Annotated in this window: 51 protein-coding genes; 20 read left to right on the forward strand and 31 right to left on the reverse strand. The window is 63.9% G+C overall.

Annotated features, from left to right (window positions below; all coding sequences use genetic code 11):
* Window positions 1–302: 302 nt before the first annotated feature.
* Together OUZ45_RS14360 and OUZ45_RS14365 are read left to right on the forward strand one after the other, a co-directional pair.
* Window positions 303–986 carry a rhomboid family intramembrane serine protease gene (locus OUZ45_RS14360; RefSeq protein WP_266170812.1) on the forward strand — a complete coding sequence of 228 codons (684 nt, stop codon included), beginning with the start codon at window positions 303–305 and terminating at the stop codon, window positions 984–986.
* Between the two features lie 9 nt (window positions 987–995).
* The gene (locus OUZ45_RS14365; protein ID WP_266170813.1) at window positions 996–1,319 is read left to right on the forward strand and encodes a DUF1820 family protein; all 324 of its coding nucleotides are present in this window, start codon (window positions 996–998) and stop codon (window positions 1,317–1,319) included.
* 1 nt (window position 1,320) lies between these two features.
* On the opposite strand, the gene OUZ45_RS14370 is transcribed toward OUZ45_RS14365, so the two are convergent.
* Both OUZ45_RS14370 and tfpB read right to left on the reverse strand, forming a co-directional pair.
* Window positions 1,321–2,046, reverse strand: coding sequence for a glutamine amidotransferase (locus OUZ45_RS14370; protein ID WP_266170814.1), 726 nt, complete (start codon window positions 2,044–2,046; stop codon window positions 1,321–1,323).
* 27 nt (window positions 2,047–2,073) lie between these two features.
* Window positions 2,074–3,894 carry a type IV pilus assembly ATPase TfpB gene (tfpB, locus tag OUZ45_RS14375; protein WP_266170815.1) on the reverse strand — a complete coding sequence of 607 codons (1,821 nt, stop codon included), beginning with the start codon at window positions 3,892–3,894 and terminating at the stop codon, window positions 2,074–2,076.
* A gap of 92 nt (window positions 3,895–3,986) precedes the next feature.
* Here tfpB and glyQ point away from each other — a divergent pair, with 92 nt between their 5' ends.
* Both glyQ and glyS read left to right on the forward strand, forming a co-directional pair.
* A complete protein-coding gene (gene glyQ / locus OUZ45_RS14380; protein ID WP_266170816.1) occupies window positions 3,987–4,898 on the forward strand; it encodes a glycine--tRNA ligase subunit alpha in 912 nt (303 codons plus the stop codon).
* Window positions 4,895–7,042, forward strand: coding sequence for a glycine--tRNA ligase subunit beta (gene glyS / locus OUZ45_RS14385; RefSeq protein ID WP_266170817.1), 2,148 nt, complete (start codon window positions 4,895–4,897; stop codon window positions 7,040–7,042). Before glyQ ends, glyS begins: the two co-directional genes overlap by 4 nt.
* 74 nt (window positions 7,043–7,116) lie before the next feature.
* Here glyS and OUZ45_RS14390 read toward each other — a convergent pair whose 3' ends face one another.
* Window positions 7,117–7,680: a helix-turn-helix domain-containing protein gene (locus OUZ45_RS14390; RefSeq protein ID WP_266170818.1), complete on the reverse strand. Its 564-nt coding sequence runs from the start codon at window positions 7,678–7,680 to the stop codon at window positions 7,117–7,119.
* A gap of 594 nt (window positions 7,681–8,274) precedes the next feature.
* Here OUZ45_RS14390 and OUZ45_RS14395 point away from each other — a divergent pair.
* A complete protein-coding gene (locus OUZ45_RS14395) occupies window positions 8,275–9,141 on the forward strand; it encodes a YbaY family lipoprotein (protein ID WP_266170819.1) in 867 nt (288 codons plus the stop codon).
* A gap of 103 nt (window positions 9,142–9,244) precedes the next feature.
* On the opposite strand, the gene OUZ45_RS14400 is transcribed toward OUZ45_RS14395, so the two are convergent.
* The 4 genes from OUZ45_RS14400 to mnmG form a co-directional block, all read right to left on the reverse strand.
* A complete protein-coding gene (locus OUZ45_RS14400; RefSeq protein ID WP_266170820.1) occupies window positions 9,245–11,095 on the reverse strand; it encodes an autotransporter outer membrane beta-barrel domain-containing protein in 1,851 nt (616 codons plus the stop codon).
* Window positions 11,096–11,214: 119 nt separating this feature from the next.
* Window positions 11,215–13,545 carry a Tex family protein gene (locus tag OUZ45_RS14405; protein WP_266170821.1) on the reverse strand — a complete coding sequence of 777 codons (2,331 nt, stop codon included), beginning with the start codon at window positions 13,543–13,545 and terminating at the stop codon, window positions 11,215–11,217.
* Window positions 13,546–13,753: 208 nt separating this feature from the next.
* Complete coding sequence (locus tag OUZ45_RS14410; RefSeq protein ID WP_266170822.1) at window positions 13,754–14,524, reverse strand: RDD family protein; 771 nt, start codon at window positions 14,522–14,524, stop codon at window positions 13,754–13,756.
* Between the two features lie 95 nt (window positions 14,525–14,619).
* Window positions 14,620–16,497, reverse strand: coding sequence for a tRNA uridine-5-carboxymethylaminomethyl(34) synthesis enzyme MnmG (gene mnmG, locus OUZ45_RS14415; RefSeq protein WP_266170823.1), 1,878 nt, complete (start codon window positions 16,495–16,497; stop codon window positions 14,620–14,622).
* A 561-nt stretch (window positions 16,498–17,058) separates the two neighbouring features.
* Here mnmG and OUZ45_RS14420 point away from each other — a divergent pair.
* Window positions 17,059–17,244, forward strand: coding sequence for a hypothetical protein (locus tag OUZ45_RS14420; protein WP_266170824.1), 186 nt, complete (start codon window positions 17,059–17,061; stop codon window positions 17,242–17,244).
* Window positions 17,245–17,381: 137 nt separating this feature from the next.
* Here the strand turns inward: OUZ45_RS14420 and pepN are convergent, their stop codons facing one another.
* Complete coding sequence (gene pepN / locus OUZ45_RS14425; RefSeq protein ID WP_266170825.1) at window positions 17,382–20,033, reverse strand: aminopeptidase N; 2,652 nt, start codon at window positions 20,031–20,033, stop codon at window positions 17,382–17,384.
* Between the two features lie 68 nt (window positions 20,034–20,101).
* Here pepN and OUZ45_RS14430 point away from each other — a divergent pair, with 68 nt between their 5' ends.
* Entirely contained in the window at window positions 20,102–21,103 is a 1,002-nt protein-coding gene (locus tag OUZ45_RS14430) for an aldose 1-epimerase (RefSeq protein WP_266170826.1), read from the forward strand.
* Window positions 21,104–21,129: 26 nt separating this feature from the next.
* Window positions 21,130–22,095, forward strand: a complete 966-nt coding sequence (locus OUZ45_RS14435; protein WP_266170827.1) for a pyridoxal-phosphate dependent enzyme — start codon at window positions 21,130–21,132, stop codon at window positions 22,093–22,095.
* A gap of 30 nt (window positions 22,096–22,125) precedes the next feature.
* Here the strand turns inward: OUZ45_RS14435 and OUZ45_RS14440 are convergent, their stop codons facing one another.
* Window positions 22,126–23,013, reverse strand: coding sequence for a DMT family transporter (locus tag OUZ45_RS14440; RefSeq protein WP_266170828.1), 888 nt, complete (start codon window positions 23,011–23,013; stop codon window positions 22,126–22,128).
* Between the two features lie 372 nt (window positions 23,014–23,385).
* Between OUZ45_RS14440 and OUZ45_RS14445 the strand changes: the two genes are divergently transcribed.
* The 4 genes from OUZ45_RS14445 (at window position 23,386) to OUZ45_RS14460 (ending at window position 26,036) form a co-directional block, all read left to right on the forward strand.
* Entirely contained in the window at window positions 23,386–24,120 is a 735-nt protein-coding gene (locus OUZ45_RS14445) for an ACT domain-containing protein (RefSeq protein WP_266170829.1), read from the forward strand.
* 158 nt (window positions 24,121–24,278) lie between these two features.
* On the forward strand, window positions 24,279–25,022 hold the full coding sequence (locus tag OUZ45_RS14450) for an MHYT domain-containing protein (protein ID WP_266170830.1): 744 nt from the start codon (window positions 24,279–24,281) through the stop codon (window positions 25,020–25,022).
* Between the two features lie 83 nt (window positions 25,023–25,105).
* Entirely contained in the window at window positions 25,106–25,681 is a 576-nt protein-coding gene (locus OUZ45_RS14455; protein ID WP_266170831.1) for a DNA-3-methyladenine glycosylase I, read from the forward strand.
* On the forward strand, window positions 25,632–26,036 hold the full coding sequence (locus OUZ45_RS14460; protein WP_425601696.1) for a DNA-3-methyladenine glycosylase I: 405 nt from the start codon (window positions 25,632–25,634) through the stop codon (window positions 26,034–26,036). The genes OUZ45_RS14455 and OUZ45_RS14460 overlap by 50 nt, the downstream gene beginning before the upstream one ends.
* A 71-nt stretch (window positions 26,037–26,107) precedes the next feature.
* Here OUZ45_RS14460 and OUZ45_RS14465 read toward each other — a convergent pair whose 3' ends face one another.
* On the reverse strand, window positions 26,108–26,263 hold the full coding sequence (locus OUZ45_RS14465; RefSeq protein WP_266170832.1) for a hypothetical protein: 156 nt from the start codon (window positions 26,261–26,263) through the stop codon (window positions 26,108–26,110).
* A 19-nt stretch (window positions 26,264–26,282) separates the two neighbouring features.
* Entirely contained in the window at window positions 26,283–26,609 is a 327-nt protein-coding gene (locus tag OUZ45_RS14470; protein ID WP_266170920.1) for an ArsR/SmtB family transcription factor, read from the reverse strand.
* A gap of 141 nt (window positions 26,610–26,750) precedes the next feature.
* Here OUZ45_RS14470 and OUZ45_RS14475 point away from each other — a divergent pair, with 141 nt between their 5' ends.
* The 3 genes from OUZ45_RS14475 to OUZ45_RS14485 are packed head-to-tail and all read left to right on the forward strand — an operon-like array spanning window position 26,751 to window position 28,446.
* Window positions 26,751–27,608 (forward strand): MBL fold metallo-hydrolase, encoded by an 858-nt coding sequence (locus OUZ45_RS14475; RefSeq protein WP_266170833.1) that lies wholly within the window; start codon window positions 26,751–26,753, stop codon window positions 27,606–27,608.
* On the forward strand, window positions 27,605–28,027 hold the full coding sequence (locus OUZ45_RS14480) for a YeeE/YedE family protein (RefSeq protein WP_266170834.1): 423 nt from the start codon (window positions 27,605–27,607) through the stop codon (window positions 28,025–28,027). Before OUZ45_RS14475 ends, OUZ45_RS14480 begins: the two co-directional genes overlap by 4 nt.
* On the forward strand, window positions 28,024–28,446 hold the full coding sequence (locus OUZ45_RS14485) for a DUF6691 family protein (protein ID WP_266170835.1): 423 nt from the start codon (window positions 28,024–28,026) through the stop codon (window positions 28,444–28,446). The genes OUZ45_RS14480 and OUZ45_RS14485 overlap by 4 nt, the downstream gene beginning before the upstream one ends.
* On the opposite strand, the gene OUZ45_RS14490 is transcribed toward OUZ45_RS14485, so the two are convergent.
* From OUZ45_RS14490 to bioB, 6 genes are all read right to left on the reverse strand, one after another.
* Window positions 28,447–29,148, reverse strand: a complete 702-nt coding sequence (locus tag OUZ45_RS14490; protein ID WP_266170836.1) for a DUF899 family protein — start codon at window positions 29,146–29,148, stop codon at window positions 28,447–28,449.
* 85 nt (window positions 29,149–29,233) lie between these two features.
* Window positions 29,234–30,115, reverse strand: a complete 882-nt coding sequence (gene bioC, locus OUZ45_RS14495) for a malonyl-ACP O-methyltransferase BioC (RefSeq protein WP_266170837.1) — start codon at window positions 30,113–30,115, stop codon at window positions 29,234–29,236.
* Window positions 30,112–30,882 carry a pimeloyl-ACP methyl ester esterase BioH gene (gene bioH / locus OUZ45_RS14500; RefSeq protein ID WP_266170838.1) on the reverse strand — a complete coding sequence of 257 codons (771 nt, stop codon included), beginning with the start codon at window positions 30,880–30,882 and terminating at the stop codon, window positions 30,112–30,114. The genes bioC and bioH overlap by 4 nt, the downstream gene beginning before the upstream one ends.
* Window positions 30,879–31,802, reverse strand: a complete 924-nt coding sequence (locus OUZ45_RS14505; protein WP_266170839.1) for a sulfurtransferase — start codon at window positions 31,800–31,802, stop codon at window positions 30,879–30,881. The genes bioH and OUZ45_RS14505 overlap by 4 nt, the downstream gene beginning before the upstream one ends.
* A gap of 26 nt (window positions 31,803–31,828) precedes the next feature.
* Window positions 31,829–33,022 carry an 8-amino-7-oxononanoate synthase gene (gene bioF / locus OUZ45_RS14510; RefSeq protein ID WP_266170840.1) on the reverse strand — a complete coding sequence of 398 codons (1,194 nt, stop codon included), beginning with the start codon at window positions 33,020–33,022 and terminating at the stop codon, window positions 31,829–31,831.
* A 35-nt stretch (window positions 33,023–33,057) separates the two neighbouring features.
* The gene (gene bioB / locus OUZ45_RS14515) at window positions 33,058–34,098 is read right to left on the reverse strand and encodes a biotin synthase BioB (RefSeq protein WP_266170841.1); all 1,041 of its coding nucleotides are present in this window, start codon (window positions 34,096–34,098) and stop codon (window positions 33,058–33,060) included.
* A 146-nt stretch (window positions 34,099–34,244) separates the two neighbouring features.
* Between bioB and OUZ45_RS14520 the strand changes: the two genes are divergently transcribed.
* The 4 genes from OUZ45_RS14520 (at window position 34,245) to OUZ45_RS14535 (ending at window position 37,772) form a co-directional block, all read left to right on the forward strand.
* Entirely contained in the window at window positions 34,245–34,451 is a 207-nt protein-coding gene (locus tag OUZ45_RS14520; protein ID WP_266170842.1) for a hypothetical protein, read from the forward strand.
* Window positions 34,452–34,461: 10 nt separating this feature from the next.
* Window positions 34,462–35,187, forward strand: a complete 726-nt coding sequence (locus tag OUZ45_RS14525; RefSeq protein WP_266170843.1) for a ComF family protein — start codon at window positions 34,462–34,464, stop codon at window positions 35,185–35,187.
* Between the two features lie 31 nt (window positions 35,188–35,218).
* Window positions 35,219–36,214, forward strand: coding sequence for a helix-turn-helix domain-containing protein (locus OUZ45_RS14530; RefSeq protein WP_266170844.1), 996 nt, complete (start codon window positions 35,219–35,221; stop codon window positions 36,212–36,214).
* Between the two features lie 82 nt (window positions 36,215–36,296).
* A complete protein-coding gene (locus OUZ45_RS14535) occupies window positions 36,297–37,772 on the forward strand; it encodes a S41 family peptidase (RefSeq protein WP_266170845.1) in 1,476 nt (491 codons plus the stop codon).
* A 286-nt stretch (window positions 37,773–38,058) separates the two neighbouring features.
* Here the strand turns inward: OUZ45_RS14535 and OUZ45_RS14540 are convergent, their stop codons facing one another.
* The 9 genes from OUZ45_RS14540 to OUZ45_RS14580 form a co-directional block, all read right to left on the reverse strand.
* Complete coding sequence (locus OUZ45_RS14540) at window positions 38,059–39,600, reverse strand: CehA/McbA family metallohydrolase (protein ID WP_266170846.1); 1,542 nt, start codon at window positions 39,598–39,600, stop codon at window positions 38,059–38,061.
* Window positions 39,597–40,763, reverse strand: a complete 1,167-nt coding sequence (locus OUZ45_RS14545) for a phosphatidylinositol-specific phospholipase C1-like protein (protein ID WP_266170847.1) — start codon at window positions 40,761–40,763, stop codon at window positions 39,597–39,599. The genes OUZ45_RS14540 and OUZ45_RS14545 overlap by 4 nt, the downstream gene beginning before the upstream one ends.
* 39 nt (window positions 40,764–40,802) lie before the next feature.
* On the reverse strand, window positions 40,803–43,319 hold the full coding sequence (locus OUZ45_RS14550) for a TonB-dependent receptor (protein ID WP_266170848.1): 2,517 nt from the start codon (window positions 43,317–43,319) through the stop codon (window positions 40,803–40,805).
* A 500-nt stretch (window positions 43,320–43,819) separates the two neighbouring features.
* Window positions 43,820–44,713: a 4-hydroxybenzoate octaprenyltransferase gene (gene ubiA / locus OUZ45_RS14555; RefSeq protein WP_266170921.1), complete on the reverse strand. Its 894-nt coding sequence runs from the start codon at window positions 44,711–44,713 to the stop codon at window positions 43,820–43,822.
* A 260-nt stretch (window positions 44,714–44,973) separates the two neighbouring features.
* Entirely contained in the window at window positions 44,974–47,421 is a 2,448-nt protein-coding gene (locus tag OUZ45_RS14560; protein ID WP_266170849.1) for a TonB-dependent receptor plug domain-containing protein, read from the reverse strand.
* A gap of 344 nt (window positions 47,422–47,765) precedes the next feature.
* The gene (locus OUZ45_RS14565; protein ID WP_266170850.1) at window positions 47,766–48,767 is read right to left on the reverse strand and encodes a hypothetical protein; all 1,002 of its coding nucleotides are present in this window, start codon (window positions 48,765–48,767) and stop codon (window positions 47,766–47,768) included.
* Window positions 48,768–48,877: 110 nt separating this feature from the next.
* Window positions 48,878–49,240 (reverse strand): DUF2946 domain-containing protein, encoded by a 363-nt coding sequence (locus tag OUZ45_RS14570; RefSeq protein ID WP_266170851.1) that lies wholly within the window; start codon window positions 49,238–49,240, stop codon window positions 48,878–48,880.
* A gap of 117 nt (window positions 49,241–49,357) precedes the next feature.
* On the reverse strand, window positions 49,358–50,134 hold the full coding sequence (locus tag OUZ45_RS14575; protein WP_266170852.1) for a helix-turn-helix domain-containing protein: 777 nt from the start codon (window positions 50,132–50,134) through the stop codon (window positions 49,358–49,360).
* Between the two features lie 143 nt (window positions 50,135–50,277).
* Complete coding sequence (locus OUZ45_RS14580; RefSeq protein WP_266170853.1) at window positions 50,278–50,646, reverse strand: nuclear transport factor 2 family protein; 369 nt, start codon at window positions 50,644–50,646, stop codon at window positions 50,278–50,280.
* 192 nt (window positions 50,647–50,838) lie between these two features.
* On the opposite strand from OUZ45_RS14580, the gene OUZ45_RS14585 reads away from it, so the two are divergent.
* Entirely contained in the window at window positions 50,839–52,227 is a 1,389-nt protein-coding gene (locus OUZ45_RS14585; protein ID WP_266170854.1) for a serine hydrolase domain-containing protein, read from the forward strand.
* Window positions 52,228–52,286: 59 nt separating this feature from the next.
* Here the strand turns inward: OUZ45_RS14585 and OUZ45_RS14590 are convergent, their stop codons facing one another.
* From OUZ45_RS14590 to OUZ45_RS14610, 5 genes are all read right to left on the reverse strand, one after another.
* On the reverse strand, window positions 52,287–52,730 hold the full coding sequence (locus OUZ45_RS14590) for a hypothetical protein (RefSeq protein ID WP_266170855.1): 444 nt from the start codon (window positions 52,728–52,730) through the stop codon (window positions 52,287–52,289).
* A gap of 287 nt (window positions 52,731–53,017) precedes the next feature.
* Entirely contained in the window at window positions 53,018–54,583 is a 1,566-nt protein-coding gene (gene ilvA, locus OUZ45_RS14595; RefSeq protein WP_323137564.1) for a threonine ammonia-lyase, biosynthetic, read from the reverse strand.
* Window positions 54,580–54,828 (reverse strand): acetolactate synthase small subunit, encoded by a 249-nt coding sequence (gene ilvN / locus OUZ45_RS14600; protein ID WP_266170856.1) that lies wholly within the window; start codon window positions 54,826–54,828, stop codon window positions 54,580–54,582. Before ilvN ends, ilvA begins: the two co-directional genes overlap by 4 nt.
* A 14-nt stretch (window positions 54,829–54,842) precedes the next feature.
* Window positions 54,843–56,723, reverse strand: coding sequence for a biosynthetic-type acetolactate synthase large subunit (gene ilvB / locus OUZ45_RS14605; RefSeq protein WP_266170857.1), 1,881 nt, complete (start codon window positions 56,721–56,723; stop codon window positions 54,843–54,845).
* A gap of 72 nt (window positions 56,724–56,795) precedes the next feature.
* Window positions 56,796–57,110, reverse strand: coding sequence for a VOC family protein (locus tag OUZ45_RS14610; protein ID WP_266170858.1), 315 nt, complete (start codon window positions 57,108–57,110; stop codon window positions 56,796–56,798).
* Window positions 57,111–57,132: the final 22 nt, after the last annotated feature.

Consider the following 57,132-nt stretch of genomic DNA (forward strand, 5'->3'; position numbering starts at 1 on the left):
CGAACTCGGAAGTGAAACGCAGCTGCGCCGATGGTAGTGTGGCATTGCCCATGCAAGAGTAGGTCACCGCCAGGGGCTTCATCCCAAACCCTCCGTAGCTCGCGCTACGGAGGGTTTTTCTTTGCGGGAATTGAGGGCCAACTCACAGCGTTCTGTGCTTTGGCAGGGACTTAACGAACGTCGCGCGTGCATGGTGCGGCCTCGACCGCAAAACTACGGCACGCCAAGCCTTGCCGAACCCTTGGCATCACCTATGATGCGGTAGCCAGCTGTATCAGACGCTGTGACCGAGGGAGTCCTGCGTGTTTGTCCATGTCGAAACCCGGCGTCGCCCGCGTCTGCAGTGGGCAACCATGTTGCTTGTCGTGCTCTGCGTACTCAGCTTTGTGGGGCTCGCACTGATGCCGGCGCGGCAGCGCCTGTCCATGCTTCTCGAATGGGGCACGGTGCCAGCGAACATCTTCGACGCGCGCGAACCGATTCTTGCGCAACTGCATGATCCGTCCTTGCTCCGGCTGGTCACCGCCTTGTTCATTCACGTCGCCTGGCTACACGTGCTGGGCAACATGCTGTTCCTAGTGATCTTCGGCCTGTCTTCCGAGCGTACGCTCGGCTCAACGCGGTTTCTGCTGCTATTTTTGCTGGGCGGGATTGTTGCCAATCTGGTCGGAGCGTTGTCGTTGGCCGGCGTACATTCGCCCATCATCGGATGTAGCGGCGCGGTCTCGGCTGTACTTGGCGCTTACATCGCGCTGTTCCCCCGCGAACGCTTGGGTCTGGTACTGCCGTTGGGCTTGTACCTCGAATTCGTCCGCGTGCCCGCCTTCCTGTTGATTGGCATCTGGGTGTTGCTGCAGCTGCTTTTCAGCTATGCCGGTCCTAGTTACGGCGCCGTCGTGTGGTGGACGCATATCGCCGGCTTCCTGTTTGGTGTGGTGTTTGCCTTGTTCTCACGCAAGGCGATCGCACGCCGCCTGCGCGGATAAAATACGGCTATGCGCACTAAGAAACTCTACAAAGTTACCTTCCTACATCTAGGCAAGAGCTACGAGCTGTATGCGCGGCATGTAGCCTCCAGTGGCTTATGGGGCTTTACCGAAGTGGGCGAGCTGGTATTCGAGCCGGTGGGCGAGGGCCTGCTGGTCGATCCCACCGAGGAAAAGCTGCGCGAGGAGTTCAAGGACACGCGCGTGCTGCACCTGCCGATGCAGTCGGTGGTTCGTATCGAGGAAGTCGAACGTAAGGGTGCTCTGGCCATTCGCGATGCGAACGATGGCCAGAAAGTGACACCGTTTCCGATGCCGCCGCGCAGCCGCTGACTCAGCGAGCCGCCGCCAGCCCGTGATGCCTCGCGAAATGGCGCAGTAGGCGCCGTGCGATCGGTGTTGGCGCTACCTGACGGAAGGTGCCGTGCGGATCGAAGCCTTCCCTGTGCATGTCCTCGCGCTTGCGATGGATATAAGCGCGCATCACGTCCGCATTGAATTCCGGATGGAACTGCACGCTGACGGCCCGCTTGCCGTACCGCAGCAAGTGGTGCGGGTCGCGCGCGGAGCTGGCCAGCACCGTGGCACCCTTGGGCACTTCCATTACGCTCTGCTCGTGCGTGGTGTGTGCGCGAAAACTGGAAGGAAGGGCTGCGGCAAGAAGGTCCTGTTGCGCATGGGCCAGCACCTCGATCGGCAGCGTGCCGATCTCACGCCCGCCCGGGAGGTAATCAACGCGTCCACCCAAGGCATGGGCCATCAGCTGATGGCCATAGCAAACCCCGAATATGGGCAACTCCGCGTCCATCGCATCGCGAATCCAGCCGGCCGTGCGTTCGCTCCAATCAGCACGTTCGGTGACCATGGCGGCGGATCCGGTGATCAAGGCACCGGCGACTTCGCGCGGCGGCGGCAAGGCTTCACCGGCGGCTACATCGATGATCCGGATCTCCTCCGGTGCCAGCTGAGCACTCAAGCGAAACCAGTGAGGAAAGTCGCCGTGGCGCGCGCGGATAGAGTCGGGCGCGCGACCGGTGCGGATAATCAAGACGGGCTTCATGCGTGGCTTGCCGTTACGTAATGCGCTTCAGGGTTGGTGATTGTCAGGTGCTTCAATCGGTGGCAATACAGTGAGCACTTCCTGCACCGTGGTCAATCCACGCGCCACTTGTGTCGCCGCCGAGATGCGCAAGGGGCGCATGCCTTCCGCCAGCGCAGCAGCACCGAAGCCACCAAGGTCGAGCTGGGCCGAAATGAGACCGCGCAATCGCGGCGACAGTTGCATCATTTCATAAACGCCGGTGCGACCCATGAAGCCTGTATTCCGGCACTCTAGGCAACCCATCGGTTTGAACACGGTTTCTGGAATCGGTAGCGCCCAACCGTGAGTGAGGGCCATCCATTCGTGTGGCTCCTGCGCGGTCGCCTGCTTGCAATGTGGGCATAGCGTTCTCACCAGTCGCTGCGCTACCACGCCGGTCAGCGTGGACTGGATCAAGTAATGCGGGACGCCGAGGTCGAGCAAACGTGTAACCGCGCTCGGCGCATCGTTGGTGTGCAAGGTGGACAACACCAGATGGCCGGTCAGTGAAGCCTGCACCGCCATCTGCGCCGTTTCCAAATCGCGGATCTCGCCGACCATGATGATGTCGGGGTCCTGACGCAGCAGGGTACGCACACCAGTGGCAAAATCGAGGTCGATCGACTGCTGCACCTGCATCTGATTGAACTCGGGCGAGACCATTTCGATCGGGTCTTCCACCGTGCACACATTGAGTTCAGGCGTAGCCAGATGCTTCAACGTGGAGTACAGCGTGGTGGTTTTGCCCGAGCCGGTAGGGCCGGTGACCAACACGATGCCATGCGGGCGCTCCACCATGCCACGCCAGAGGGCACCCTCGTCGGGAGAAAACCCGAGCTGCGAGAAATCCTTGGCGACGATGTCCGGATCAAAAATACGCATCACCACCTTCTCGCCGAATGCGGTCGGCATGGTGGAAATGCGCAGCTCTACTTCGCGACCGGAGGATGAGCGGGTCTTGATGCGGCCATCCTGCGGGCGGCGCTTCTCGGCCACATCCATGCGCGAAAGGATCTTGATGCGCGCCGTCACTGCCGTCATCACCGGTGGCGGCAGCTCGAACACCTTGTGCATCACGCCATCGATGCGGAAACGCATTTGACCGGCTTCGCGGCGTGGCTCCAGGTGAATATCCGACGCGCGCTGCTCGAAGGCGTACTGCAGCAACCAGTCGACGATGTGCACGACATGGCGGTCGTCCGCACCCACCTCGCCACTCTTGCCCAACTCCACAAGTTGCTCGAAGTTGAGAATGGAGGATGAGTCGTAGCCCGTGGTCTTGGCATCCTGTGCCAGCTGGATCGAGCGTTGGACGCCGTAGAACTCCAGGAGGTAGCGATTGATGTCCAGCGGGTTGGCTACCACCCGGCGCACATCCCGGCGCAACATATGGGCAAGATCGGTCGCCCAGCCCGCATCGAACGGCTCACAGGTAGCAAAAGTGACCTCACCCGGCGCGGCCGCTACCGGCAGAATGCGGTGGCGCTGTGCGTAGGCATGGCTGACCACCTGCGTTACCGCGGCAGCGTTGATCTTCATCGGATCGATCTTCAGATACGACAGGCCTGCCTGCGCCGCAAGCCATTCGGTCAGCGCTTCCAGGCTCAGCGGGCGCCCAGGCTCGCGTTGATTGGGTAGCTTGGCGTTGGCGATCAATACCAACGGATGCAACTCCACCGTGGCACGTCCGCCACGCGAGCCCATCCTTACGTGCTTGGCGTCGTCGGCCAGCAGAAATCCGTCCACGACCAGGGCGGCCAACACGTCGTCCAGCGCGAGCCGACCCCGTCGGCCCAGCAGAGACGCGATTTGCGGTGAGGCTGCCATGCGTCAGATTCCTCTTGGTTTTCAGCCCGCGATAAGGCAGAAGCATAGCGCGCCGCTATACTAACTCGCTTTATTCCAGGTCACGGAAAGCCATGTCCGCTCGCACCTTCCAGGATGTGATCCAGACCCTCAACCGCTACTGGGCGGCGCAGGGTTGCGTGTTGTTGCAGCCACTCGATATCGAGGTCGGCGCCGGCACCTTCCATCCCGCCACCTTCCTGCGTTCGCTGGGTCCCGAACCCTGGGCCGCAGCCTATGTGCAACCTTCGCGCCGTCCCACCGACGGCCGTTACGGCGAAAATCCCAACCGCCTTCAGCATTACTACCAATACCAGGTGGTGATGAAGCCCAACCCCGAGAACATTCTGGAGTTGTACATCGGCTCGCTGAAGGAGCTCGGGCTCGATCCGCAGGTGCATGACCTGCGTTTCGTCGAAGACAACTGGGAATCACCCACGCTAGGCGCCTGGGGCCTGGGCTGGGAAGTCTGGCTAAATGGAATGGAAGTCACCCAGTTCACCTACTTCCAGCAGGCCGGTGGCCTGGAATGTCGTCCGGTGACCGGCGAGATCACTTACGGTCTCGAGCGCCTGGCGATGTACCTGCAAAACGTGGACAACGTCTACGACCTGGTATGGACCGAAGGCCCACACGGCACCGTCACCTATGGTGACGTGTTCCATCAGAACGAAGTGGAGCAGAGCACCTACAACTTCGAGCATGCCAATGTGCCTGAGCTATTGCGCTGGTTCGACGTATGCGAGGGCGAGGCGAACAAGCTGATCGCCGCTGGCCTACCGCTGCCGGCTTACGAGCAAGTGATGAAAGCGAGCCACACGTTCAACCTGCTCGACGCACGCCGTGCGATCAGCGTCACTGAGCGCCAGCGCTACATCCTGCGTGTGCGCACGCTGGCCCGCAGCGTGGCCGAAACCTATGTGGCGCAACGCGAGAAACTCGGCTTTCCGGGCCTGAAGCGCAACAAGAAGGAGCAGGCCGCATGAGCGCCGCCAAGTCTTTGCTGATCGAGCTGGGCACGGAAGAACTGCCGCCGAAAGCGCTCGACGAACTGGCCTCTGCTTTCCAGCGGGGTATCTGCGACGGGTTGGCCAAGCGTGGCATAGAGGCTTCGCTGGATCTCGCCACGGCGTATGCCTCGCCGCGTCGTTTGGCCGTCCATATCCCTGGCGTCGCCGTCACTCAGCCAGAGCAGGCCATCGAACGCCGCGGTCCCGCACTCAATGCTGCCATGGATGCCGAAGGCCAGCCGAGCAAGGCATTGCAGGGCTTCGCGCAGTCCTGTGGTGTCACCGTCGAGCAGTTGGAAAAGCTGGAAACCGACAAGGGGTCCTGGTTCGTGTTCCGGGCTGTGAAGCCGGGTCAGCGAGTGGCGACCTTACTGCCGGAAATCGTCGACGAAGCGCTCAAAGGTCTACCGATTCCCAAGCCGATGCGCTGGAGCGATCACGACTACAGCTTCGTGCGCCCGGCCCATTGGCTGGTGATGCTGCACGGCGCGGATATCGTCGACGGCGAAGTGCTGGGCCTCAAGAGTGGCCGAAAGTCGCGCGGTCATCGCTTCATGCATGCGCAGCCGGTGCATGTGGCTGATGCGGACAGTTGGCTGGACGCGATGCGCGTCGCCAACGTATTGGCCGATCCGGTCGAGCGTCGCCAGCGCATCCGCGACGAGGTGGCCAAGGCTGCGAAACAGACCGGCGGTCAGCCGCAGCTGGACGATGCCCTGCTCAACGAAATCGCCAATCTCACCGAGTGGCCGACGGCGATCGCCTGCACCTTCGAGCGCGAGTTCCTCACCGTGCCGCCGGAAGCTCTGGTCACCACCATGGAGACCAACCAGAAATTCGTACCGGTGTTCGACGCCGCCGGCAAGCTCACCGAGCACTTCATCGGTGTTGCCAATATCGACAGCAAGAATCCGATCGAGATTCGCAAAGGCTACGAGCGTGTGATTCGTCCGCGCTTTGCCGACGCCAAGTTCTTCTGGGACGAAGACCTGAAGACACCACTGGCCGGCTACCAGGATCAGCTGAAGAACGTCACCTACCAACAGGCGCTCGGCAGCCTGTGGGACAAGAGCGTGCGTGTGGCCGAACTGGCCCGCATCATCGCCAATCGGGTGGACGTAGACGCCAGCGAGGCCACTCGCGCCGCTGCGCTCAGCAAGTGCGATCTGCTGACCCGGATGGTCGGAGAATTCCCCGAGTTGCAGGGCGTGATGGGGCGTTACTACGCCAGCCATCACGGCGAAGTCGCCGAAGTGGCTGACGCGCTGGACAGCTATTACCAGCCGCGCTTCGCCGGTGACGCCATCGCCGCCGGCAAGGTCGGTCAGGTGCTGGCGGTAGCCGAGCGCCTTGATACATTGGCCGGCATTTTCGCCGTGGGCCTCAAGCCCAGCGGCAACAAGGATCCGTTCGCACTGCGCCGCGCGGCACTGGGCCTGGCCCGCACCCTGGTGGAAGGCAAGCTGGAACTCGACCTTAAGGGGAGCTTCGTCGAGGCGCTGGAGCTCATTCCGGACGCTGCATTGGCCGCAGGCATCAAGCCAGGCAAGGACGGCAAGGCGCCGCCGCTGGATGCCGGCAAGCGCCGCGCCACGCTGGTCGAAGAGCTGTACGACTTCGTGATTGAACGCCTGCGTGGCTATTACGCCGAACAGGGTTTCACCGGTGAACAGTTCGAGGCTGTGCTGGCCGTGGCGCCGGCATCGCTGGTCGATTTCGATCGGCGTCTGCGTGCAGTGGCCGAGTTCGGTCGTCGCCCGGAGGCACTCAGCCTCGCCGCTGCCAACAAGCGCGTCGCGAATATCCTGCGTAAGCAGGCAGAGGAGGCCGGTACGCCGGCGGTGGGTACGGCGGTCGATCCGACCCATTTCGAAGCCGATGCCGAGCGCCACCTGGCCACGGCCCTCGACGCGGCGAAATCCGATACCGCCTGTGCGCTGCAATCCGGCGACTACACCGCCGTGCTGGCGCGATTGGCTCAGCTGCAAGCACCGGTCGATGCGTTCTTCGACAACGTGTTGGTCAACGCCGAAAACCCTGCGGTACGCGCCAATCGTCTGGCTTTGTTGGGGCAGCTCAAGGCGCAATTCACCGCCATCGCGGATATCGCTCGCCTCTGAGCGATGTCGATCCCGCGGCACAAAAAACGGCAGCCCTGGGCTGCCGTTTTTCTATCCCTCAACTGCCCAAGGAATCAGATCGTCTGGCGGTCGCGCTTGAGCCGGTCGGCCAGGCGATGGTTGAACGCCACCATCTCCGTAGCATCCACGTCATTGCCGCCCGGACCGAGAATTTCGTAGAGGTCGGACAGCAAATCGGCATTATCCGCCAGCGAAAGATGGCTCTCGGCCAGATCCAGCTCCGACTGCAGGATGCGCAGTGCAGTATTCAGGCGCATCGGGTCCATGGCCAGGCCGGTGGCATGCAGCGTGTCCGCGGCGCTGCGCAACTTGGTGCGTCGGTGCGAAAGCGAGGTCTCGGAACTGTTCTGTTCCTCTCCACTCGTCATGGCGTCAGTCTGAATGGTGCCTTCGCCGGCTACCAGCCAGACGAGAGAAATCCCTAGGGTTTTAGCCAGAGTCACGCAACGGGCGCGGGAGGGATCCGTGTTTCCGTCGCGCCAACTGCGGACTACCCCCTCAGAAAAACCGCACATTCGAGCGATTTCAGTGACGCTCCCAACACGCTGGATCAGCACCTTAATGCGATCCGCGAAAGTTCCCGCATTCTGGGACATCGTATTTAGTTGCGTAGCCATGGGGGCTCCTAGGCAGTCTGGCAGTTGACTTTTACTCAGTTGGCTTTCGAAACGCTTACGACGATGCGATGGGAGGCCGTTATTACACGGGGGCCCTTCCTGCGATCTTCATCTGGATTCGTCACTTATTGCGGAGTAATCCGTAAGAAATCCAGTCTCTGAGCGGGAAAACGCACGAGCCTCGATTTGGAGTACTTGGTCTTGCGCAGAGAGGGCTGTTGCTGCCTTTTGGCTTCGCAACTTCATTAAGACCTGAGCTTTACCTCGGACCTGTTTCTTAAGACGCCTCGAAAACCTCCACTCCGCGTCGTAATCCTTGGGTCTCGGGATAGTGTTGTGAGCACCGCCTCGATCCGTTTCGGGCTATGTCTTCGTCGGCCAAACTAGCCCGGAACGTGGTGAAGGTCGCCACACGATGTCCGATCAGGATTGCGACAGGCTTCCCCTTCGGTGGCGTATGGAGCGTCTTGTTCCTATTGACTTTTCCGCGCGGATAATTTTCGGTATGCTTGGAACTTCCCCCGCGATTACCCCGGCGCACTGCGTCAAATCATGGTCTCGCGCCCCCGTTTCATCGATTGATTGAGGTTCCACATGCGCAGGTTGGTTTGGTCGCTGATGTCAGTGGCAGCGTTGGCTCTCGCCGGCTGCAATTCTTCGGATAAGTCGCAGCCCGCGGCACAGGGTGGCGAGCCCGCTACGGCGGCAGCAGGTCCGGCAGCCAAGGCCAATGCGGTCAGCGGCACCGTGACGCTGCGCGATGCGGCTCAGCTCTCGCCGCAGGCCAAGCTGGAGATCAAGCTGATCGACGTGACGGCGCAGGATGCCCCGCCTCTGGCCAGCAAGACGATCGATCCCGCGGCCAGCATGCCGCAGTCGTTCGAGCTGGACTTCAATCCGGCCGACGTGAACCCGGCCGACATCATCATCGTGCAGGCCGTGCTGACCGACGGTGACCGCCGTTACACCGCGCCGCTGCAGTCGCCCGTGCTGACCAAGGGCGCCGCCAGCCAGGTGTCGATCCAGCTGGTGGGTGAGCAGACCCCGGGCGAGAAGCAGCTGGCTGCGTTCAATGGCGTGCAGAAGCAGATCGGCGGCATGAAGATCACCCCGGGCCAGAAGCTCGAAGCCAATGTCTCGCGCAGTTGGCAGGTGTTCCGCGAAGCAGGCGAAGTGAAGTTCATCCGCGAGCAGGTCGACTACGGCGACAAGGGCTTTACCAGTACCGATTACGGCTTCAAAGACGGCAAGCCGTGGGTGGTAGTGCAGCAGAAGAAGGCCAGCAAAGACGCCAAGCCCACCTCCACCGAGCGTGCCGGCTGGAACGGCGAGGGCGCGCTGGTGCTGAAGCAGACGCAGGCTGGCAGCAAGACCGAGGTGCTGGGTGACGACGAAGCCGCCAGTCTGCAAAAGCAGGCGCAGGCCATTCTGAGTCTGGCCACCGGCGGCAAGGGCAAGTAAGCCAGCCGTCTGGACGTCCAAACGGACGTCCACCCATGAAAAAACCGTCCGCGCGAGCGGACGGCTTTTTGTTTGGGCGAAGGTCGGCTCGGAAGCCGACGATTTAGAAACCTACCTTCACACCCAGGTTCACGCTGTTGTACTTCTGGCTGTTGTCGCTGAAGCGGCCGCTATAGCCCACCCAGCCGGTGACGTTCGGGCTGAACTGAGCGGAAAGGCCCAGATCCGCGCTGCCCCAGGTCTTGTCGGGGGTATAGCCGGTGAGCGCGAAGCTGCCCGGCATGCTGTTCACGCCAGCGGTGACCGAACGCGGGTCGGCCTTGCTGTCGTGGTTCCAGGCGATCTCGGCGTACGGGGACAACATCATGCTGCCTGCCTGCCAGTGGCCCTGCAGGCGCCAGCCCAAGGTGGAGATCAGAGCATCGCGCTGCTGGCGGTCGAACCACATCGCCGTGCTATCGCTACCGTTTTCGCTGTAGCCGTTGACCTTGACGGTCTGCCACTCGACGTTGGCGAACGGGCCGGTACGCAGGCTGGAAACGTCGAACCACCAACCGCCCGTGAGTCCGCCGCCCAGGCGGTTGCCGTCGGCCTTGCCGCTCTCGCTGCGCTGCGCAGGGCCGAGCGTGATACGGCGTTCGATGTTGGAGAAGTTGGACTGGGCGAAGTTGGCGTAGCCGCCCACGTAACCGCCGCCGTTGTGATACGTCACATAGCCGAGGCCACTGACGTCCTGCAGCTTGTAACCGCCACCACCGGCGAAATCGGCGTTGTGCTGGCCGATACCCATCGCCACGCCCATCGAGATGTGCTCGCTGGCACGCACGTCGGCACCCAGGGTCAGGTTCACGTTGTTACTGGTGGTCTTGGGCGAGCTGCTCTGCTGATCGAAGCGCTGGCGGGCGTAATCGACATTGGCGAAGAAGCGCGTGTCGCTGCCCATGCTGTCGGCCAGCATCTCGTTGCGGATGGCGCGGGTCTGCGCGGCGCTGGCTGCCAGCGGGGCTTCACCCAGCAGGGAGATCTGGCCCGGTGCGCGGATCAGCGACACCACGTACTGGCCCAGCATGGCGTGAGCTGCCGTGGTCGGATGCACGTCGTCGGCGAACAGATACGTCTTGTCTGTGCCCGGTGCATAGCTGAAAGGTAGGCCGGAGCCGACCGGGCCGCACTGCACCGAGCTGCCGTTACAGGCTGGCGTGGTGACATTGGTGAAGCCATAGGCCGACGGATTGGCGATGACCTCGTTGATCAACGCGAAGGTGTTCACCGGAATCACGTTCAGGCCGCTGTTGCTCAGCTGGGCAATACCCGCACCGAGCACGCCGTTGAAGGCCAGCGACACCTGCGTCGCGCCGGCCTGACCGGCCGGGCCACCTGCCGCAGCACCGGGGGTCTTGCCGATATCGGGCAGGTTGTAGACCACCACGTACTTGGCGCCGGCCGCCTTTAGCTGGCTGAGCATGCCAACCTCTGTCTGGGCGGCAGCCACGGCGCCAGCAGCGATGGCGGCGGGTGGAAGGCCGGTGCCCGGGTCGGTCAGGTAGAAGACGTCATTGGCGCCGCCCCATACCTGATACAGGGCTTTCGAATCCGCCTGGCCACCGTTGGCGGCCAGGTACATCTGCATCTGCTGCGGCAACAGCGGCACGCCAGCCGGGGTGCCCGGCGAGTTGTTTACGATGCCGGCGCCGCCGAACGCGAAATCGGTGCCGCCGGAAAGCGACGGGCTCACCGGGTGGCCGAGCGTCGCGGCGACGTTCTCGGCCGTGGTGGTGCCGGGGTTGGTGGTGAAGCGCAGCGGCACCGGAGAACCCAACAGATTGGCGATGTTGCCGCTGTCGCTGAGGCTGTCGCCGAACACGACGACTTTGCTGAAATCGGTAGCGGATGCGGCAGTGGTAAACACTAGAGCAGCGGCGATAGCGCCGACGATATGGCGAGTGCGGGGCATGGTAGTAACGCTCCTGGGGCCGGAATGGCCTTTGTTATTCCTTCGTTACGGTAATGCATGCCCATACGTAAGCGCATGCTGCGCTGCATCGCAACGCAGCATGCACGGGTCGTCGACTTTTAGCGTTTCATAGCGCGGGACAGCGCATCGGCAAACGCGCTATTGGCCGGTGTGGGCGCGGTCTTGGGCGCACCGCCACCCGGGCGTGGGCCGCGATTGTCACGCTGCCCGCCGCGTGGCTGGTCATTACCCCCCGCTGGGCGACCACCGCGAACCTGTCCTGGCTCGTCGTCCAGACGCATGCTCAGGCCGATACGCTGGCGCGGCAGGTCCACCTCCATCACCTTCACCTTGACGATGTCGCCGGCCTTGACCGCATCGCGCGGATCCTTGACGAAGGTATGCGACAACGACGAGACGTGCACCAGGCCGTCCTGATGTACGCCGATGTCCACGAACGCGCCGAACGCGGCGACGTTGGTCACGCGGCCCTCGAGGATCATGCCGGGACGCAGATCCTTCAGATCCTCCACGCCCTCGGCGAAGCTCGGTGCGACGAACTCCGGGCGCGGGTCGCGGCCCGGCTTCTCCAGCTCCTTGAGAATGTCGCGCACGGTCGGCACGCCGAAGCGCTCGTCGGTGAACTGCTCCGCCTTCAGGCCGCGCAGAAAGCCGGTGTCGCCGATGATGCTTTTCACCTCGCGGCCGCACTGGGCGATGATCCGCTCGATCACCGGATAGGCTTCCGGATGCACTGCACTGGCGTCCAGCGGGTTGTCGCCGCTGGTCACACGCAGGAAGCCCGCGCACTGCTCGAACGCCTTGTCCCCCAGGCGCGGCACCTTCAGCAGTGCCTTGCGGTTGGCGAATGGGCCGTTGGCATCGCGATGCTTCACTACATTCTCGGCGACGCTGGCGGACAAACCCGCCACGCGAGAGAGCAGGGCGGCGGAGGCGGTATTCACGTCCACGCCCACCGCGTTCACGCAGTCCTCCACCTTGGCGTCCAGCGCGCGGGCCAGCTTCACCTGGTTCACGTCGTGCTGATACTGGCCCACGCCGATGGCCTTGGGCTCGATCTTCACCAGTTCGGCCAACGGATCCTGCAGGCGGCGCGCGATGGAGACGGCGCCGCGCAGGCTCACATCCATATCGGGGAATTCTTTCGCCGCCACTTCCGACGCTGAATACACCGACGCGCCCGCTTCGCTCACCACGATCTTGGACAACTTGAGGTCCGCGTGTTTCTTGATCAGCTCGCCCGCCAGCTTGTCGGTTTCGCGCGAGGCGGTACCGTTGCCGATGGCGATCAAGTTCACGCCGTGCTGCTTGCTGAGCACGGCAAGGCGCGCGATGGACTGATCCCATTGCTTGCGCGGCTCGTGCGGATACACGGTGTCGGTGGCAAGGACCTTGCCGGTGGCATCGACCACGGCCACTTTCACGCCGGTGCGGATACCCGGGTCCAGGCCCATCACGGTCTTGGCGCCGGCCGGCGCGGCCAGCATCAGGTCCTTGAGGTTGTCGCCAAACACGCGGATGGCTTCGTCCTCGGCGCCTTCGCGCACGCGGCCGAACAGGTCCAGCGTGAGATGCAGGTGCAGCTTCACGCGCCAGGTCAGGCGCACGGTTTCGCGCAGCCAGGCATCGGCAGCGCGGCCTTGGTTGAGGATGCCCGCGTGTGAGGCAACGCGGCCCTCACCCTCCAGGTGGCCCTGCTCGGCGTCAGCCGCAGGTGCGAGTTCCAGTTCGATCACGCCTTCGTTGCGCGCACGCATGAGTGCCAGCAAACGATGCGACGGAATCTTGCCGATCGCTTCGATGTGGTCGAAGTAATCGCGGAACTTCGCGCCCTCGTTCTCCTTGCCTTCCACTACCTTGGCGCGGATCTGGCCCTTGTCCCACAGCCAGTCGCGCAGCTCACCGACCAGATGAGCGTCTTCGGCGATGCTTTCCATCAGGATCGCGCGGGCGCCATCGAGTGCGGCGCGCACATCCGGCACGCCCTTCTCGGCATCGACGAACGATTCAGCGAAGGCTTCCGGCGACTGCGTGGGGTCTTCGCGCAGGCCCGTGGCCAGCGGCTCCAGGCCGGCTTCGCGTGCGATCTGCGCCTTGGTACGGCGCTTGGGCTTGTACGGCAGGTAGAGATCTTCCAGGCGCGCCTTGGTATCGGCGGCCAGGATGTCGCCCTTCAGCGCGTCGCTGAGCTTGCCCTGTTCCTCGACGCTGGCAAGGATCGCGCTGCGGCGCTCTTCCAGTTCGCGCAGATAGCGCAGGCGCTCTTCAAGCAGACGCAGCTGCGTATCGTCGAGACCGCCGGTGACTTCCTTGCGGTAGCGCGCGATGAACGGCACGGTGGCGCCACCGTCGAGCAGTTCCACCGCGGCGTTGACCTGCTCCGGCTTGGCGGCGATGTCCTGGGCAATGCGTTGTTCGATGCTGAGCATGGGGTTGTACGGATTCCTTGACTGTCGGCATTCCCGATCGAATGGATCGGACTGCTGATGATAGCAAGGCGTTCCTTTATGTCCGGCGCAGCTAGCTCAGAACGATGAGGATGGGGGGGCAGAAGCAGCGCTGCCGCACGAATCCTGTGATCCAACCTACGTGGAGCGAAGGGCAGCCCGCTACCCGCTGGCTGCCCTGGCGGCGAGTTCAGGCGTCGAACGAACCGTGATGGCTGCCGTCCGCCTGCGGACGCTGCGGCGGCTGCTCGCCGACGCGGCCGTTGAGCACCAGCGTGCTCGCAACCAGGTCGTGCAACCCCTGCTTGCGCTGTGTCCACGCCACGGCGAGGTAGCACACGAACGGAATCAGCCAAATGATGATATTGGTCAAGCGCACCGCGTTGCGTGCTGCGGCGCGGCCCAGGGATAGGCGCCGGCCGTCCAAGTCGGTGACGCGCAAGCGCAGGGCCAGCTTGCCTGGCGTGGCCTGCCACTTCGAACCTTCGAACAGCGTGTAGTAAACGAAACCGATGACGACGGTCGCGACGGAAGAACTCTGCGCGCTGAGGGCATATTCGCGCATGGCCGTCGCCATATCCGCACCCGCCTGTATCTGCTCAAGAAAATGCTTGTAAGCGTCCAGGCCGCCAAGGGCGTAGAAAGCGATGATGGAGGGCACGATCAGCACGATCAGGTCGATGACCCATGCGCCGAAGCGCTGCCAGAAGCCGGCATAGTCGGCAGCGGCTTCCGACGCCGACGCCGGCGTTGATGCGGTGCGTTGAGGAAGAGGTGGAGCAGTGGAGGCAACGGCCGGCTTTTCATCCGGAAACAGAACCGATAGCGGCTGCCAGTCGGCCAGGCCTTCATACCAGCCGAGATCGTCGGGACTGACTTGGCCACTGCGCAGCCATTGGCGGATATCCGCCTCCTTGTACGGGCCGAGCCGTTCGCCGTCCCTTCCGATCCAGACTTCCATCGTGTGCGCTCCGCGGGTCACCAGGGGACGTATGATGCCATGCGTCGACGGTGTAGATGGCTGCATGCGTTGGTGCGTCGTTCCCGCGTACCGGTTCAGGCCGCAGCGCGACGTTTCAGGTGCACCAGCAGCAACGAGATGGCCGCTGGCGTGACGCCGCTGATGCGTGCGGCCTGGCCGATGGTTTCCGGCTGGACGCGTTTGAGCTTCAACAACACTTCGGCGGAAAGGCCGCGCACTTTGTCGTAGTCGAAGCCACTCGGGATGGTGGTCTGCTCGTGACGGCGCTGGCGTTCGATTTCCTCACGCTGGCGCTCCAGATAGCCGGCGTACTTGGTTTGCACCTCGACCTGTGCGGCAACGCTGGCGTCCTCGACCGCGGGCCCAAGCTCAGGCACGGAGGTGATCTTCGCGTAGTCCAACTCGGGACGACGCAGCAAATCCAGCGCATTGGTTTCGCGGCTTACGGCGATACCAAGCTGGCGTTCGATCGATGCGCCGAGGGCGTTGTTCGGAGCAGCCCACAATGCGCCGAGGCGCTGCGTTTCTTGCTCCACCGCGTCGCGCTTGGTGCGTAGCGCATCGAAACGCTCTTGCGGCACCACCCCGAGGGTATGGCCGGTTTCAGTGAGACGCAGGTCGGCGTTGTCTTCGCGCAAGTGCAGCCGGTATTCGGCGCGCGAAGTGAACATGCGGTAGGGCTCGATGGTGCCGTTGCTGGTCAGGTCGTCGATCAGCACACCGATGTAGGCCTCGTCGCGACGCGGATACCACGGCGTTTTGCCCTGCACCGCCAATGCAGCGTTGAGGCCAGCGATCAGGCCCTGCGCACCGGCCTCTTCATAGCCTGTCGTGCCATTGATCTGACCGGCAAAATACAGGCCAGAGATGGTTTTGGTTTCCAGCCACGGATGCAGGCCGCGCGGGTCGAAATAGTCGTACTCGATCGCATAACCCGGTCGCGTGATGTGTGCGTTCTCGAAACCCTTGATCGAATGCACCAGCGCCAGCTGCACGTCGTAGGGCAGCGAGGTGGAGATGCCGTTGGGGTAGACCTCAAACGTGTCCAGCCCTTCCGGCTCGATAAAGATCTGATGCGAGGACTTCTCCGCGAAGCGCACCACCTTGTCTTCGATCGAAGGACAGTAACGCGGGCCGATGCCTTCGATCTGCCCGGTGTACAGCGGCGAGCGATCCAGCGCACCGCGGATCACCTCATGGGTGCGTTCGGTGGTGTGGGTGATCCAGCAGCTGACCTGGCGCGGATGTTCGGCGCGCGAACCCAGGTAGGAGAACACCGGCGCGGGATCGTCGCCAGGTTGTTCTTCCAAACCGCTGAAATCGATGCTGCGCAGGTCGATGCGCGGTGGCGTACCGGTCTTCAGGCGGTCGGCGGCCACGGGCAACTCGCGCAGCTTCTGCGCCAGCGTGCTGGCGGGCGGATCGCCGGCACGGCCGCCAGCGTATTGCGCCTGGCCGATGTGGATCTTGCCGGCGAGGAAGGTGCCGGCCGTGAGCACCACTGCGCGGGCGCGAAAGGTCAGGCCCATCTGCGTCACCACGCCGGTGACGCGCCCGCCTTCCAGCACCAGATCGTCTACCGCCTGCTGGAACAGCTCCAGATTGGGCTGGGTTTCCACCATGCGGCGGATCGCGGCCTTGTACAGCGCGCGATCAGCCTGGCAGCGTGTAGCGCGTACAGCGGGACCCTTGGAGGCGTTCAACGTGCGCCACTGGATGCCGGCGCGATCGGCGGCCCGCGCCATGGCGCCGCCCAGCGCGTCGATCTCCTTCACCAGGTGGCCTTTGCCGATGCCGCCGATGGCCGGGTTGCAGCTCATCTGCCCGATCGTCTCGATGTTGTGGCTGAGCAGCAGCGTGCGCGCGCCGGTGCGCGCCGCGGCCAGGGCCGCTTCGGTGCCGGCGTGGCCGCCGCCGATCACGATGACGTCGTAGTGGGTCGGATGGAGCATGAGGAACTGCCTTGACAGCGCAAAAAGTGACCAAATAGGGCGCTATGGTAGCGCGGTCAGTGTCTTACAGCCTTGTAAGGAATGCCTGGCACGCTTTCTGCACTTACACCTGTGCACTTTCACGGGCAGAAGCTGCGCGGAAACGCGCGCCGAGATCGAACGACAGGGGTTCGATTGCGTGCCGGGAGAGGAAGCGAGACGGCGCCCGATGGGCGCCGTCGTTTTTTGCGCTGCCGGAACCGGATAGGCCGGTCTGGCGAATAAGATCTGGCGCCCGGCGGTCTCAGGAACAGGGGGAATCCAGGATGACCGTGTTGCCGGGCGCCAGAAACCGTGAAGACGGTGGCGCAGGCAGCAAGCGCTGCCTCGTCGTAGAACCGATATTTACGCCGGGCGCGTGAACATGGGGTGACTAAAACGGAGATTTGTGCCGGATCGTGGCAGCAGATGACGCTACGCGTCATTCCGTGATGTGGGACCGAATGCGATGTGATTTACATCACACTCGTGGCATGTCTGTTGCATTTCCTTCCTGTTGCAAGGCTTGAAGGGAGAAAGAGCATGGACACGAATCACGATTTTCAGCCGGTGTATCCGCACCACGATTTGTTGATCGAGATCGGCCGCGTCGAGATGGCCATGGAGCATCTGGATTTGCGCGCCGAAGAGGAGCAACGCGAGCTGCGCCCCCGTCTCGAATCACGCATGCATCGCTTGCGCGATGCGCTGAACCATCTGCCGGTCTGATTCACCGCGGCCTGCGTCCGCACGGGGCGTCAACCTATCGCGACGCCGCCCGGGTGACCCGTCGATGACGGGCAGCACCCGGGGCGTGTGTGTTCCACGATTTGCGACCCATGTCAGCGTGACCGCCGACCGGGCCGTCAGTCGTGCAGCATGCTTTGCACGATCTCGGTGAGATTGCGCGACAGCCCCGGCCGCTCCGCCAGCGAGAGGATCGCCGCTTTGGCTTGCGCACGACGCACCGGCTCCAGCCGGCGCCAGCCGTTGAATGCGGTAGCGAGTCGCGCCGCGATCTGCGGATTGAGGGCGTCGAGTTGGCCCAGCCGTTCCGACAGCAGGCGATAGCCGCCGCCATCAGCCTGATGGAAGCCCGCTGGATTGTTGCGAGCCCAGGCGCCAAACAGCGCGTTGACGCGGTTCGGATTCCTGAGGGTGAACGAAGGGTCGCGCTCAAGCTCTTGAATGCGCGCCAGTGAGGCCGCGCCGCGTCGTTGCGTCTGCACGTTGAACCACTTGTCCAGCGCGAGCGGATTGTCGGCATAGCGTCCGCGGAAATGGGCGATCGCGGCAGCGGCTTGGGGTGCATCGGTGCGCACCAGCACCGTCAGTGCGGCCAAGCGGTCGGTCATGCTGGGCGCTTGTTCGTACTGGCGGGCGGCCAGCGCTTGCGCATCGTCTGTGTCGAGCAGGGCCATCAATTCGAGCACGCGCCGCTTCAGCCTGCGCTGGGCCTGGCTATTCGCATCGAGCCGCCCGCTGGCCGCTGCCGCCAGCGCCTGGTAGCGCTGTTGCAGCGCATTGGCGCCGATGCGGGTGGCAAGCCGATGTTGCAGCGCCTGTCTCCAGGCATGGATACGGTCGGGGTCGACTTCATGCTCGCGCTCGGCCAGTTCCACTTCGCCCGGTGGCGTCATCAACTCGGCGAGCAGGGCATCGTCAACGGCGCCATCGGCAAACAAGGCGGACAATGCCTCGCACCAGGCGACGATGGCGCCATCGTCGCCGCCGTCGCGCAGTGCTTCATAGGCGCTCACCGCCAGTTGCTGGCCGGCCTCCCAGCGATTGAAGCCGTCGACATCGTGGCGAAGCAGCAACGCAAGCTCCGTCGGCGTGCTGTTGCCTTCGAGGATCACCGGTGCCGAAAAGCCTCGCAACAAGGAAGGCACGGGTTCCGCATCAACATTGCGGAACACGAAACGTTGTTCTGCCTTGTCGAGCACCGCGACCCACTCGACCTGACCTTCCGACGCATGGCCGTCCATATGCAGCGGAAGCATGCGGCCGTCCCTGGCGAACAAAGCCAGCTTGACTGGAATCGGCAGCGGCAACTTCTCCGGCTGGCCCGAAGTGGCAAGCGTGTGCTGAGAAAGCGTCAGTGTGTATTCGCGTCGCGCGGCATCGTAATCGCCGCGTACCTTCAGGCGCGGCGTGCCGGCCTGGGCGTACCAGGCGAGATAAGGCGAAAGGTTGGTCTGGTTCGCCTCGCCCAGCGCGCCGAGGAAATCTTCCAGCGTCGCGGCGCGCCCATCGTTTCGTTCGAAGTAGTGATCCATGCCGCGACGAAAGCCCTCGCTTCCGAGCCGGCCCGCGAGCATGCGTATCAGCTCGGACCCCTTCTCGTACACGGTGGCGGTGTAGAAATTGTTGATCTCGCTGTACTGCGATGGACGCACCGCATGCGCCAGCGGGCCGGCGTCCTCGGGAAACTGAGCGCGGCGTAGCAAGGCGACGTCTTCGATGCGCTTGAGCGACGGAGAGTTCATGTCCGCCGAGAACTGCTGCTCGCGGAACACCGTGAGACCTTCCTTCAGCGACAGCTGGAACCAGTCGCGGCAGGTGACGCGATTGCCGCTCCAGTTGTGAAAGTACTCGTGCGCCACTACCGCCTCCACCGCGCGGTATTCGTCGTCGGTGGTGGAATCCGGGTCGGCCAGCAAATACTTCGCGTTGAAGATGTTGAGGCCCTTGTTCTCCATCGCACCCATGTTGAAGTCGTGCGTGGCGACCACGTGGAACACGTCGAGATCGTAGTTGCGCCCGTATGCCAGCTCGTCCCAGCGCATGGAGCGCTCCAGCGCATCCATCGCGTAGTGGCAACGGTCGATCACATTGGCTTCGGACCAGATCACCAGCTTCACGTCACTGCCATCGGCAGTGACGTAGTCGCGCTCGATCTTCTCCAGCCGGCCAGCGACCAAGGCGAACAAGTAGCTGGGCTTGGGATGCGGATCGACGAAGCGTGCCCAATGACGGCCGCCTTCCAGGTTGCCTGCGCCGTCGGGGTTGCCACCGGCCAGCAGCACGGGAAAACGCTCGCGATCCGCGTGCAAGGTCACCGTATAGCTCGCCAACACGTCAGGCCGGTCGGGGAAAAAGGTGATGTGTCGAAAGCCCTCGGCCTCGCACTGCGTCAGCAGGAAGCCGGTTTCACGCGAGCCGGACAGATAGAGCCCCTCGAGGGCGGTATTCGCTGCCGGCAGCAGGCGTACACGGGTCTCGAGCACGCTGCCATCCTGTGCGCCATCGACCTCCAGCGCGCTATCGCTCAGGCGATAACTGCCAGCGTCGAGCGGCTTGCCGTCGAGCGCGATGGAAAGCAGTTCCAGGCCCTCGCCATCCAGTCGCAGCGGCGCCTGTTGCGACGGGTCGCGGCGCAGATGCAGGCGGGCGGTGACTTCGCTGGCATCGATGCCGAGATCGAAGTCCAGCTCCACACGCTCCACGCGCCAGGCCGGGGCGCGGTAGTCGCTCAGGCGAATGAGGGGAGAGGATGGGGCGTTGTGTGGATTCATAGGGACAGCGGGGGTTGTGCGGGATGGATCAGGCTACCATGCGGCGTTTTCGGGCCAGGAGTAGTTAAATGGCATACCACGCCGAACGGACCAGGCTGGGCTCCCATGAGATCGTCGTCCTGCACGATCCGGTACGTGGCCGGCGCGTGCGCGTCGCACAGCGCGGCGCCACGGTGATCAGCCTGGAGCAGACGCTGGGCCAGCAGTCGTACGACCTTGCGGACGGCTACCGCGACGCGGCCGAACTGGATAGCCGTCCCAGTTCCCGTTTCGCCATCATGGCGCCCTTCGCCAATCGCATCGCCGATGCGCGCTATACGTTCGATGGCCGGGCGCACGACCTGCAGCCTGGTGTGGAAGGTGCGCAGCGCGCTGCCCGGCACGGTTTCGTGCGCGGCGTGGATTTCGATGTCGTCGCAGTAGCCGCGGACGAGCAGGCCGCACGTGCCAGCTTCACCACGTCAGCGATCCGCCCGGGCGTGCATCCGGGCTATCCCTACGCGATCGACCTGACGGTGAGTTACACGCTGGACGCCCATGGCCTCGCGCTGGAGGCGCGCATGCGCAATGTCGGCGAGCAGGCGGCACCCTGCTTCTTCGGTTGGCATCCCTACTTCCGCTTGGGCGCTACGCCGATGGACAGCTGGGAGCTAGAGATTCCCGCCGACATGCTGGTGCGCACCGACGCCGACTACATCCCGCTGCAGGGCGCGGCGGCTTATGGACGGATGGACGATGTGCCTGCGTTGGATTTCCGTCGATCGCAGCGGATCGACGGGCGCGAGATCAACCATGCCTATGCGGCGTTGCGGCGCGATGCCGACGGCCGGGTCCGCACCCGCCTGCGCGATCCGGCCAGCGGACTCGGCATCGCCGTGTGGCAGGAGTCCGGCGTGATGCTGGCGTTTACCGCCGACACGGTGACGCGCGACGTGCGCGGCTCGATAGCACTGGAGCCGATGGAGAGCTGGTCCGACGCGTTCAACCGCCCTGATTGCGCCGAGGCGATTCGCCTGGAGCCGGGCGCCGAGCGAAGCTTCCTCTGTGGTGTGGAGATCGAGTTGCCATGAGTACAGACCTAATGAGTGCAGACCTAATGAGATCTGGCCTATTGAGAGCGGGCCTGCCCAGTTTCGAACAGATCTGCGATGCCGCCGCGCGCATCGCCCCGTATGCCACGGTGACGCCGGTGCTGCGCAGCGCGCGCCTGGATGCGCTGGTGGGTGCGGAGCTGCATTTCAAATGCGAGAACCTGCAGCGCGGCGGTGCCTTCAAATTCCGCGGAGCATGCAATGCCGTGTGGTCGCTGGACGATGCGCAGGCGGCGCGCGGCGTGGTGACGCATTCCTCCGGCAACCATGGCAACGCCTTGGCGATGGCAGCGGCCACACGAGGGATTTCCGCGCACGTGGTAGTGCCCGAGGGCGCGGTGCGTGCCAAGCTGGAAGCGATCGAACAGGCTGGCGCGGTGCTGCATCGTTGTGCACCCACGCAGGCCGCGCGCGAAGCGATGGCCGCCGAAGTACAACGACAGACCGGCAGCGAGCTGGTGCATCCCTATGCCGATGCGCGCGTGATGGCCGGGCAGGGCACGCTGGTGTTGGAGCTGATGCGCCAGGTCGAGGCATTGGATGCGTTGATCACGCCGGTGGGTGGCGGCGGCCTGGCTTCCGGTTGTGCGATTGCCGCACACGGCATCGATCCGGCGCTGGCTCTGTTTGGCGCGGAGCCACTTGGTGCCTCCGACGCGGCACAATCGTTGGCGCGTGGCGCGCGCATCGAGGCGTTCACTGCCGACACCATATGCGACGGCCTACGCGCTTTGATTGGCGAGCCCAACTTCGAAGCGCTACGCAGTCATCGCACGCAAGTCATCACGGTGAGCGACGAGGAAACGATTGCTGCCATGAAGCTGCTATGGCGCGAACTGAAGCAGGTGGTGGAGGTGTCCAGCGCTACCGTGTTCGCCGCGGTGCTGAAACAGCGCGAGCATTTTGCTGGCCGTCGCGTCGGGCTGGTGCTCACCGGCGGCAATGTGGATCTCGACGCACTGCCTTGGTGAAGTGTGACGCGACGTTGGGGTTTGCCGCGCTTACGCCAACCCGCGACGCAACTTCAGGCCGCTTACCGCCATCAAGCCAAGCAACACGAACACGATGCCCAGTGCCTCCATCGAAGTCGGCTGCTCATGCAGGATCGCCCACGCCAGCAGCACGCTGACAATGGGTACGCCGAGGCTGGACAGGCTGGCCACGGCGGTCGGCAAGCGCCGCAACACCATCAGCCAAAGGCCCCAGGCCACGCTGGATGCAAGCACCACGCTGTAGGTGAGACCGCCAATGAAATCCCAGCTCCACTCGATCGGACGCTGCGGTATCCCTAACGCGGGCACGCAGAGCGCCAACGCACCGAACAGCATCTGCCACGCTGTGAGGTTAAGCGGCGAAGGGGCGTGCCGGAGAAACATGCGTTTGCTCAATACCGTGCCCATCGCCCATGCGCCACCCGCGGCGATCGCCAGCAAGGTGCTGCTGCCGCTGCCCAGCCCGCGCCATGGTTCGATGATGCAAAGCAAGCCAACCGCTGCCAATCCCATGCCCAGCCAATGCCGCGCCGTCGGCTTCTCGCGCAGAATCGCCCACGCCAGCAGCACCGCCCAGAACGGCATGGTGTAAGCCAGCAGCGCGACGTGCCCGGCGCCACCTTCGACCAAGGCCCATTGCCCCAGCCCCTGGAAAGCAGCGGTCTGACACAGGCCGATCAGCACCGTGGGCAGCAACGGTGGTGGGCGCAGCGATTGCCGCGTCGCCAGCAACACGGCGAACAACACCAGCGCACCGAGTACATAGCGCAGGGCAGCGAACTGGAACGGGCTCGCATGCTGCAGCACCTGTTTCATCACCACCCAGCTATAGGCCCAGATCAGGATGGTGACGAGCATGGCGGCCACGGCACCGCGTTGGGACGAATGAGAAGGCATGGTGTTCGCAGTCAAAGATGAAATCTGAGGTCCGGCTGCGCCTGCCGTGCTTCATCGGATGACGCGGCGCCAAGGGAGCGGAGCAAGCTTACAGGGCGAAGGCCGATGGTGGATCGATGCCGATTCGTGCTCTTCCTTAAGCCACGCGGAGATCGTCATAGAAGCGCACGGCACACCACGTCAGGAAATGTTGAGCAGGCTCTCGGGTGAAGGAGATACGCATCCCAAGTCGGGAGCCGTCCATTGTGACGTCCACACGTCATTTGCATTTCTAGATCATCGTCACAATTCAATCGTGCCGCTTGTTTCATCGTGCTCGGCACAATTTGTTTGCCAGCATCGACCACAGGGGGGCCAATGATCGAGCTGGAGATGCAGATCCTTTCGGATCGTCGCGAAGGATTGCTGGTGGAACTGGGCCGTTTGGTCGTCGCCAACGGCTTTACCTTGCTACGTCAACGCCTATCCCAGGACAGCAAGGGCACTTGGCTGGTGATGATCGTGCGCGGGCCGGCCGAGCGCCAGCTTGTGCTCGAAGAAGCGCTGGCCACGCACAACCGTGTATTGAGCTTCGAAGCGGCGCTTGCGGAACGTGACGCACTGCCGGCTCCATCCAGTCCAGTAGCGAGACTTTTGGCGGCGGAAGCCATCGCGCCCGCTGCCGGACCGGATGTGCGCCAGGTCGAGAGCACGCTGCCGCAGCTGGCGCACGACTATCCCAAGATCTATCCGTGGCTGATCACACTTGAGCACGCTGTGGCTGCGGATGCCCGCGAGGCCTCCCTGCAGCTGGCCGGGCGACGTACGGGTGCCTGGGTATACAAGCGCGACTATGCCATGGGCGCCAAGCTCGGCTTGGCGGATGCGATCAAACGCATCGCCATGCCAGCACTGCGCGAACTGGCCACCGTCGATTGGCGCGACGGGCAATTGCATATCCAGAACAGTCCACTGTGTTCGCCTGGCGGTGATTCCGGCTGCCGTTTTTTCAGTGGTTATCTCGAAGGCGTGCTCGGCGGCTCCGTGGCGCCACAGACCGTGTTCGCGCGCAGCCTCTATTGCCGCAGCACCGGCGCGGTGAACTGCATCCTGGAGATCTCGCATTAGGCGTCGTTCTCCGTCGTCGGCTCACGACCCATACCGCCCACGGCGATCGATTCCAAGAGCCTGTTTCCGGCCTGGCTCGCATCAAGGCACGACCGACGCGTCCGCCGGCAGCCAAACCTACGCTCGACTGACTTCCACGTGATTTAAGGAGGAGTGCCATGCCTGCCCATCAGAGCTACAACCTGCTGTTGGTCATCCTTTCGTACGCAATTTCGGTGCTCGGTTCCTTCACCGCCCTGCAATTGGCCGTGGTCATCCCGCTCGCGCAGACCAGCGGCCAACGCACCGCCGCCATCCTGGCAGCAGGCGCGGCCATGGGCGTGGGCGCGATCTGGGCCATGCACTTCATCGCCATGCTGGCCTGCGACATGGGCATGCCGGTGACGTACGACCTCTCCTTCACCGCGCTGTCCGCGGTGCTCGCTTTCGGCGCCTGCTCGCTCGGACTGGCCATCGCCAGCAGCGGCACATTCAGCTGGTCCAAGCTAGTCGCCGCCGGCATCTGCATGGGTCTGGGCGTGACCGGCATGCATTACCTGGGCATGGCCGCAGTGATGATGGGCGCCTTTATCAGCTACGACATGAGCCTGGTGATGGCTTCGATGGCAATCGCCATCGTGGCGTCGATCGTCGCCCTGTGGCTCGCCTTCAACCTGCGCGGCCCGCTGCAGATGACAGGCAGCGCGTTAGTGATGGGTGTGGCGGTGTGCGGTATGCACTACACCGGTATGGCCGCGGTGAACATGGACGACAACGGCGGGCAGCTGCCTGCGAACTATGCGAGCGGCCTGCGCGGCGACAACCTGGGCCTGAGCATCTTCGCCGTGGTGTTGGTGCTGCTGGCGATGGTGCTGATGCTCAACTATCTCCGCCAGCGCCGGCGGGCGATGATCAGCATCTGATTCCGCCCCCTCCCCAGCGTCCGGCAGGGGAGGGATGGAGCGGTTGGCGCTATGCTGCGGCCTTCCCGCCGGAGCCGCTCCCGATGAAGCCAGTCACCCGATGCAGTTGGGCCAATAGCAGTGACATCGAGCGCGACTACCACGACATCGAATGGGGCGTGCCGCTGCATGACGATCGCGGCCTGTTCGAATTCCTGATCCTGGAAGGCGCGCAGGCCGGCCTGTCCTGGCGCACCGTGCTGGCCAAGCGCGAGCGCTATCGTGAAGTGTTCCATCAGTTCGACATCGCCAGCGTTGCCGGGATGAAGGGCAGCGAGCTGGAAAAGTTGCTGCTCGATCCGGGCATCATCCGCAACCGCCTCAAGATCAGCGCCGCGCGCGACAACGCGCTCGCCTCACTCAAAGTGATCGAGGAGTTCGGCAGCCTCGACGCCTACCTGTGGTCCTTCGTCGGCGGCAAGCCTGTACTCAACGGCTGGAGCGACCGCGGCCAGGTGCCGGCCAGCACGCCGCTATCCGATCGCATGAGCAAGGATCTAAAAAAGCGCGGCTTCCGTTTCGTCGGTACCACCATCTGCTACGCCTTCATGCAAGCCACCGGCATGGTCAATGACCACATCGCCACCTGCTTCCGCCACAAGGCTAGCGCAGGCAAGTAACGGCAGGGGCTATTCGGCGCTGGTTGCAGCACCCGTAGCTGCTCTTTGGCCTGCTCGTTGGAGGGATTCAGCTATCGACAACGCGCTCGCCTCACTCAAAGTGATCGAGGAGTTCGGCAGCCTCGACGCCTACCTGTGGTCCTTCGTCGGCGGCAAGCCTGTACTCAACGGCTGGAGCGACCGCGGCCAGGTGCCGGCCAGCACGCCGCTATCCGATCGCATGAGCAAGGATCTAAAAAAGCGCGGCTTCCGTTTCGTCGGTACCACCATCTGCTACGCCTTCATGCAAGCCACCGGCATGGTCAATGACCACATCGCCACCTGCTTCCGCCACAAGGCTGGCGCAGGCAAGTAACGGCAAGGGCTATTCGGCGCTGGTTGCAGCACCCGTAGCCGCTCTTTGGCCTGCTCGTTGGAGGGATTCAGCTATAGCGAGCGCTGGTCGCTAGCGGTGGCCTGCGGTTTATCACCGAGCGCTTCATAACCTTCGGCGAGGCTGTCGTAGACATTGACGCTCGCGGGATGCAGTTCGGTGTTGAGTTTGAACACATCGACGGCGCGCTCCTTCTCACCCTGCGCCATTTAAGCGTTGCGAAGGCTCTTAAGAGGAGCTGCGCGCGACCGTCGTCCGGCGCTTTCGTGGCCCGCAGTAAGCGTCGTGCAGGGCTTGCAGCACGCCAAGGGCGGGGCTGGGCTGTAGGGAGTAGAACACGGCCTGGGCTTGCCGGCGCGTATCGACCAGTGCCGCTTCGCGCAGCACGGCCAGATGCTGGGACAGTGCCGACATCGACAGCCCTGACAGCTCCTGCAGTTCGGACACGGGCGCCTCGCCTTCCACGAGCCGGCACAGCACCAGCAATCGCGTGGGGTGGGCTAGCGACTTCAGCAGGCCGGCAGCATCGTCCGCGTGCCTGGCCATCGCAGCCATGTTGGCCGCTGTTGCGGCGGCGGATGTTCTTGAGCGGGTGGTCACCGGCTTGACTTTGAATTTAGACAATTCTAATTTAGCAATTTCTAAAATATGACGCAAGGCCAAGCCGTGACGCAGCCAAACCGATCGCATCACGAAGTGAAAGCGTTCTTCCACGCCGCCACCAGCACGTTCACCTATGTCGTCCATGAAGGACGGGCTGCCGTGGTCATCGATCCAGTGCTGGACTATGACGCCATAGCCGCGCATACCTCGACCGCATCCGCGGACGCGGTAGTCGACTATGTGCGTGAGCATCGTTTGACGGTGGAGTGGATCCTCGAAACGCATGCGCACGCCGACCACCTCAGCGCCGGTGACCATTTGCGCGATGTGTTCGGCGCGCGGTTGGCCATCGGCCACGGCATCGTCGGCGTTCAGAAGCGTTTCAAGACGCTGTTCGGACTGGGCGAGGATTTCACGCCCGATGGCGGCCAGTTCGACCAACTGCTACACGATGGCGACGTGCTGCACGCCGGCGTACTGGAGATCCGCGTGATAGCGACGCCAGGTCATACGGATGACAGCCTGACCTACTTGATCGGCGATGCCGCCTTCATCGGCGACACCTTGTTCGCCCCCGAGACCGGCACGGCGCGCTGCGACTTCCCCGGCGGCGATGCGGGGCAGCTCTATGCCTCCATCCAGAAGATCCTGGCATTGCCTGCCGACACCCGGTTGTTCCTTTGTCACGACTATCCACCCCCGTCGCGGGGAGCGCCGCAGGCCGAATGCAGCATCGATGCGCAGCTGCAGGAAAATGTGCACGTGAAGCGCGGCGTGGGCGAAGCCGACTTTGTCGCCATGCGCACCGCGCGCGATGCGACGCTGGCGCCGCCGCGCCTGGTGTTGCCGGCCTTGCAGGTAAACATCCGCGCCGGCCGTTTGCCGCCGCCCGATAGCGACGGCGTTCGCTACCTGCGCCTGCCGCTCAACCGCTTCGGGCACAAGTCATGAACATGTGGCTGTCCGGGCTGGCGGGTGGCGTGTTGATCGGTCTATCCGCCACCTTGTTGCTGTGGCTCAACGGGCGCATTGCCGGCATCAGCGGCATCACCTTCGGCCTGGCGGATGCACCGAAGGCGGAGCGAGGGTGGCGCGTCGCGTTTCTGCTTGGCCTGGTGCTTGCGGGCGGGCTGGCGATGCATTTGTTGCCGCACATCGCACCGCGCGAAAATTATCCGCGCATGGCGCTGATCGTCGCTGGCGTGCTGGTGGGCGTCGGCACCAGCATGGGCAGCGGCTGCACCAGCGGGCATGGTGTTTGCGGGCTGGGGCGCTTCTCCAAGCGCTCGTTGGCCGCCGTGCTGACCTTCATGGCGACGGCCTTCATCACGGTATACCTGCTGCGCCACGTGTTGGGAGCGGTGGCATGACGACGCGATGGCTTGCGGCGCTGTTTGCCGGCGCACTGTTTGGGCTGGGCCTTGTGGTGTCGCATATGAGCGACCCGCGTGTGGTGCTGGGCTTTCTCGACCTGGCCGGTGATTTCAATCCGACTCTGATGTTCGTACTGGCCGGCGCCGTCGGGGTCACCGCGATCGCATTCTGGGTGGTGCTGCGCCAGCCCAGGCCCGTGCTGGACGAAAGCTTCCATGTGCCCGTCACGCGGCGGATCGATCGCCCGCTGATCCTCGGCGCCGCCATCTTTGGCATCGGCTGGGGGCTGGCCGGCTACTGCCCCGGCCCGGCCCTGGTGAACCTGGGCGCCGGCCTTGCCGAGGCCATGGTCTTCGTGCCGGCGATGCTGCTCGGCGGCGTGGGCTATCGTCTGTTGGCGCGTTACTGGGGCTGATCAATACGTCAGCTTCGGCCGCCAATCCGCGCCGCGTCCTTCCGGCGTGTAGTCGAGCAAATTCCACAGCGGCCAGGCCATGTCGATGTGGCGGGGATCCTGGCCCGGATCGGCTGGAACAAACATCAGCTCGGTCGCATAGGTGTGATAGATGCGTCCGTCGCGTCGAGTGAACACGTTGAGTATCGGCATCTGGCCGCCGTCCGGGCGCTCGCCGTGATAGTCGGCGTTGTAGCTGTTGTTGGCGGAGGACAGCAGCGGCAGATTCGTCCAGCCGTGACTGCGCGCAAACTCGCGAATACGCGCGACGGGCGACTTGGCGACCACAGCGAGGTTGGTGCGCTGGAGCGCGTGATGCACGGCGCCGTTCCAGCCTTCCAGGATGGACGTGCAGGAAGGACAGGCGTTCTCCATCGCCGGGCCGAACATGAAGCTGTAGACGACCAAGCTGTCCTTGCCGTCGCGGAACAGCTCGGACAAACGCACCGTCGGTGCGGCATCCTGGTCCTGCGAACCGATGCCGGCCCGTTCGAATACGTAGTCTTCTTTCACCTCGCCACCCAGGGGCAGACTGCGCCTCATGGCGGCAACGGCTTCGATCTGACGGCGCAGGTCGATCTCGGCCTGCAGCAGCTGGTCGCGGGCAGTGCGGTAAGCGGCACTCTCCTGCGGGAAGCGGGTGGTGTGCATTGGCTGGTTCATGGTTCCTCCGGCGGCTCCGCGAAGGAGAAAGGGCGACACACGATAGTCGCCATGCCATGAAGAACCCGTATCGGAAGTGTGGAGTTCAGCGTCGTCGCGAACCGCGCAGGCTATCCACCGAGAAACTGGCGATCTCGCCGCCGTCTTTGCCACGGCGAGACTGTCCCGGCGGCGGTCCCCAGGCGTGCGCTGTCACTACTTCCCAGGTCGCCGGGACGCGGCCGTCGACGCGCATGGTTTCGTAGGCGGCGAGCATCTGCCGGTAATGGCGCTTGCCGGTCAGGCCGCGCTCGCGCGTGGTGTCGGCGTTGGTCGCGCCCAGGCCCTGCAGCTCCTTCAGCAGCATGCGCGGCTCGCTGTAGGTGAGGGTGTAGCGGTCCACGTCGAGTACCGGATCGCGCAGACCGGCGGCGATCATGGCGTCACCCAGGTCGTGCATATCCAGAAAGCGGCTGACGTGCGGCTGCTGGTCGGCGCTGGCCCAGGCGGCGCGCAATTCCTTCAGTGTGTCGGGCCCAAAGGTGGAAAAGGCGAGCAGGCCACCAGGCTTAAGCACGCGCACGCATTCGCCAAACAACGCGGGCAGGTCGTCGACCCACTGGAAGCACAGGTTGGAATGCAGCACATCGACACTGTGATCCGGCAGCGGCAGCGACGTGGCTTCAGCACAGACGCGGTGGAACGGTTTGAGCCAGCTGGCGTGGTGCTTCGCTGCGCGCAGCATGGGCAGGGCGAGGTCCATGGCGATGACCTGCGCTTTGCCGTAGCGCTTCTTCAACAGCGCACTGCCGCGGCCGGTGCCAGCACCCACGTCGATCACCCGTTCGGGCGTGGCCAGATAGAAGTCCAGCCGCTCGCACAGCACGTTCTGCACTTCGCGCTGTAGCGCGTCGTGCTGTTCGTAAGTGCGCGCGGCGCGGCTGAAATTACGGCGCACCTGGCGGCGGTCGACGTGGAACTCGCTCATCGATAGGCATCCAACAACGGGGTGAGCGCCTGCACCACGGCGTCGGTATGGCCAAAGAAGGGGGCGTGGCCGGCACGGTCGATGGCGTAATAACTGCCGCCACACTGCGAAGCCGACCACTGCATGGCCTGCGGCGGCACCAGCCGATCGCGATGGCCGGCAATCCAGGCACTCGATACCGCCAGGTCGGGCAACGCGGCGCGGCGGTCGCTGGTTTCCAGAATGCGGATGCCTTCCTGCAGCACTCGCAAATCCGGTTCGCCGCGATCGAACACCAGTGTGCGCAGGTGGCGAAGTTCCGCGCGTGGATCAGCGCTGCCCATCGCTTCCAGCGTCAGAAAGCGCTCCAGCGTGGCGTGGTAATCGGTTTCCAGATCGGTGGCGAGTTCGTGCACCAGTGCGCCTTCGCTGCCGTAAGGCCAGCTGGCGTCGCGCACGAACTTCGGTGTGGCGCACAGCATGGCCAAACCGCGCGCATGCGCCGGGCGTTCCAGCGCGGCCGTCAGAGCGATCAACCCACCGAGCGACCAACCCAGCCACAGCGCCGGTGGTGTGGCCTTCGCGATCGCGGCTGCGCATGTCGAAGGCTCCAGTGGCAGGCCGCAATCGCGCGAGTGGCCATGACCGGGCAGGTCGACCACGTACATCGTGCAGCGGTCTTCCAGCGCCTGTACCAGCGGCGCCAACACGCCGCCGTGCATCGCCCAGCCGTGGAGCATCACCAACGGCACCCGGCCGGTACCGTGAACCTCGATGTGCAGCGTCATAGTTCCTTCTCCCCTTCGGGGAGCTCACGCCTATTTCCCTTCTCCCCTTCGGGGAGAAGGTGCCCCGAAGGGGCGGATGAGGGGCGGGTGCTCGCGAAGGTGTCGATCGAAGCCTGCTCTGAAGCGGCGGTATCGCAAGAGCCGCCCCTCACCCCAACCCTCTCCCCAGAGGGGAGAGGGAGCTGAGAGGTGCCGGCCGGCGCGAGCTGCGTGTCCACCGCGCCCCTGTCGTCGAACACGAAACAGTCGCCGCGCCAATGCGCGCCGTCGGTTTCTTCGAAGTACTTCAGGATGCCGCCTTCGAGCTGGAACACACGCTCCATGCCGATGTCCTGCATATGCAGCACCGCTTTCTCGCAACGAATGCCACCGGTGCAGTACGACACCACCGTCTTGCCTTCGAAGCGCGCACGATCGCCAGCAATGGCATCGGGGAATTCGGTGAAGCTGGCGAGCCGATAGTCCACGGCCTGCTCAAAGATGCCGACGTTGGTTTCGTAGTCGTTGCGCGTATCCAGCAACACCACTTCATGGCCGTCGTCGTCGCGGCCCCGGTCCAGCCAGCGGCGTAGCGTATCCGGCGTCACCGCTGGCGCGCGCGAACCTTCCGGACGGATAGCCGGCATGCGCATGGTGATGATCTCTTTCTTCAGGCGCACGCGCATGCGGCCGAACGGCGGGGCGTTGGAGATGGACTCCTTCGGCACGATGTCAGCGAAGCGCGCATCGGTATGCAGCCATGCCATGAAGGCGTCGATCGGTTCGCGCGGCCCGGCCAAAAACAGGTTGATGCCTTCCGGCGCGAGCAGAACGGTGCCTTTCAGTGCCAGCGCGTGGCAGCGCTCGAGCACACGCTCGCGCAGCGCTGGCAGGTCATCCAGGCTGACGAATTTATAAGCGGAGAGATTGACGATCGGCATGGGGGGCTACAGCGGCAAGCGCGCCATTATACGGGGCCGGTCGGGGCGACGCCGGACGCCAGGCCAGCCAGCGCGTCCAGCAGTCGGTCGACATGCTCTTCCTCGTGCATGGCCGACAGCGTGATGCGCAGGCGGGCTTTGCCTTGCGGCACCGTGGGCGGGCGGATCGCGCCGACCAGGAATCCCCGCTCTTCCAGTGTCCGCGCCGCCGCCGATGCGGCCGAGGCATCGCCCAACATCAGCGGCTGGATGGCCGTGGATGAGGGCATCAGGGCCAGGCCAAGCTGACCGGCGCCTTCGCGAAAGCGCGCGATAAGCGCGACCAGTTTCTCGCGCCGCCAGCTTTCTGCACGCGCCACGCGCACCGAAGCGAGCGCGGCGGCGGCCACGGCGGATGGCATGGCGGTGGTGTAGATATAGGTGCGGGCGGATTGCACCAAGCCTTCGATCAACGCCGCCGAACCGGCGACGAAAGCACCGTGACAGCCGAGTGCCTTGCCCAGGGTCGCCATCAGCACCGGCACGTCGCTCTCGCCAAGCGCTGCGGCGCTGAGGCTGCCGGCACCATCGTCGCCCAGCACGCCGAGTCCGTGCGCGTCGTCCACCATGAAGGTGGCACTTTCCCGCTGGCATAGTGCGGCAAGCTCACGCAGCGGCGCGATATCGCCATCCATGCTGAATACGCCATCGGTCGCCAGCAGCGCCGCGGCATCGCTGCGGCTGGTGAGCTGGCGGGCGGCAGCCGCGACGTCGGCATGCGGATAGCGTTTCAGTTCCGCACTCGCGATCTTCGCGCCGTCGAGCAGGCAGGCGTGATTGAGCTTGTCCTGCACGCACAGGTCGCCGTCCTGAAGCAGCGCCTGCATCACGCCGAGGTTCGCCATGTAGCCGGTGGAGAACAACAGCGCGCGCTCGCGCCCGGTCCATTCGGCCAGGGCTTCTTCAAGCGCGGCATGTTCGGCGCGATGGCCGCAGATGAGATGGGCCGAGCCGCTGCCGACACCTTCATCATCCGCCACGCGCTTGAACGCGGCGATCAGCTGCGGATGCTGGGCAAGCCCCAGGTAGTCGTTGCTATAGAAAGAGAGCAGGCGTCGCTCGCCGCTCTCCAGCCACGGGCCGTCGGCGTGGTCGAACGTGCGCAATCGGCGCAGCAGACCGGCCTGGGCGCGTTCGGCGCTATGTCGGGCCAGGCGATCAAGGAGCGAGTGACGTGGCATAGAGATGGCGGGCTTGGGTGGCCCGCCATACGCTATCAGGCGGCTTCGCTGCAGCCGCAGCCGGTACCGCAACCCGCGCTGGCGGTTTCCAGGATGTCGGCGTGCACGGTGCCGGCTTCCTCGACCACCTGCAGCGGATGCAGGTCGAGTCGCGCGAACAGCTGGCGGTCGTGTTCCACATCCGGGTTGCCGGTGGTCAGCAGCTTCTCGCCGTAGAAGATCGAGTTGGCGCCAGCGAAGAAGCACAGCGCCTGCACGGCATCGTCCATCTGCTGGCGACCGGCGGAGAGGCGCACCATCGAGGCCGGCATCAGGATGCGAGCGACGGCAATCGTGCGCACGAACTCGAACGGGTCCAGCGCATCGGTGCCGGCCAGCGGCGTGCCTTCCACCTGCACCAGCTGGTTGATCGGCACCGACTGCGGGTGCTCCGGCAGGTTGACCAGGGTCTGCAGCAGGCCAGCGCGCTGCGCGCGCGTCTCGCCCATGCCGACGATGCCGCCGCAGCAGGTCTTCAGGCCGGCTTCGCGCACGTTCTCCAGTGTGTCCAGGCGATCCTGGTACTGGCGCGTGTGGATGATCTCGCCGTAGAACTCCGGCGCGGTGTCCAGGTTGTGGTTGTAGTAGTCCAGGCCGGCGCTTTTCAGCGTCTGCGCCTGCTTACCATCGAGCATGCCCAGCGTGGCGCAGGTTTCCAGGCCCAGTGCCTTCACCGCGGAAACGATCTCCGCCACCTTGACCACGTCGCGGTCCTTCGGACTGCGCCATGCCGCGCCCATGCAGAAACGGCTGGCGCCGGCATCCTTCGCCGCTTGCGCGCGCGCCACCACAGCGTCCACGCTCATCAACTTCTGCGCCTGCACGCCGGTGTCGTAACGCGCGGCCTGCGGGCAATAAGCGCAATCCTCCGGGCAGCCGCCGGTCTTGATCGACAGCAGCGTGGAGACCTGCACAGCGTTCGGATCATGGTGTTCGCGGTGGACCGAGTGCGCGCGATGCAGCAGCTCGTTGAACGGCAGTGCGAACAGCGCGGCGACTTCGTCGCGGGTCCAGTCGTGGCGGATGGCGTGGGCCATGGGAGCGGCAACTCTGGGTGGGGAAACGCGACAGTGTGGCAGCGAGTTTTCGTCTGTCAACTTTGGATTGCCGCCAAATGTTTACGATGCGCCCGGGTATGGCATGGCTGCGCTACCATCGGGCCAGCCCCCATGGAACCTTTCGTATGAGCGCAGGACAAGGCAGCACCGGCAACGTACTCGCAGCGATCTGTAGCTTCTTCATCCCCGGCCTCGGCCAGCTGGTGCAGGGGCGATTGCTGATCGCCATCGTGATGTTCGTGCTTGCCGGTGTGCTGTGGATCGTGTGGCTGGGCTGGATCATCCATCTGTGGTCGATCCTCGACGCGGCCATGTTCAAGGCGCGCGGCTGAGGTATGACGCATGCGCACGGAAGCGCTGACACACGTCTTCCAAACCCAGCTATCTCGGCTGCGGACATGGCTATTGCCATGGCGCTGCCTGCTGTGTGGCGCACCCGGAGCGAGCGGCCTGGATCTCTGCGAAGCCTGCGCCGCCGAGATGCCGCGCAATCGCAGTTGCTGCGCCCGTTGCGCGCTTCCGTTGCCGGTGGCCGCGGAGTTCTGTGGCGAATGCCACCGCCGCCCACCACCCTGGGATGCGGCGTGGGCGCCGTTCCGCTATGGCTGGCCGCTGGACCGGTTGGAGTCGCGCTTCAAATTCGGCACCGATCTCGCCGCTGGCCGAACGCTGGCGACGCTATGGCAGCGGGAGCCGATGCCGGTTGAACGCCCAGACTTGATTCTGCCGATTCCGCTGCATCGCGGCCGCCTTCGTCAACGCGGCTACAACCAGGCGCTGGAACTGGCCCGACCGTTGGCTGCAGTGTTGCGCATTCCCCTGCGCGGCGATGCGCTCGGCCGCAAGCGCGACACCGCGGCGCAGACCGAACTCGACCGCGTCGCTCGCCGACGCAACGTACGTGGGGCCTTCGAAGTGCGAGAGGGCATGGCACTGCCCGCGCACGTGGCCCTGTTGGACGACGTGATGACGACAGGTGCCACCCTTGCCGAGTGCACGCGGCAACTTAAGCGGGCGGGCGTGCAACGGGTCGACGTCTGGGCGCTGGCACGTGCGCCCGGACGCTAGTGTCTTGGACAAATAAAGTCCAATTATTTCCATGAAGTTCACTAAATTTTGCCGCGAAATATTTTGCAAATCTCGGGAAAAAGGCGCGGTGAACAGCGAGTTACTCGCCAGGGTCAAAGGATGCTTTGACCAAGAGAGTCGACGAGAGGAGGGTGTTGAGCCCGGTACATGTCCGGACTCGGCTCCGATGAATCAAGCACTTGATGTGCTTGATTCACGGCAGGCGGCTTCTCAACAACCTGTCAGGCGATATGATGGCTCAATGACCGATGAGCCTTCGCATTCTGCAAGCCTCTGCTATCGAACCTATGCGGCCAATAGCAGCATCGCGTCGCATATCCATGCAACACCGAGCCTTACGGTCGTGCTTGGCGGAGGTTATGAAGAAACGATCGGCGGGCGGGTTGCCGTGCAGGATTGCAGAAGCGCTCTCATTTGCCCGGAGGGGTTGCCTCACGCCCAACGTTTTTGGGCTCATGGAGCTCGCAAGATCATCGTTACGCCAGCGGCTGATCTTCTCGACTATCTCGTGACGACACTGCCATTTCGTGCGGCCCCGGCAACACGTTCAACACCTATCCAAAAGCTGGCCGCCCGGATCGACGCGGAACGCCGAACGAACGATGCATTTTCGAGGGGCGCGATCGCGGGTTTGATTTGGCAGGTCGCCGCCGAGATGGGCCGCGATCTTGCCGGAGCTTCTGTTCCCACTTCGGTGATCGTGCGGCGCGCCTGCGCGGTTATCGATGCCGTGCAGGGGCAAGTCATATCGGTGGCGGCATTGTGCCGAGTTATCGATTGCCATCCGGCGACGCTCACTCGGGCTTTTCGCCGGGAACTGGGCTGCACTCCAGGCGAATATCAGCGACGCTCGCGCGTGCAAAAGGCGGCCGACATGCTGAAGGCAACGCGCCTTCCCATTGCGCAGGTCGCTGCGGGCTGCGGCTTCTGCGACCAAGCGCATCTCGCGCGATCGTTCCACGCGGTGCTGGGCTGTTCGCCTTCCGAGTACCGGAAGCGCGCGTAGCGTCCTGATTGCGCCAAACATCCAAGACCGGTCGCATAGTTTCCACTACCGTGCGGTCTCGTTTGCCTTCCATGGATCGAAGATGCGCATATCCTTGCTGCTTGCTCTCATCCTGTTCTCCGGAACGACCATCGCGGCCGAGCCGTTCGACCGTGAGGCTTGGCAACAGGACTATGTCCAGCTCAAGGCGGAGCTGACTGATCGCTACTCCAATCTGGCATGGAAGGCATCCGGTGCTGGCGGGGTCGATCTTCCGGAGCTGGATCGGAAGACGACAACAGCACTCGCGTCCGCTAGCGACGATGCCGCGGCTGCCGACGCCATCCGCGCCTTCATAGCCGGTTTCCACGACGGGCATCTGTCGGAACTACCCCTTCTCGCCGCCGCATCGGCGCCGGCCATAGAGCCGGAGAAACCAACCCTCAGCCCTGACGCCCCTGCCGGAGGATGCGCGTCGCTCGGGTATGCGTCTACCGCGCCGGTTGCCTTCTCCCTTCCGCTCGAAGGACTCCCCAGTTTCCAGCTTGTGTCTGACGGCCTTGGCTCGACCTTCCGCACCGGCTTGGTGGTGCGCTCAGGCGTCAGGTTGGGCGTCATTCGCATTCAGGCGTTTCGAGCGAGGGCCTTTCCCGCTTCATGCCTACACGCATGGACAGACCTGCAGCAAGCGGGTAGGGCGATCACCCCCGAGACGATCAAGGAAGCGGCGCGAATGCGTTGGTTCCAGGACATGACCGCAGCTGTGAAAGAGCTGCGCCAGGCAGGTGCGACCGCCCTCGTCATCGATATCGGCAACAACAGCGGCGGTGACGACAGCGGCGACTGGACCGCCCGCCTATTCACCGATCACGCGGTACGCTCCGCCCGACTCCTGATGGTAGATGCCCCGGTCGCGGCTGGTTATTTCGATAGTGAGGTTAGCGACATCGATGCCGCGCTCCCCTCCATAAGGCCGCCGGCCGCGAAGGCGGCATTGGCCGAGGCCCGATCTTTCTTCGTGGATCAGAAGAACAGCATCGGGCAGCATCGGTGCGACCTGTCGTGGTCATGGCGTGAGCGGCGACTATGGTCGCCCTTGAACTGCAATCGGCTCCTCACCGCTGGCTATGCTGGCGGGTACAGCGCCGGTCTACAGAGAGGCGTTTACGGGAGCGACAAGACCGCCGGCACGCTCGCGTCGTCATCGATCGTCGATGCCTACTACGGCACTTGGTCTGGCCCAACCTATGTCCTCGCTGATCGACGCTCCTACTCGTCGGCGGAGATGTTCGCTGCGGTGATGCAGGACAACCACATCGCCAAGCTGGTCGGAGACCGGACAGGTGGTGACGGTTGCGGCTTCATGACCGATGGCGTGCCGATCGTCCTGCGTCATTCACGGCTGCGATTCCGCGTGCCCAATTGCATGCGCCTCCGCGCTGACGGGTCCAACGAGGAAGCCGGTATCGCTCCCGACCTGCCGGTCCTGCCGACAGAGGGTGAGAGCGATCGTGCTCGTGGTGAGCGGGCATTGCGCCTGATAGCGGAGGATGTTTCCTCCAAGCCCATCCAGAAATAAATTCCAGCGCGTGATCTCCAACATGGCGTTTCTCAACAGCCTGTCAGGGCATGATTTTCGCGATGGCGATGACAGTCCGTGTTGGGTTTCGAGTTCGAAGCGGCTTTCGACGGGCGGAGCCATCACGTTTTGCGAAACGCAGCCCGGGAAGGTATTGCTGGTCTGCTCTGCGTCTCGTTGAACACCTGATTGCGGCCGGCGAGAGAAAATTATTGAACATTATTATTCCGAGACAGGTCGACGTCTGGGCGCTGGCACGTGCGCCCGGACGCTAACGGGTGCGCTCCTACAGAGGGCTACGGGCGGGGTTCACATAGATCGGGTTGCCGATCAATAAAGGCTTGCCCGACGCATCGCGCACTTCGGCACGCAACCAATGCGCCTTGCCATCGCTGTTCCAGTCGAAATGGCGGCTCACATCGTCGCTGTCGACGTGTGCTTCGATGGCCGTCGAGAATGGTTGGCCGTCGAGCAGCACCACGAGGCTGGAGCCCGCGACATGCGCGGCATGCAGTTCGAAACTCACGGTTTCGCCGGTGCCGGCGCGCAATGCATCACCCATCATCACGCGCCGTGAACCAGCATGGGCGCTGAGCTCCAACAAACGGTCGCGACTGCCTTCCGTGTCGATGAACACATGCCCCGCACGGATGCCCTCGAGGATGGCCGGCATCGACAGCTCTTCCGCATGCACCACCGTCGTGGGCACGCCGGTGGGATTGGAGCCAATGCGCGGCTCGTTCTGAAACGCTTCGTGGTTGTCGCTGCCGCCGATACCGGTGAGGTGGTAGCCCTTCGCCAGCTGCTGTTCCCAGAAGGACACGCCGGAGAACGGTGTGCCGGCATCGCTGCCGTTGACCACTTCAATAGCCTGCACCAGCGCCATGTCCGCAGGCGGTTGGGCCGCCCAGCCGCAACCCATGCAGGCTTCGCCACTGGGCCGGACGGCGTGGTTGATCGAGATCACGCCATGCAGGGGCGCGATGGCATGCAACAGGGCATTCCAGTCGGGTACGTCTTTGCTGCCCACCCGAAAATCCACCGGCGCGGTGGTGCCGAACAGATTGGCATGTCCGCTGAAGGTGGTGACCTCGCGACCCGGAATCAGCAGCAGACGATCGAAGTAAGGTTGCAGTTCACGCATGGCATCGGCGTGCGATACCGTGTTGTGGTCGGTGATCGCGATGAAGTCGAGGCCCCGCTGCGCAGCACCCTGGACCGTGAAGAACAAGGGGCAGGGCACGCGTTGGCCACTCTGGCTCTTGCAGCTGCCGTCGCTGTGCGCGGTATGCATGTGCAGATCGCCGCGATACCAGCCCGCTTCTCTGCGCAGCGGTGGATTCAGCACCGCAGGTTCCCAGGCCGGGTCGCCGGGATGACCGAACCAGATGTTCGCGGTGTAGCTGGCGTGGCTGTCCTTGCGGATGTTCGGAATGCCCAGCAGCAACTGCCAGCGCCCGGCACGAATGGGCCCTGGCAGATACGACGGCGTGGCATCGGTCGCGGCAATGGTGAACAGCTTCTTGCTGCCACCGCTCCAGCCGCGAAAACCATCCTGTCCACGGAAGCCATCGGGACCGAGCAGGCCCAGATCGATGGTGGTGTGTTCCTCACGGCCGCTGTAGTCGAACTGCACGGTGATGCGATTCACCCCGGCAGGCACGTCGAACGGCAGGCTGCGATAGGTCTGGTTGTCCTTGCCGCTCAGCTCGCCATGCAGGGTGAGGTCGGGCGATGTCTCCGCGGCGCGTGCGGAGGCAAGCGCACCCAGCAGCAGAACGAGTCCGGCGAGTGCGTTGATGATGTAGTGACGGAGTCGATGGTTCATGGCGAGGTGAGGCGGTCGGCTCGGTGGCAATCAGGGGTGCGGAGTGGGTTGCAGCGTGCGGTTTCGCCTTGCGGCAGTCGTACGCGGTAATCGCCGAAGCGCGGGTCGGCTTGCAGGTAATCGGTGGACACGTACTGCGCCCCCGTGGCGAAGGCTGCTTCGCGGCGGTGCGTATCGTCGCGGCGGGCTTCGACCGTGTCGGCATCGGCGCGGGTGCGCACCAGAAAGCCGGCGGCTACGTCGCGGGCAATGCGCGGGCCCTCGGCAAGCGGATCGTTCAAGGTGAGGTAGGCCGCCGCCGGTGAGCGCTCGTCGATGTTGACGAACATCACCCTTCCCTCCAGCGAGCGCCGCTTGCCGCGATACGCAGCCACTTTGCGCGCATCCTCGTCCAACACGAAGAACAGCCTCCCGCGCGCCTCGCCGAGGGTCGGCCATTGGCCGGCCAGCACGGCATCGCGCAGGCTGGAGTACTGGCCCTGCACATCGTCAGGCGCAATCAGCTCGTGTGGGTTGAAGACCGACCGCACTTCGGCATCCAGCGCATCGAAAGCGCGTTCGTCGAAACGCAACGGTGCGACGGCACCCGGGCCGCTGGCGCCATCCTTGGCATTGAGCAGCAGCATGATCGGCACATGCCGAGGATGCGCACGCGACCAGTCGCGGATCAGCGTAAGGCAGGCGACGAAGGTCTGGCAGCTGCTGCGGAAATCGATATCGGCCAGGTGCATCACCTTGAAGCCGGGCCGCTGCATCTGCGCCGCGGCTTCGGCCGGCCATGGCGGTGTTGCATAACCTTTGCGCAGCGCCCCCGGCGGATGCGCGTAGCGCCCGCCCTGCGGGTCGTAGTAGACGTCCAGCTCGATGGTGCGCGCGCCATGGTCGAGCTGTTCCGGAATCGGCCGATGCCCGTAGTCGATGCCATCGGCTCCCTGCGGATCGCGCGCATGGTGCGCGGCCCACTCGGCCGGCGGCATCGACTGCTTGTAGCTGTTATGCGTGCCAATGGCCTGGATATCGTTCAATCGCAACTGGCGGTCGAACACCGCTGGATCGCAGCCGGCGCTCGCCGTCTCCAGATCGCAGGCGACGGCGACGCGCATCCACGCGACCAGCGCCCAGACGAGGGCCAGTGTCAGCGTGCCTGTGGTGCTGTGCTTCATCGCGTGGGAAAGGGTCGGGCAAGCACCCGGCCCTTCAGCTCAGAACCGATACATGATGGCTGCGCGGTAGGCGCGACCCAGGATCGGACGGGCGATAAAGGTATTGGCGCCCGCATCCGCGCTCTGCAGCTCGCCCGCGCGCGGATTGCCCTCGGTCAGTCCCAGCGAATTGGTGATGTTGTCGACGTAGAAATACAGCGAGCACATCGACGAGAGGTTGTAGCGCGCACTGGCGTTCCACACATCGTAGGCCGGCAGCCGCACCGTATTGGCATTGTCCACGTAACGCTGCCCTTCATGCTCGTAAGACACCTGCATGCGCAGCCTGCCGCCGAGCAGGTTCACGCCCGGCACCACGCGGTAGCTCTCCTTCGGCACGCGGATCAGCTGGTTGCCGTCGTAGTCGCGCACCACCGGGCTGTTGTTGACGTTGTCGGTGAAGCGCAGCCCCTTGTACTGCGGGTCCTGCCAAGTGGCGGTGACCTGCAGGTCGAACCAATCCACCGGGAACCAGGTGCCGTCCAGCTCCAGGCCCTTGGTCTTGGAGCTGGCATAGCCCTGCTGCACCGTGGTGATGTTGTTCAAGTTGAAGACGGTGTTGCTGTAGCCGACGTTGTCGTACTTGGTATAGAAGGCCGTCGCGTAGAGCTCCAGCCAGCGGTCGCTGTACTTGTAGCCGACCTCGCCCAGCTTCATGGTCTGGACGACCGGTTTGGCACCGGGATTGGTGATGTAGCTGCTCAGGTTGGGCAGGCGGAAGGTCGGCGTCCAGCGCGCGAACACGCCGGAGCGCGGAGAGAACTGCCAGTTGGCGCCCAGGGTCCAGCCCAGCTTGCTGAAGGTGTGGTCGTAGGGAACCAGCACGCCGCTGCCGGTAAGCACCTTCGAGGTGGCAAAGCTGCCCAGATTCACCGTCTGCGGATTTTCGCTGTTGCCGCGGGTGTTCACCTGCTCCCAGCGCGCGCCGCCGTCGATGCGCAGCTGGTCGGTGACCTGCCATTCGTCGGATAGGTAGAACGCGTTGGTCTTGGAAATGCCGCTGGAATGGGCCCACTCGTAGCCATACTGGTACACGCCGCGATCGGTCAGCGTGCTCACCGGTTGGCCGGCAGCGTTGAGCGCCACCAGGTCCAGCAGCCGGGCCTGATCCCGCGTGTCGAGCAAGACGGAGGAGGAGTAGCGGCTGAAGCCTTGGTCGAAGCGGGCGTAGTAATAGCCCAGGGTGACATCATGGGTCTGCCCACCTAATTCGAACTGACGCAGCAGGCGAGAGTCGCTGATCAGCTCCTTGACCGGCATGGTCACGCCGCGCAGGCCACCGACCACCACCAGGCCGTTGCCGTTCTGGTTGGCGTTGTCGAACACCTGGGCCGGGTTGTCCACATAGCGCAACTGCAAACCGGAAGCGCCGGCCGGCAGCTTGACCTGCGAAAACAGCTTCGCGGCGCTCATCAGCGAATTGGGGAACATGCCGTTGCGCTGCGTGCGCGTATCGTCGTAGCGCAGGGACTCGGCAAGCTTCCAGCCGTCGCCCAGGTCATAGTCGAACTTCAGCGTGATCTGGTCGCGCTTGACGTGGGTGCCCTGGCTATTGTCGAAATCGTACAGGCCGCCATTGGCCTGCTTCATCGAGGCATGCTCGGTCTCGGGGCCGGCCAGGGTGCCGAAGTTGCCGTCGAAGCCTGGCACCGCCTTGATGTCGCCGCCTGGATAGGTGCGCATGGGAATACCCAGGTACAGCGCCACCTTGTCGTCCATGTGCTTCACGTCGACGCTTACGTGGCCTCGCTCAAAGTCGCGCGCCAGGTTCACCCGGATCTGCCCGCCGTCATTGGCGTTGAAGCCCGGCGACCGGATGCCTGTGTCAATGCGATAAAAGCCGCCAACGCCCAGCTTCCAGCCGTCGCCCACCGGCGTGCCGTACCAGAAATCGCCGCGGGTCAGGCCGTAGTCGCCCACGGTGAACTTGGCGATGCCTTCGGCCGTATCGCCGACTTTGCGCGGAATGAAGTTGATCGCACCGGCCGGCGCGTTGGAATAGAACACCGACGATGGGCCGCCGCGCACCACTTCGATGCGCTCGATCGTCTCGTCCAGGCGGAACGCCTGGTCGGCGTTGAGATAGCCCAGCGCCGGATCGTGCTGCACCGGCACGCCATCTTCCAGCAAGGTGACCGAGCCGAAGCCGTCCACCGGAATGCCGCGCGCCCGGATATTGCCGCTGGCTTCGCCGCCCGACGCTTCCACCCAGAAGCCCGGCACCGACTTCAGCGCCTCAGTCACCGAGGTCGGCGCCTGCATGCGCAGACGGTCTTCGTCGATGGTGGTGATCGAATAGCTGGTTTCGGCCTTGGTGCGCGTTTCCACGCCGGAGCGTGCGGTGACCACGATGCCGTCGAGATTCTTGGCCTTGTCGTTGGCTGGCTTGGCGTTGTCGCTGGTGGTGTCGCCGTTATGGGTGCTGCTGTCCTGCGCGAAAGCGGACGGCGCGAAGGCGGAAAGCAGGCCGCCCAACAGGGCCAGGCCGATGGCGTGGCTGATCGGTGAGGTACGCAAGGTGATGGCTCCGGGGAAGAGGGTGTGACGGAGCCATACGTGCGGTCGTAACAGAAACACAGCCGCCACCTCGCACCGTGATTCCGGGGAATCGCGTGCAGGATGTCCGCGTAGAGGCTTTCCTGGCCCTGACACAGGCTCTGACCGAAGTAAGTTAAATCAGTGCTGTGACAGAGGAACGCCGTCGGTATGACGGCTTATCGACAAGATCGATTTAGACGTCCAAAACTGTCATGAAAATGTTGCGTAACGTAAGACAATCCCGGCGCGGTTCATGTCAGAACCTGTCCAAAATCTCTACGGAGGCATAGATGGAGCGGTGCTGAGGGATGAGTTCTGTGTTTGCGACAATCGATGGGTTATCGCGACCTGGTCGCTTACGCAGCGGCCAGGTCGCGATAACCCAACATCATCAAAGTAGGAAACCGCGAACCAAAGGCTTACCTCCGCGCGCAGAGGGCGAGCCGTTCAATACAGAATCAGAGATTTTGAACAGGCTCTCAGCGCACCGCGAGCGCCAGCACGATGCCGATCCACACCGCCATGCCCAACCAGTTGTTGTTGCGGAACGCCGCCAGACAAGCATCACGCGCGCGATCGCGAATACGCCACATCTGCCACCCGAACAACCCGGCGGCGGCGGTCAGGCTCAACCAGTAAGGCCAGCCCAGCGCGGCGCGCTGGCCGACGAACAGCATCGCCAGCAGGAAGGTGGCGATCAGGATGCCCAGGATCGGGAGATCGGCATCGCCGAACAAAATCGCTGTGGACTTGGCGCCCGCCTCGATGTCGTCGTCGCGATCCACCATGGCGTACTGGGTGTCGTAAATCACCGACCACAGAATGTTGGCGATGAACAACAGCCAGCCCACTGGCGGCACGGTGTTGAGCACCGCCGCGAACGCCATCGGAATCGACCAGCCGAATGCCGCGCCCAGCACCACCTGCGGCATGTACGTGTAGCGCTTGGTGAAGGGATAGATCGCTGCCAGCGCGGCGCCCGCGAACGAAAGCTTGATGGTCAGCGCGTTGGTGAACAGCACCAGGATGAAGGCGAACGCGAGCAAGACCCCAAACACGATCAGCGCTTCGCGTGGCGTCACGCGCCCGGCGGCGATCGGCCGGCCGGCGGTACGGGCCACCTGCGGATCGAGTTTGCGGTCAGCGAAATCGTTGATCGCGCAACCCGCCGCGCGCATGGCGAACACGCCTAGGGTAAAGATCACCAGCGGCTTCGCTGGCGGAAAATCGCTTGCCGCCAGCCATAGCGCCCACCAGGTCGGCCACAGCAACAGCAGCGCGCCGATGGGGCGATCCATGCGGGTCAGCACCAGATAGTCGCGCGCTTTCTCGCGGATGCTCGGCGGCAGCCTCTGCAGCAGGACATCCAGCACGCGCGTGGCGCGCGTGGAGCTGTCCTCTGGGCGAACCGGCGCCTTGGTCAGGGCCGGACGCGGCCGCGCCGTGGCGGGCGAGGGGGGGAGGCGCCGCTGGCGCTTGCGGGAGGGTGAGGCCATACGGCCAAGTTTAACGTGGGCCGACGTCACGGTTTGCGTGACGCAGCACTTGAATTAGCGCTGTCATCGTCGACCAGGGTGGGGCGAGCACCAGCTCACCCCACCCTATGAGACCGGGGGCTTATGAGGGCTGGCGCCTAGAACTTGAAATCGAGTCGCGCGTAGTAATACCCCCCGTTTATGCCGAACGGCAACGTCTCCCACCCATAGGTGAAGCCCAGCTGCGGGAACGGGGCTCCGGTCTTCGGATCCCATTTGTCCGGGTAGGTATCGAACACGTTGTCCGCACCTACCGTCACCTTCACACGATCGGAGAAGCGATAGCCCAGCGCCACGTCCGCCAGCCACTTGCCGCTCCAGGTCTGTTTGATCCCTGGCGTGAAGCCCTGGCCGCTGACCGGCCCGAAGTAGTTGCCGCGTAAGGTGAAGTCCCACGGCCCGGTGCGATATACGCCCTGCAGCACATCGTGCACGCGCGGTTGGCCTTGTTCGACCAGGGTGACCTGGGTGTCGTCGAACAGTTTTGAGGGTGGCAGGATCGCCGACTGCGACTTGCGCTTGGTGACCTCGGTCTTGCTGTAGCTGAGCAGCGCGGTGAGATCGAGAGTGGCATTGTTTTCGAAATGAAAACCCTTCTCGGCGACCACATCGACGCCCTGAGTCTTGGTGTTGATCGCGTTGGTGAAGAACAGCACCTGTCCCACCCCGAACGGGGCCAGGATCTTGCGAATGGGGCAGTTGGCGTTGCCCGCCGCACAGGGGTTGCCATCGGTGCCCACGCTCTCGGGCACGATGTTGCTGGAAAAGATGATGCGGTTTTTGATGTCGATGCGGTACACGTCGACGGTCAGCGTGATGTCATTGCCCGGTTTGTAGACGATGCCCGCGGTACCGCTGCGCGAGGTCTCCTGTTTCAGCGGCTGAATGCCGAACGCGCGCGTCACTGCGCTGTCCTGCCGCGCGGTCAAGGTGTCGGTGAGCTTGCCGCTGGGGTCCAGGTTGGTCGAGCGCTGGCTGTAGAACAACTGCTGCACGCCGGGCGCACGGAAGCCGGTGGCGAGGGTGCCGCGCACGGCGAATTCGTCGGTTGCGTCGAAGCGCGCCGACAGTTTGCCGGTGGTGGTGCCGCCGAAGTCGGAGTAGTGCTCGTAACGAACCGCAGCACCCAGCAGCAGCCGCTGGGTCATCTGCGATTCGGCGTCGAGGTACAGTGCGATGTTGCTGCGGCCCATGTTCACCGCTTCCGTGGGCGAGAACCCGGGAAAGCCCTGGATGCCCGGCTGCGCGATATCGCCGGTCTGGCCATAGATCGGGATGCTGCGATTGTTGGTACGGCCGTACGCGTAGGACACCAGGTCGCCGGGCAGGATCTGGTAGCTGTCGCGACGCCATTCGAAGCCGGTGGCCAAGCTCAGCACATCATGGCCCACGCCCCAGTCGATCGGGCCGCGCACGTCGAGGTTGAAGGTGGTTTCATCGAGGCGCAGCGTGCCGGTGTTCGCCGAGGTCGGCGTCTGGGCGTAGATGCCGGCCGCCGGGTTGGCCGGGTCGCGCGGTTCGTACCACCAGCTCACGTTCGCCGATTGGTGCTCGTTGAAACCGAACTGGCTGCGGCCATGGTTGACCGACACGTCGTAGTCCCACTTGCCAACCAACGGGCCGCGGTAACCCACCGCTATCGACGCATCTTTGACGTTGGTGGCGATGTTCGGCAGGAACCCATTCGGATACAGCGCGGGAATCGTGCGGTTGTCCCCGGCCGAACGAAAGAAGCCGTAGGAATTGCCCTTGCGCTGCGAGATGCCGCCGAACCAATACAGCTGGCCACTCGCTATCGGCAACCCACCGTTGAGCCAGAAATAGGCGTCCTTGGTATCGGAGTCGCCAAGCCGTTGAGTGACCCGCGGCGGGTTCACACGCAGCATGTCGGGGCCGGCGCGATTGGTCGGGTCGCGATGCCGGTATTCCGCGCTCAGGTCGAGGTAACCGTCGTGTCCGATGCGCAGACCGGTGTTGATGTCGCCCTGGCGCGTAAAGCCGTCGCCCTTGTAGGTCTTGCCAGCGTCCAGCGACACGTCGGTCTCGCCGACCTGCTTCTTCAGCACGATATTGATCACGCCGGAGATCGCGTCCGAGCCGTATTGCGCGGCGGCGCCATCGCGCAACACTTCGATGCGCTCGATCGCCGAGATCGGGATCGCGTTGATGTCGGTACCGGCGGAACCGCGGCCGATGGTCTGCTGCACGTTGACCAGCGCCTGTTGATGCCGGCGCTTGCCATTCACCAGCACCAGCACTTGATCCGGCCCCAGCCCGCGCAAGGTCGCCGGGCGGATGGTGTCGGTGCCGTCGCTGACGAAGGTGCGCGAGAAATTGAAGCTGGGCTCGAGCATCTGCAGTGCCTGGCCCACTTCGACCACGCCGGCGTTTTCCAACTGCTCGCGGCCGATGACGTCGACCGGTGCTGGCGTTTCCGCCGCGGTGCGGTCCTTGGCGCGCGAGCCGATCACCTGCACGCTTTCGAGCGTCTTGGGCTTTTGCTGGTCCGCCGGTGCGGCTTCTTGCGCCCAGACGGACAGGGTCATCGAAAGACCCAGAACGGCCGCTCCCCAGCGGCACGTAGAACCGAACACGCGCCCTTGCGGACGCGCAACAAAGCAACCTGACATGAGCCTCTCCCATCCAGCCGTGCGAAAACGACGTAATGGGACGCTGCAAGATTCGCGGCGCCCGCCTCCCGCGCCGGAAACTGCTCCCGCGCGTATGCCATGTCAAGCGAGAAGTGATCGATGCGTTTGTGCGAATTTCTTGTGACAGCTACGTCACGTTTGGCGCCGTAACATCATCGCGCCGAAGCTTACGCAGAGCTGTCTGCACGGCAGGTTGGGGTGAGCATGCGCTCATCCCAACCCCCGGGATTACAGCCGAACTACAGCCGATACTGCAGGCCAACCGACCACAAACGTCGTGGCTCAAGCTGAAGCCCGTTCACGTGTTGCCACACCGGCAACTGGATGAAGGCGAATGCATCAAGACGCGGCGTGATCTTCATGCCCATGCCGGGGCTGAGATACGCCAGCGTCGAACCGCTGTTCGGGCGATCGGCTTGCGCGCCGCTCTCGCGCCGCTCGCTGTGGATATTGAGCTGCAACTGCGGCGTGAAACGCCCCGCATCGAGATAGCGCACACCGAAGTTGAGATTGATCGAGTTGCCCGGGCGGAAATGCTCGCGCGCATCCAACGCGATCTGCGCCATGGCCTGGCCGAAATAGCCGACGGACTCGCTGAGGTAACCGAACTTGTAGATGCCGAGCAACGCATCGGTGGTGCCGGTGCCCAGCTGCAAGCCGCGATCCAACAATTGGCCGGCCTGTGGGCCGGAGGCGAAATCCTGTTTGAAGCGGCCAGTCGGTAGTTTCAGGCCGAACTGCAACCCGATACCGGCGTCTTCGCTCAGACCCTGATAACGCGCGAGGACACGCAAATCGCCGATGCCGCGTGCATCCGAGGTGGAGATGTCGGTATCGCCGGCCGCAATCGTCTGGTGATGACGATCCGTATAGGGCAACTGCACCGAGAGGCCCCAGTAGCGCGAGAAGTTGTAGTCGGCACCGAGCAGCGTGGTGTGGTTGATGGTCTTCCGCTGCACTTCCTGATCGTTGGGATACTGGAACGACGAACGGCTGACGGTATCGGTCCCGCTGCGCAGTTGCGACTGGTCGAAGTAATCCTCCCGCACGCTGAGGTGGAGACCGGTGCTGGTGGCGTAGCCCTGGCTGGACCAGTCCGAGTTGAGCGAGCAGCCGCAGGTGGAGCAAGCGCTGGCTAGGCCAGGAGCGACGAGGATCGCCGCCACGGCTGCTGCGGCGGCGTGCTTGTGGTACCGGCGCAGTGGCGCCCGGGTGGCAATGAAATGCGATAGGACGTGCATGAGTGAAGTGTCTCAAATAGTCGGTGACCCGCTCGTCGATAAACGACAACAGGCGAATCACGCGTCGACAACGCAGCGCGACACGGTGAACCGTGCCGGCAGAAGAAGGATCAGGCGTTGACGAGCATCGGCGGGCCGCGCGGCGCAGCAGCAAGCGGCGAGTGCGGAACCCAGCGCGGCGTGTCCGATCGATCGGAGTGGATGTCTGCGGTGGGTGGAAGAACGGGCGGCAGCCAGGCCACGCCGCCCAAGACGGGGTTGTGGCCGAGCAGGCCGCAGTAGCCACACGTCTCCACGACCGGAGCGTGGGGGTGCGGGGACGAGGGATGCCCCATGTGTCCCGCGTGCTCACCGCCAAGGTTGAATCCGCGCGTTGCAAGGGTCTGGGACACCACTGGCGCAGCGATGGTCAGCCACATGGCGGCCATGGCCAGCCACGCAACGAACCGTCGTTGTGCGCGCGAACGAATCACCTGAAACCCCGGAAGTACGGCTAGCCCTGACCAGCGTCGGACTGGCGGCGCATTATTCCATTCTCGTATCCCAGGCGACACTGCGACACAGTGCCGCCACGCGGCCATCCTTGGGCATCAGCTCTGCGCCATCTCCCGCAGCTTTTGCGCCGTGGCCTCATCCGCAGGCACGAACGCTTCCAAAGCGAGCTCGGCCAGTGTGATATCCACTGGCGTGCCGAAAACGGTGGTGGTGCTGATCATGGAAAGCACGGTTCCGTCGATATCCAGCAGCATCGGAACCGCGATAGCCGTCCCCGGGCCTTCTGCTAGATGGGCGTCTTCGGGCCCCGGCGAACTCAGCGCCTGCAATTCGCGCAGCAGCTCGATCAATTGCGGATCGTGGCTGGTGTCGATTTGACGGCGCAGGCGGTCGAGCAGGTGGGCGCGCCATAGCGCGAGGTTGCGGATGCGCGGCGCGAGGCCGGCCGGATGCAGGCTGAGTCGAAGCACATTGATCGGCGGCTTCAACAGCGCCTCGGGTACCCCGGCCATCAAGCGCAAGGTGGCCTGATTGCAGGCGACCAGATGCCAATGCCGATCGATCGCCAGGGCGGGATAAGGCTCCAGTCCCTTCAGCAGCAGATCGATCATGTGGCGGGCTGCGTCCAGCGCGGGGTCCTCCATCGGCCGCTCGCGGAACGCGGGCGCGAAACCCGCGGCGATCAGCAGGGCGTTGCGCTCGCGCAGCGGTATATCGAGGTATTCGGCGAGATGCAGAATCATGTCGCGACTCGGTTGTGAGCGCCCGGATTCCACAAAGCTCAAGTGGCGTGTGGAGATCTCCGCTTCGGCGGCCAGTTCGAGCTGGCTGAGGCGGCGGTGCCGCCGCCATTCGCGGAGGAGGTCGCCCACGGGACGTTGCGTGTGAGAAAGCGCTGCATTCATGGCACGATCTTAGCGATCGGCTGCGCACGAGGAGCGTGCGGATTGGCACAGCGATGGATCGATCGCCCAGGAGCGCGGCACGCGGTGGATGCTGCGTGCCGCGCGACACTTCAGGCCGGCATCGGCACTTTGTCCAGGAAGCCGTAGACCTGGCGGATGCGTCCGTTGTCCAGCGCGGCGACATCGAAACCAATCACCAGCGGCTCGTCGGCACCCGGTGCCGCAAGGTGCCAGTGGAAGCGCAGTGTGTCGTGGTGCGCATCGACCTGGCCACCCAGCGAAAAGACGTGCCCGGGGAACATGTTCTGAACGGCGGCGATGGTGGCGTCGATCGCTTCCCAACCCTTGGCCTCGATCATCGGATCGGTATAGCCGGCCTGTTCGGCGTAGATGTCTTCGATCAACACGCGGCGGCGCAGCGGGTCGGTTTCGTTCCAGCTCTGGATGTAGCGGTCGACGAGTTGATTGGCGTGGTTCATGACAGCACTCCTTGGTGGTTGTTGTGTGCGACCAGATTGCGCCGCGATGCGCGGGGAGGCGATTACCTCGGAGGTAATGGGGTGCCAGCCCGGAGTTCACCTCCTCCGTGACTGTTGGGGCTCCATGTCCCGGTGCAGGCGAGTAGGCTGCACGGCGAACTCGACAACCTGTCGGGAACCCGGAGGCCAGGTATGCGTTGGCGATTCCTTGCGGTTCTGTTCGCGGCCATGTTCCCGCTGGGCATCATGGCGGCCACGTCGCCATCGGATGCGGCTATTGCCCGCGAGGCGGGGGCTGTACTGGAACAGGCGGCGACCCCGGATGGTCCCGGTGTGGCGATGCTAGTGGCAAGGGGCGACACCGTGCTGTTTCGCGGCGCACGAGGGCGTGCCGAAATCGAACTCGGCGTTCCGCTTTCGCCGGATCAGGTGTTCCGGATCGCTTCTGTCACCAAGATGTTCACCGCGGCGACCGTCGTGAAACTCTCCGAGCAAGGCAAGCTGTCGCTCGACGATCCGCTGGCGAAATACTTCCCCGCTATTCCCGGAGCGGCGCACATCACGTTGCGGCAGTTGTTGAATCACACGGCGGGCATTTCCGATAAGAGCGTGACGCCGAAGCCCGGTGTGTTCCATCGCGACGTGGATACCGCCACCCATGTCGCCGAGATCGGCGAGCGCCAACCCGACTTTCCATCCGGCACGCGCTGGGCCTACTCCAATGCCGGTTATGTATTGCTCGGCGCCGTCATCGAAAAAGTGACGGGCGAAGTCTGGTACGTCACGCTGCAAAAGCAGCTGCTCGATCCCATGGGTCTGCAACACACCCGCTATGGCGACACCGCCACGCTCATCGCCGGGAGGGTGGCTGGCTATACCACCGACAATCCCGGGCATCAGGCCAACAACGCCGCCTTCATCAGCGCCAGCGTGCCGGCCGCGGCGGGCGCGCTGGTATCCACCTTGGACGACCTGCGGCTCTGGATGCGCGCACTGGCGAGTGGTCGCGCCGTTGGTCGCGACGGCTTTCAGAACATGATCGCGATAACGCCCGATTTGCCTGGTGCGTCTCTGGCCTATCGTTATGGCTTGGGTATGTATCTGTGGCGTGTGAGGGGCAGTGCGATGGTCGGCCATACGGGTCAGATCGATGGCTTCGCGTCCGCCGTGGGCTATCTGCCGAAGGAAGATATCACCGTTGTCGTTCTTGCCAACGACGATAACTTCGATGCGCGCACCATGAGCCGTCGCCTTGCCGCCATCGCGCTGGGCAAGCCTTACCCCGACGTCGCCGCGGTGATTCCGTCGGACGAGACATTGCAGGCGCTGGCGGGAAAGTATCAGTACAACGAAACGACCATGCTCACGCTGTTCGCCAAAGAGCATGCCCTCTATTTCAAGCGCGGCGAGCGACCGCCCATTCGTTTGCAGGTGACAGCCGAACAGCGGCTGCATTTCGCCCCCGATGAGCTGAGCTATTTCCGGCCGGTACGCGATGCTTCGGGAAAGGTCGTTCGGCTGGATTACTTCGAAGGCGGAGACGATCCGCCCAAGGCGATGCCGCGCATGGCGGGGTCATAGAGACATGGGGGCATGGCGCCCCCATGTTCTTGGCCGCTACGCGGCGGCGTCTTTCGGGATCAGTGAATCTTCGAGGCGGCTTCGTTGCGTGCGCGCACGTCGTGGTTGCGATCCACGCGATCATGGTGAATGTCACGGCGGTCGTTATGGATGTCTTTGCGGTCCTTGCGGATGTCGCGGCGCGCCTGGTTGATCTGTCGTTGCTCCTGCTGGCGTGCCTTGTTGTATTTCTCGGCGCCAGCCACGTTGCCCTGGCTCAGGTCTTTGTTCTCCATGCGCTGGTCGTGGTTGCGCTCGCGCGTTTCCTGATTGACGAACTGCTGATCGTGGTGGATGTCCTGGCGGTCCTTGTTGATATCGTTCTGGTCGTGACGGATATCGCGGTTGTCCTGGCGGATGTCGTGATTGTCCTGCCGTACCTGTTGCACCGGTGTCTGACTCTGCGCCTGCGCGAAGCCCGCAAAACTCAGCATGCAAAGAGCGATAAGACCGTAGCGTTTCATGACTGCCTCCACGTTGTATGTCGATGGCGCACCGGATGGTCCGCGCAGCCATCAACGCTGCTATGGGATACCCGTTGACGATGCGCCTGTCTCGCCATGTGTGATGGATGGGCATGCAACAGCACCGCGGTGCATCGATGTTGAGTCACACGCGGAGACAGAAAATTCAATGTCGCTCAAGGCATTGAAGCGGGTTTCGGCGCGTGTATATGGGCCTTTGGCAGCGTGTTCGAACCGCGTTCGGCGAATGAATAAAAGCTGTCGTAAGTTTCGCGTCAGCTATTTGCTCACGCGCCAAGCAGTAGCCGATACGCAGGACTCTCGCTCTCGTTCCAATGCGGATAGCCCAGCGCATCGAGGAACGACTGAAACATCGCTCGCTCGTCCGCCGGCACCTGGATGCCGACGAGGATGCGGCCGTAATCGGCGCCATGGTTGCGATAGTGGAACAGGCTGATGTTCCAGTCCGGATGCATGTGGCCAAGGAAACGGGTGAGTGCTCCGGGACGCTCGGGAAATTCGAAGCGGTACAGCAACTCGTCGTGCGCGAGCGGCGAGCGTCCGCCGATCATGTGGCGCAGGTGCAGTTTGGCCAGCTCGTCGTCGGTGAGGTCGAGCACGCCGAAGCTTTGCGTGTGGAAAGCTTCGGTCAAGGCCTCGCGCTCTGCGCGGCTGTGGATCTGGATGCCGACAAAGATATGCGCCTGCGCTGCATCGCCGATACGGTAGTTGAACTCGGTGATCGCGCGTTGGTCCAGCGCGGCGCAGAAGCGGCGGAAGCTGCCGCGTTCCTCCGGAATGGTCACGGCGAACACGGCCTCGCGCTGCTCGCCCACTTCGGCGCGCTCGGCGACGAAGCGCAAGCGGTCGAAGTTCATATTGGCGCCGGAGACGATAGCGACCAGCGTTTCATGGTGAAGGCCGTGAGCTTCGGCGTATTTCTTGAGCCCGGCCAGCGCTAGCGCACCGGAGGGCTCCGGCACGCTGCGGGTGTCCTGGAATACGTCGCGGATCGCCGCACAGATAGCATCGGTATCCACTCGCACCATCGCGTCCACATGGCGCTGGCAGCGTGCGAATGTTTCGGCGCCCACCCGCTTCACCGCCGTGCCGTCGGCGAATAGGCCCACTTCGTCCAAGGCAACGCGTTCACCGCATTCCAGCGAGCGTGTCATTGCATCCGAGTCCACGGTCTGCACACCGATCACTTTGATGTCCGGCCGCAGCGCTTTGACATAGGTCGCCACACCCGCGAGCAGGCCGCCGCCGCCAACCGGCACGAAGATCGCGTGAATCGGACCAGGATGCTGGCGCAGGATCTCCATGCCTACCGTGGCTTGACCCGCGATCACCGCAGGATCGTCAAAGGGATGCACGAAGCTGTAGCCATGTTCGGCTTGCAGGCGCGAGGCCTCCATTTGCGCATCGCTATAAGAATCGCCGGCCAGCACGACGTCGACCCAGGTGCCACCCAGACGACGCACGGCATCGATCTTCACCTGTGGTGCGGTCACTGGCATCACGATCACCGCGCGCAGCCCCAGTTTGGCCGCCGCGAGCGCCACGCCCTGCGCGTGGTTGCCGGCCGAAGCCGCGATCACGCCGCGTGCGCGTTGCGCGACATCGAGGCTCACCATCTTGTTGTAGGCGCCGCGCAGTTTGAACGAGAACACCGGCTGCTGGTCTTCGCGCTTGAACAGCACGTTCTGGCTTAACCGAGTGGAAAGCAGCGGGGCCTGTTCCAGCGGCGATTCGCGCGCCACGTCATAGACGCGCGCGCCCAACGTGCGGCACAGAAGGTCGTGATCCTCGTCAGCGGCGGTTTCCGAGCGGCTGGTCGCTATCGCGTTCACTGCACGGCGTCCGTGATCGGACGGCCCACCTCGATCACGTCGACCAATTTACGTGTCTGCTTGATGAGCTGGTCGACCGAAGCGTCCACACCATGCATCACCAGAGTGAGCTGCGAGACGGACGGGTCATGCGTCGCCGCGACCGTCAGCGAATCGATGTTGTAGCCACGGGCGGAGAACAGGCCTGCGACCCGGACCAGCGCGCCGGCTTCGTTCTGCAAGAGGATGGAAAGCGTGTGTTTCATGGCGGTCTCGGGTGTCAGAACATGTCGCTCGCGGCGCCTGCCGGTTTCGCCGGTGCCTGCCGCGAAGCGATGTGGTCGCCGGTGATCATCTGCGCGTAGGTCGCGCCTGGGCCCACCATCGGATACACACCCGCGTCGGGATCGATCATCACTTCCAGGAAGGCCGGGCCCGGGTGGGCGAGGAATGCGGCGATGGTGTCCGCCACGTCTTCCTTGCGCTCCAGTCGCTGTGCCCACTCGAAGCCGTCGGCTTGCGCGGCTTTGATGAAGTCCTTGCGGTGCAGACTCTTGTCGGATGAGGCGAAGCGGCCGCGGAAGAACAGCTTCTGCCACTGCCGCACCATGCCGTCGCCGATGTTGTTGAGCACGACCACTTTTACCGGCAGGCCGTAGGTGGTGACGGTTTCCAGCTCGCCCAGATTCATACGGATGCTGGCGTCGCCATCAATGTCGATCACCACTGCGTCGCGCCGCGCGAACTGCGCGCCGATCGCCGCCGGCAGGCCGAAGCCCATCGTCCCCATCGAGCCGGAGCTGAGCCAATGGCGCGGCTCGCGGAAATCGAAATACTGTGCGGCCCACATCTGATGCTGGCCTACGCCAGTGCTGATGATGGCGCGGCCCTGGGTGTGGCGGTTGATCTCCTGGATCACCGCATAGGGCTGGATCAACGGGCTGGTGCGGTCGTAATTCAAGGCATGCGTAAGCTTGAGTGCCGCGATGTGCCTGTGCCACGCCGCGTATTGCTGTGCCAGCTTGTGGCGAAAGCCGTGGCGCTCGCCCCAGTGGCGCAGCTGTTCGAGCGTGCGCGAGAGATCGCCGGTGTGGTGCCAGTCCACCGTCTTCACCTTGCCGATCTCGGCCGGATCGATATCGATCTGCGCGATGAATTTCGCGCCGGGCGCAAAGCGATCCGGTACGCCAGCGACGCGGTCGTCGAAGCGCGCACCGAGCGCGAACAGGAAATCGCAATCTTCCACTGCGTAGTTCGCATACGCAGTGCCGTGCATGCCGAGCATGTGCAGTGCCAGCGGCTCGGTGGTGTCGTAGGCGCCCAGGCCCATCAACGTGGTGGTGACTGGCAAACCAAAATCGGCAACGAAGGCGCGCAGCTGATCGGCCGCGCCGGAAGCGATCGCGCCACCGCCGGCATAGATCAATGGCCGGTGCGATTGCGCAAGGGCTTCGAAAAACGCCGCGCAATCGGCTTCGGCCAGCGTGGCCTGCTCCAGTTTCTGCAGGCGTGCGCGATAGCCGGGCATCGGCAGCAAGCCCTCGCCGCGAAACGCCAGCGGCGCGTTCTGCACATCCTTGGGGATGTCCACCACCACCGGACCGGGCCGGCCGCTTCGCGCGATCTCGAACGCGGTGCGCAGCGTGTCTTCGAGTTTCCCGGCGTCGGTGACCAGGAACACATGCTTGGCGCACGCGCTCATGATGTTGCTGATCGGCGCCTCCTGGAATGCATCGCTGCCGATGGCGGTGGTGGGCACCTGGCCGCAGATCACTACCATCGGTATGGAGTCCGCCATCGAGTCTCGCACCGGCGTGACCATGTTGGTGGCGCCCGGGCCGGAGGTGACGATGGCGACGCCCACCTTGCCCGACGCGCGCGCATAGCCGGCGGCCATGAAGCCCGCGCCCTGCTCATTGGCGGGCACGATCAACGGCATCGGCTCGCCGCCGTTCGGCGCGAGATGCGTGGCGTTGTAGCGGAATACCGCGTCGTACACCGGCAGGATGGCGCCGCCCGAATAGCCGAACAGCACATCGACACCTTCGTCGGCGAGCACCTGCACCACCACTTCCGCGCCGCTCACGGCCTGTCCGGCCAGCGGATGATGCGGGATGGCGCGAGCGACATCGGCAGCGGAAAAGGTCTGTGGCAGTGGCATGTTCACAACGAGTCCCTTGGCTTGCTTTGAATGGCGATGGCTGGTGCGTGGATGGAGGTCGACCGGGGTCGCTCAATCACAGACGGGTACGCCGTAGACCTGCATGATGCGTACGTCCTGCTCGGCGGCACTGAAGTGCTCCCATTCGAGGCCATTGACATCCGGGCTGCTCGAGAAGCCGTGGGCCGCGTCATCTTCAAAGCCGATGTGACGAAGTTGTCCGGCGCGTTCTGGTGATTGATTGATGGAGAAATTGAGCAGGTCGGTGCGCCACATGGCGTACTTGCCGCGAACGACGGCGCTGGGCGCCTGACCAAGTCGCGCGTTGTAATCGGCGATAGAGGCGTCGAGGTCGCGTACGCTCAAGGCAATGTGGAAGCGCTTCATATCCGGTCCTGCAATGAGAAAG

It is taken from the genome of Dyella subtropica, assembly GCF_026283965.1.
Taxonomy (GTDB): Bacteria; Pseudomonadota; Gammaproteobacteria; order Xanthomonadales; family Rhodanobacteraceae; genus Dyella_D; species Dyella_D subtropica.

Coding starts and splice junctions, on each gene's coding strand:
- OUZ45_RS14540 (WP_266170846.1), bottom strand. CDS start 39,600: ATGAACCATCGACTCCGTCACTACATCATCAACGCACTCGCCGGACTC.
- bioH (WP_266170838.1), bottom strand. CDS start 30,882: ATGACGCTGCACATCGAGGTTCACGGTACCGGCCGGGTGCCGTTGGTG.
- OUZ45_RS14520 (WP_266170842.1), top strand. CDS start 34,245: ATGAGCGCAGGACAAGGCAGCACCGGCAACGTACTCGCAGCGATCTGT.
- OUZ45_RS14450 (WP_266170830.1), top strand. CDS start 24,279: ATGCCTGCCCATCAGAGCTACAACCTGCTGTTGGTCATCCTTTCGTAC.
- OUZ45_RS14580 (WP_266170853.1), bottom strand. CDS start 50,646: ATGAACCACGCCAATCAACTCGTCGACCGCTACATCCAGAGCTGGAAC.
- tfpB (WP_266170815.1), bottom strand. CDS start 3,894: ATGGCAGCCTCACCGCAAATCGCGTCTCTGCTGGGCCGACGGGGTCGG.
- OUZ45_RS14410 (WP_266170822.1), bottom strand. CDS start 14,524: ATGGAAGTCTGGATCGGAAGGGACGGCGAACGGCTCGGCCCGTACAAG.
- pepN (WP_266170825.1), bottom strand. CDS start 20,033: ATGAATCCACACAACGCCCCATCCTCTCCCCTCATTCGCCTGAGCGAC.
- bioB (WP_266170841.1), bottom strand. CDS start 34,098: ATGGCCCACGCCATCCGCCACGACTGGACCCGCGACGAAGTCGCCGCG.
- OUZ45_RS14610 (WP_266170858.1), bottom strand. CDS start 57,110: ATGAAGCGCTTCCACATTGCCTTGAGCGTACGCGACCTCGACGCCTCT.
- OUZ45_RS14560 (WP_266170849.1), bottom strand. CDS start 47,421: ATGACCCTGTCCGTCTGGGCGCAAGAAGCCGCACCGGCGGACCAGCAA.
- ilvB (WP_266170857.1), bottom strand. CDS start 56,723: ATGCCACTGCCACAGACCTTTTCCGCTGCCGATGTCGCTCGCGCCATC.
- OUZ45_RS14480 (WP_266170834.1), top strand. CDS start 27,605: ATGAACATGTGGCTGTCCGGGCTGGCGGGTGGCGTGTTGATCGGTCTA.
- OUZ45_RS14470 (WP_266170920.1), bottom strand. CDS start 26,609: ATGGCTGCGATGGCCAGGCACGCGGACGATGCTGCCGGCCTGCTGAAG.
- OUZ45_RS14525 (WP_266170843.1), top strand. CDS start 34,462: ATGCGCACGGAAGCGCTGACACACGTCTTCCAAACCCAGCTATCTCGG.
- OUZ45_RS14405 (WP_266170821.1), bottom strand. CDS start 13,545: ATGCTCAGCATCGAACAACGCATTGCCCAGGACATCGCCGCCAAGCCG.
- OUZ45_RS14430 (WP_266170826.1), top strand. CDS start 20,102: ATGGCATACCACGCCGAACGGACCAGGCTGGGCTCCCATGAGATCGTC.
- glyS (WP_266170817.1), top strand. CDS start 4,895: ATGAGCGCCGCCAAGTCTTTGCTGATCGAGCTGGGCACGGAAGAACTG.
- bioC (WP_266170837.1), bottom strand. CDS start 30,115: ATGAGCGAGTTCCACGTCGACCGCCGCCAGGTGCGCCGTAATTTCAGC.
- OUZ45_RS14395 (WP_266170819.1), top strand. CDS start 8,275: ATGCGCAGGTTGGTTTGGTCGCTGATGTCAGTGGCAGCGTTGGCTCTC.
- OUZ45_RS14420 (WP_266170824.1), top strand. CDS start 17,059: ATGGACACGAATCACGATTTTCAGCCGGTGTATCCGCACCACGATTTG.
- OUZ45_RS14365 (WP_266170813.1), top strand. CDS start 996: ATGCGCACTAAGAAACTCTACAAAGTTACCTTCCTACATCTAGGCAAG.
- OUZ45_RS14440 (WP_266170828.1), bottom strand. CDS start 23,013: ATGCCTTCTCATTCGTCCCAACGCGGTGCCGTGGCCGCCATGCTCGTC.
- OUZ45_RS14485 (WP_266170835.1), top strand. CDS start 28,024: ATGACGACGCGATGGCTTGCGGCGCTGTTTGCCGGCGCACTGTTTGGG.
- OUZ45_RS14460 (WP_425601696.1), top strand. CDS start 25,632: ATGACCACATCGCCACCTGCTTCCGCCACAAGGCTAGCGCAGGCAAGT.
- mnmG (WP_266170823.1), bottom strand. CDS start 16,497: ATGCTCCATCCGACCCACTACGACGTCATCGTGATCGGCGGCGGCCAC.
- OUZ45_RS14370 (WP_266170814.1), bottom strand. CDS start 2,046: ATGAAGCCCGTCTTGATTATCCGCACCGGTCGCGCGCCCGACTCTATC.
- OUZ45_RS14490 (WP_266170836.1), bottom strand. CDS start 29,148: ATGAACCAGCCAATGCACACCACCCGCTTCCCGCAGGAGAGTGCCGCT.
- OUZ45_RS14530 (WP_266170844.1), top strand. CDS start 35,219: ATGAAGTTCACTAAATTTTGCCGCGAAATATTTTGCAAATCTCGGGAA.
- OUZ45_RS14535 (WP_266170845.1), top strand. CDS start 36,297: ATGCGCATATCCTTGCTGCTTGCTCTCATCCTGTTCTCCGGAACGACC.
- bioF (WP_266170840.1), bottom strand. CDS start 33,022: ATGCCACGTCACTCGCTCCTTGATCGCCTGGCCCGACATAGCGCCGAA.
- OUZ45_RS14445 (WP_266170829.1), top strand. CDS start 23,386: ATGCAGATCCTTTCGGATCGTCGCGAAGGATTGCTGGTGGAACTGGGC.
- OUZ45_RS14465 (WP_266170832.1), bottom strand. CDS start 26,263: ATGGCGCAGGGTGAGAAGGAGCGCGCCGTCGATGTGTTCAAACTCAAC.
- OUZ45_RS14565 (WP_266170850.1), bottom strand. CDS start 48,767: ATGCACGTCCTATCGCATTTCATTGCCACCCGGGCGCCACTGCGCCGG.
- OUZ45_RS14455 (WP_266170831.1), top strand. CDS start 25,106: ATGAAGCCAGTCACCCGATGCAGTTGGGCCAATAGCAGTGACATCGAG.
- glyQ (WP_266170816.1), top strand. CDS start 3,987: ATGTCCGCTCGCACCTTCCAGGATGTGATCCAGACCCTCAACCGCTAC.
- ilvN (WP_266170856.1), bottom strand. CDS start 54,828: ATGAAACACACGCTTTCCATCCTCTTGCAGAACGAAGCCGGCGCGCTG.
- OUZ45_RS14390 (WP_266170818.1), bottom strand. CDS start 7,680: ATGGCTACGCAACTAAATACGATGTCCCAGAATGCGGGAACTTTCGCG.
- OUZ45_RS14400 (WP_266170820.1), bottom strand. CDS start 11,095: ATGCCCCGCACTCGCCATATCGTCGGCGCTATCGCCGCTGCTCTAGTG.
- OUZ45_RS14590 (WP_266170855.1), bottom strand. CDS start 52,730: ATGAAACGCTACGGTCTTATCGCTCTTTGCATGCTGAGTTTTGCGGGC.
- OUZ45_RS14505 (WP_266170839.1), bottom strand. CDS start 31,802: ATGCCGATCGTCAATCTCTCCGCTTATAAATTCGTCAGCCTGGATGAC.
- OUZ45_RS14435 (WP_266170827.1), top strand. CDS start 21,130: ATGAGATCTGGCCTATTGAGAGCGGGCCTGCCCAGTTTCGAACAGATC.
- OUZ45_RS14545 (WP_266170847.1), bottom strand. CDS start 40,763: ATGAAGCACAGCACCACAGGCACGCTGACACTGGCCCTCGTCTGGGCG.
- OUZ45_RS14585 (WP_266170854.1), top strand. CDS start 50,839: ATGCGTTGGCGATTCCTTGCGGTTCTGTTCGCGGCCATGTTCCCGCTG.